Source organism: Shimia isoporae (genome assembly GCF_004346865.1).
Lineage (GTDB): Bacteria > Pseudomonadota > Alphaproteobacteria > Rhodobacterales > Rhodobacteraceae > Shimia > Shimia isoporae.
In genome coordinates this window covers 1-54240 of the sequence record NZ_SMGR01000007.1, presented here as the reverse complement: position 1 = coordinate 54240, position 54240 = coordinate 1, and the positions used below count along the sequence as shown (strand labels likewise).

General features: G+C 55.4%; 68 protein-coding genes and 1 tRNA gene (1 of these 69 only partly in view). 11 read left to right on the top strand and 58 right to left on the bottom strand.

The features are described 5' to 3' along the window. Window positions 1–662, bottom strand: partial view of a trimethylamine methyltransferase family protein gene (locus BXY66_RS20300; protein ID WP_132862240.1) — the start only. The gene continues 886 nt to the left of window position 1, outside the view; only the first 662 of its 1548 coding nucleotides appear in the window; it begins with the start codon at window positions 660–662; its stop codon lies off the left edge, out of view. Between the two features lie 143 nt (window positions 663–805). Continuing rightward, on the bottom strand, window positions 806–1645 hold the full coding sequence (locus BXY66_RS20295; RefSeq protein ID WP_132862239.1) for an alpha/beta fold hydrolase: 840 nt from the start codon (window positions 1643–1645) through the stop codon (window positions 806–808). Window positions 1646–2014: 369 nt separating this feature from the next. Between BXY66_RS20295 and BXY66_RS20290 the strand changes: the two genes are divergently transcribed. Beyond that, window positions 2015–4741 (top strand): glycosyltransferase, encoded by a 2727-nt coding sequence (locus BXY66_RS20290; RefSeq protein ID WP_132862238.1) that lies wholly within the window; start codon window positions 2015–2017, stop codon window positions 4739–4741. A gap of 69 nt (window positions 4742–4810) precedes the next feature. Then, on the top strand, window positions 4811–5734 hold the full coding sequence (locus BXY66_RS20285; protein ID WP_165929258.1) for a Stf0 family sulfotransferase: 924 nt from the start codon (window positions 4811–4813) through the stop codon (window positions 5732–5734). A 132-nt stretch (window positions 5735–5866) separates the two neighbouring features. On the opposite strand, the gene BXY66_RS20280 is transcribed toward BXY66_RS20285, so the two are convergent. The 4 genes from BXY66_RS20280 to BXY66_RS20265 form a co-directional block, all read right to left on the bottom strand. Further along, a tRNA-Arg gene (locus BXY66_RS20280) sits at window positions 5867–5943 on the bottom strand. Window positions 5944–6002: 59 nt separating this feature from the next. Beyond that, window positions 6003–7391 (bottom strand): sensor histidine kinase, encoded by a 1389-nt coding sequence (locus tag BXY66_RS20275; protein ID WP_132862236.1) that lies wholly within the window; start codon window positions 7389–7391, stop codon window positions 6003–6005. 16 nt (window positions 7392–7407) lie between these two features. Then, window positions 7408–8826 (bottom strand): dihydrolipoyl dehydrogenase family protein, encoded by a 1419-nt coding sequence (locus BXY66_RS20270; RefSeq protein WP_132862235.1) that lies wholly within the window; start codon window positions 8824–8826, stop codon window positions 7408–7410. Further along, window positions 8826–9557 carry a TVP38/TMEM64 family protein gene (locus tag BXY66_RS20265; protein WP_207911353.1) on the bottom strand — a complete coding sequence of 244 codons (732 nt, stop codon included), beginning with the start codon at window positions 9555–9557 and terminating at the stop codon, window positions 8826–8828. The genes BXY66_RS20270 and BXY66_RS20265 overlap by 1 nt, the downstream gene beginning before the upstream one ends. A 297-nt stretch (window positions 9558–9854) precedes the next feature. Between BXY66_RS20265 and rpmH the strand changes: the two genes are divergently transcribed. Together rpmH and rnpA are read left to right on the top strand one after the other, a co-directional pair. Continuing rightward, window positions 9855–9989 (top strand): 50S ribosomal protein L34, encoded by a 135-nt coding sequence (gene rpmH, locus BXY66_RS20260; protein ID WP_005980833.1) that lies wholly within the window; start codon window positions 9855–9857, stop codon window positions 9987–9989. A 24-nt stretch (window positions 9990–10013) separates the two neighbouring features. Then, window positions 10014–10433: a ribonuclease P protein component gene (gene rnpA / locus BXY66_RS20255; RefSeq protein ID WP_132862233.1), complete on the top strand. Its 420-nt coding sequence runs from the start codon at window positions 10014–10016 to the stop codon at window positions 10431–10433. Window positions 10434–10438: 5 nt separating this feature from the next. Here rnpA and BXY66_RS20250 read toward each other — a convergent pair whose 3' ends face one another. Beyond that, the gene (locus BXY66_RS20250) at window positions 10439–10798 is read right to left on the bottom strand and encodes a winged helix-turn-helix transcriptional regulator (RefSeq protein ID WP_279432509.1); all 360 of its coding nucleotides are present in this window, start codon (window positions 10796–10798) and stop codon (window positions 10439–10441) included. A 129-nt stretch (window positions 10799–10927) separates the two neighbouring features. Here BXY66_RS20250 and BXY66_RS20245 point away from each other — a divergent pair, with 129 nt between their 5' ends. From BXY66_RS20245 to BXY66_RS20220, 6 genes are all read left to right on the top strand, one after another. Further along, window positions 10928–11215 carry a putative quinol monooxygenase gene (locus BXY66_RS20245; RefSeq protein WP_132862232.1) on the top strand — a complete coding sequence of 96 codons (288 nt, stop codon included), beginning with the start codon at window positions 10928–10930 and terminating at the stop codon, window positions 11213–11215. 58 nt (window positions 11216–11273) lie between these two features. Next, the gene (locus BXY66_RS20240; RefSeq protein WP_132862231.1) at window positions 11274–12287 is read left to right on the top strand and encodes a zinc-binding alcohol dehydrogenase family protein; all 1014 of its coding nucleotides are present in this window, start codon (window positions 11274–11276) and stop codon (window positions 12285–12287) included. A gap of 200 nt (window positions 12288–12487) precedes the next feature. Continuing rightward, window positions 12488–13351, top strand: coding sequence for an acetylglutamate kinase (argB, locus tag BXY66_RS20235; RefSeq protein WP_132862230.1), 864 nt, complete (start codon window positions 12488–12490; stop codon window positions 13349–13351). A 103-nt stretch (window positions 13352–13454) separates the two neighbouring features. Continuing rightward, the gene (locus BXY66_RS20230) at window positions 13455–14111 is read left to right on the top strand and encodes a ferredoxin (RefSeq protein ID WP_132862229.1); all 657 of its coding nucleotides are present in this window, start codon (window positions 13455–13457) and stop codon (window positions 14109–14111) included. Continuing rightward, on the top strand, window positions 14108–14617 hold the full coding sequence (locus tag BXY66_RS20225) for a SixA phosphatase family protein (RefSeq protein ID WP_132862228.1): 510 nt from the start codon (window positions 14108–14110) through the stop codon (window positions 14615–14617). The genes BXY66_RS20230 and BXY66_RS20225 overlap by 4 nt, the downstream gene beginning before the upstream one ends. A 70-nt stretch (window positions 14618–14687) precedes the next feature. Continuing rightward, on the top strand, window positions 14688–15137 hold the full coding sequence (locus tag BXY66_RS20220) for a DUF411 domain-containing protein (protein ID WP_132862227.1): 450 nt from the start codon (window positions 14688–14690) through the stop codon (window positions 15135–15137). A 2-nt stretch (window positions 15138–15139) separates the two neighbouring features. Here BXY66_RS20220 and BXY66_RS20215 read toward each other — a convergent pair whose 3' ends face one another. The 36 genes from BXY66_RS20215 to BXY66_RS20040 form a co-directional block, all read right to left on the bottom strand. Beyond that, window positions 15140–15922: an SDR family NAD(P)-dependent oxidoreductase gene (locus BXY66_RS20215; protein ID WP_132862226.1), complete on the bottom strand. Its 783-nt coding sequence runs from the start codon at window positions 15920–15922 to the stop codon at window positions 15140–15142. A gap of 89 nt (window positions 15923–16011) precedes the next feature. Beyond that, window positions 16012–16803 (bottom strand): amino acid ABC transporter ATP-binding protein, encoded by a 792-nt coding sequence (locus tag BXY66_RS20210; RefSeq protein ID WP_132862225.1) that lies wholly within the window; start codon window positions 16801–16803, stop codon window positions 16012–16014. Window positions 16804–16818: 15 nt separating this feature from the next. After that, window positions 16819–18114 (bottom strand): amino acid ABC transporter permease, encoded by a 1296-nt coding sequence (locus BXY66_RS20205; RefSeq protein WP_132862224.1) that lies wholly within the window; start codon window positions 18112–18114, stop codon window positions 16819–16821. 1 nt (window position 18115) lies between these two features. Beyond that, window positions 18116–19348: an amino acid ABC transporter permease gene (locus tag BXY66_RS20200; RefSeq protein ID WP_132862223.1), complete on the bottom strand. Its 1233-nt coding sequence runs from the start codon at window positions 19346–19348 to the stop codon at window positions 18116–18118. A 124-nt stretch (window positions 19349–19472) separates the two neighbouring features. Continuing rightward, window positions 19473–20489, bottom strand: a complete 1017-nt coding sequence (locus BXY66_RS20195; protein ID WP_132862222.1) for an amino acid ABC transporter substrate-binding protein — start codon at window positions 20487–20489, stop codon at window positions 19473–19475. Between the two features lie 200 nt (window positions 20490–20689). Beyond that, window positions 20690–21400 carry an ATP12 family chaperone protein gene (locus BXY66_RS20190; protein WP_132862221.1) on the bottom strand — a complete coding sequence of 237 codons (711 nt, stop codon included), beginning with the start codon at window positions 21398–21400 and terminating at the stop codon, window positions 20690–20692. Continuing rightward, a complete protein-coding gene (locus tag BXY66_RS20185; RefSeq protein ID WP_132862220.1) occupies window positions 21397–22074 on the bottom strand; it encodes an HAD-IA family hydrolase in 678 nt (225 codons plus the stop codon). The genes BXY66_RS20190 and BXY66_RS20185 overlap by 4 nt, the downstream gene beginning before the upstream one ends. A 57-nt stretch (window positions 22075–22131) precedes the next feature. Next, the gene (locus BXY66_RS20180; protein ID WP_132862219.1) at window positions 22132–22629 is read right to left on the bottom strand and encodes a lactoylglutathione lyase family protein; all 498 of its coding nucleotides are present in this window, start codon (window positions 22627–22629) and stop codon (window positions 22132–22134) included. A gap of 97 nt (window positions 22630–22726) precedes the next feature. After that, window positions 22727–23773: an RluA family pseudouridine synthase gene (locus BXY66_RS20175; RefSeq protein WP_132862218.1), complete on the bottom strand. Its 1047-nt coding sequence runs from the start codon at window positions 23771–23773 to the stop codon at window positions 22727–22729. After that, on the bottom strand, window positions 23770–24156 hold the full coding sequence (crcB, locus tag BXY66_RS20170) for a fluoride efflux transporter CrcB (protein ID WP_132862217.1): 387 nt from the start codon (window positions 24154–24156) through the stop codon (window positions 23770–23772). Before crcB ends, BXY66_RS20175 begins: the two co-directional genes overlap by 4 nt. 9 nt (window positions 24157–24165) lie before the next feature. Continuing rightward, window positions 24166–25494, bottom strand: a complete 1329-nt coding sequence (locus tag BXY66_RS20165; RefSeq protein WP_132862216.1) for a replication-associated recombination protein A — start codon at window positions 25492–25494, stop codon at window positions 24166–24168. A gap of 5 nt (window positions 25495–25499) precedes the next feature. Continuing rightward, entirely contained in the window at window positions 25500–26882 is a 1383-nt protein-coding gene (locus tag BXY66_RS20160) for a Do family serine endopeptidase (RefSeq protein WP_132862215.1), read from the bottom strand. A 160-nt stretch (window positions 26883–27042) separates the two neighbouring features. Then, window positions 27043–27462, bottom strand: a complete 420-nt coding sequence (gene rplQ / locus BXY66_RS20155; RefSeq protein WP_132862214.1) for a 50S ribosomal protein L17 — start codon at window positions 27460–27462, stop codon at window positions 27043–27045. Between the two features lie 141 nt (window positions 27463–27603). Beyond that, complete coding sequence (locus tag BXY66_RS20150; protein WP_132862213.1) at window positions 27604–28620, bottom strand: DNA-directed RNA polymerase subunit alpha; 1017 nt, start codon at window positions 28618–28620, stop codon at window positions 27604–27606. Between the two features lie 113 nt (window positions 28621–28733). Beyond that, on the bottom strand, window positions 28734–29123 hold the full coding sequence (gene rpsK / locus BXY66_RS20145; RefSeq protein WP_093325885.1) for a 30S ribosomal protein S11: 390 nt from the start codon (window positions 29121–29123) through the stop codon (window positions 28734–28736). A gap of 15 nt (window positions 29124–29138) precedes the next feature. Continuing rightward, complete coding sequence (rpsM, locus tag BXY66_RS20140; RefSeq protein ID WP_132862212.1) at window positions 29139–29507, bottom strand: 30S ribosomal protein S13; 369 nt, start codon at window positions 29505–29507, stop codon at window positions 29139–29141. A gap of 258 nt (window positions 29508–29765) precedes the next feature. Beyond that, a complete protein-coding gene (locus BXY66_RS20135; RefSeq protein WP_132862211.1) occupies window positions 29766–30341 on the bottom strand; it encodes an adenylate kinase in 576 nt (191 codons plus the stop codon). After that, the gene (gene secY, locus BXY66_RS20130) at window positions 30338–31702 is read right to left on the bottom strand and encodes a preprotein translocase subunit SecY (RefSeq protein WP_132862210.1); all 1365 of its coding nucleotides are present in this window, start codon (window positions 31700–31702) and stop codon (window positions 30338–30340) included. Before secY ends, BXY66_RS20135 begins: the two co-directional genes overlap by 4 nt. 108 nt (window positions 31703–31810) lie before the next feature. Continuing rightward, on the bottom strand, window positions 31811–32284 hold the full coding sequence (gene rplO, locus BXY66_RS20125) for a 50S ribosomal protein L15 (protein WP_132862209.1): 474 nt from the start codon (window positions 32282–32284) through the stop codon (window positions 31811–31813). 203 nt (window positions 32285–32487) lie between these two features. Next, entirely contained in the window at window positions 32488–32703 is a 216-nt protein-coding gene (locus BXY66_RS20660; RefSeq protein WP_243694446.1) for a DUF1127 domain-containing protein, read from the bottom strand. A 113-nt stretch (window positions 32704–32816) separates the two neighbouring features. Then, window positions 32817–33029 carry a DUF1127 domain-containing protein gene (locus BXY66_RS20115; protein WP_132862208.1) on the bottom strand — a complete coding sequence of 71 codons (213 nt, stop codon included), beginning with the start codon at window positions 33027–33029 and terminating at the stop codon, window positions 32817–32819. 215 nt (window positions 33030–33244) lie between these two features. After that, window positions 33245–33433: a 50S ribosomal protein L30 gene (gene rpmD, locus BXY66_RS20110; protein ID WP_132862207.1), complete on the bottom strand. Its 189-nt coding sequence runs from the start codon at window positions 33431–33433 to the stop codon at window positions 33245–33247. Window positions 33434–33446: 13 nt separating this feature from the next. Then, window positions 33447–34013: a 30S ribosomal protein S5 gene (gene rpsE, locus BXY66_RS20105; RefSeq protein WP_132862206.1), complete on the bottom strand. Its 567-nt coding sequence runs from the start codon at window positions 34011–34013 to the stop codon at window positions 33447–33449. Window positions 34014–34129: 116 nt separating this feature from the next. Then, the gene (gene rplR, locus BXY66_RS20100) at window positions 34130–34492 is read right to left on the bottom strand and encodes a 50S ribosomal protein L18 (RefSeq protein WP_132862205.1); all 363 of its coding nucleotides are present in this window, start codon (window positions 34490–34492) and stop codon (window positions 34130–34132) included. An 11-nt stretch (window positions 34493–34503) separates the two neighbouring features. Then, window positions 34504–35037, bottom strand: coding sequence for a 50S ribosomal protein L6 (gene rplF / locus BXY66_RS20095; RefSeq protein WP_132862204.1), 534 nt, complete (start codon window positions 35035–35037; stop codon window positions 34504–34506). Window positions 35038–35049: 12 nt separating this feature from the next. After that, complete coding sequence (gene rpsH, locus BXY66_RS20090; RefSeq protein WP_132862203.1) at window positions 35050–35439, bottom strand: 30S ribosomal protein S8; 390 nt, start codon at window positions 35437–35439, stop codon at window positions 35050–35052. Between the two features lie 12 nt (window positions 35440–35451). Beyond that, window positions 35452–35757, bottom strand: a complete 306-nt coding sequence (gene rpsN / locus BXY66_RS20085) for a 30S ribosomal protein S14 (RefSeq protein ID WP_093325866.1) — start codon at window positions 35755–35757, stop codon at window positions 35452–35454. An 18-nt stretch (window positions 35758–35775) separates the two neighbouring features. Next, on the bottom strand, window positions 35776–36336 hold the full coding sequence (rplE, locus tag BXY66_RS20080) for a 50S ribosomal protein L5 (RefSeq protein WP_132862202.1): 561 nt from the start codon (window positions 36334–36336) through the stop codon (window positions 35776–35778). Next, on the bottom strand, window positions 36329–36640 hold the full coding sequence (gene rplX / locus BXY66_RS20075; protein ID WP_132862201.1) for a 50S ribosomal protein L24: 312 nt from the start codon (window positions 36638–36640) through the stop codon (window positions 36329–36331). Before rplX ends, rplE begins: the two co-directional genes overlap by 8 nt. Window position 36641: 1 nt before the next feature. Then, entirely contained in the window at window positions 36642–37010 is a 369-nt protein-coding gene (gene rplN / locus BXY66_RS20070) for a 50S ribosomal protein L14 (protein WP_005849814.1), read from the bottom strand. Between the two features lie 100 nt (window positions 37011–37110). Continuing rightward, window positions 37111–37341, bottom strand: a complete 231-nt coding sequence (gene rpsQ / locus BXY66_RS20065) for a 30S ribosomal protein S17 (RefSeq protein ID WP_132862200.1) — start codon at window positions 37339–37341, stop codon at window positions 37111–37113. Between the two features lie 14 nt (window positions 37342–37355). Further along, complete coding sequence (rpmC, locus tag BXY66_RS20060; RefSeq protein WP_093325860.1) at window positions 37356–37556, bottom strand: 50S ribosomal protein L29; 201 nt, start codon at window positions 37554–37556, stop codon at window positions 37356–37358. Window positions 37557–37942: 386 nt separating this feature from the next. After that, entirely contained in the window at window positions 37943–38935 is a 993-nt protein-coding gene (locus BXY66_RS20055; protein WP_132862199.1) for an AraC family transcriptional regulator, read from the bottom strand. Window positions 38936–39045: 110 nt separating this feature from the next. Then, entirely contained in the window at window positions 39046–39294 is a 249-nt protein-coding gene (locus BXY66_RS20050; protein ID WP_132862198.1) for a hypothetical protein, read from the bottom strand. 177 nt (window positions 39295–39471) lie between these two features. Then, on the bottom strand, window positions 39472–41052 hold the full coding sequence (locus tag BXY66_RS20045) for a BCCT family transporter (RefSeq protein WP_132862197.1): 1581 nt from the start codon (window positions 41050–41052) through the stop codon (window positions 39472–39474). Window positions 41053–41173: 121 nt separating this feature from the next. Continuing rightward, entirely contained in the window at window positions 41174–41794 is a 621-nt protein-coding gene (locus tag BXY66_RS20040; protein ID WP_132862196.1) for a 2OG-Fe(II) oxygenase family protein, read from the bottom strand. A gap of 386 nt (window positions 41795–42180) precedes the next feature. On the opposite strand from BXY66_RS20040, the gene BXY66_RS20035 reads away from it, so the two are divergent. Then, window positions 42181–44346, top strand: coding sequence for a methyl-accepting chemotaxis protein (locus tag BXY66_RS20035; protein WP_132862195.1), 2166 nt, complete (start codon window positions 42181–42183; stop codon window positions 44344–44346). A 70-nt stretch (window positions 44347–44416) separates the two neighbouring features. Here BXY66_RS20035 and BXY66_RS20030 read toward each other — a convergent pair whose 3' ends face one another. The 15 genes from BXY66_RS20030 to BXY66_RS19960 all read right to left on the bottom strand — a co-directional run bounded on the left by BXY66_RS20030 (window position 44417) and on the right by BXY66_RS19960 (window position 54053). Next, complete coding sequence (locus tag BXY66_RS20030; RefSeq protein ID WP_132862194.1) at window positions 44417–44617, bottom strand: hypothetical protein; 201 nt, start codon at window positions 44615–44617, stop codon at window positions 44417–44419. 144 nt (window positions 44618–44761) lie between these two features. After that, the gene (gene rplP / locus BXY66_RS20025) at window positions 44762–45175 is read right to left on the bottom strand and encodes a 50S ribosomal protein L16 (RefSeq protein WP_132862193.1); all 414 of its coding nucleotides are present in this window, start codon (window positions 45173–45175) and stop codon (window positions 44762–44764) included. A gap of 13 nt (window positions 45176–45188) precedes the next feature. Beyond that, a complete protein-coding gene (gene rpsC / locus BXY66_RS20020; RefSeq protein ID WP_132862192.1) occupies window positions 45189–45899 on the bottom strand; it encodes a 30S ribosomal protein S3 in 711 nt (236 codons plus the stop codon). Next, window positions 45899–46279 carry a 50S ribosomal protein L22 gene (gene rplV, locus BXY66_RS20015; protein ID WP_093325849.1) on the bottom strand — a complete coding sequence of 127 codons (381 nt, stop codon included), beginning with the start codon at window positions 46277–46279 and terminating at the stop codon, window positions 45899–45901. The genes rpsC and rplV overlap by 1 nt, the downstream gene beginning before the upstream one ends. A 3-nt stretch (window positions 46280–46282) precedes the next feature. After that, window positions 46283–46561 (bottom strand): 30S ribosomal protein S19, encoded by a 279-nt coding sequence (gene rpsS / locus BXY66_RS20010; protein ID WP_132862191.1) that lies wholly within the window; start codon window positions 46559–46561, stop codon window positions 46283–46285. Window positions 46562–46564: 3 nt separating this feature from the next. Beyond that, complete coding sequence (rplB, locus tag BXY66_RS20005; protein ID WP_132862190.1) at window positions 46565–47407, bottom strand: 50S ribosomal protein L2; 843 nt, start codon at window positions 47405–47407, stop codon at window positions 46565–46567. A 465-nt stretch (window positions 47408–47872) separates the two neighbouring features. Next, entirely contained in the window at window positions 47873–48493 is a 621-nt protein-coding gene (locus BXY66_RS20000; protein WP_132862189.1) for a cysteine hydrolase family protein, read from the bottom strand. A 16-nt stretch (window positions 48494–48509) separates the two neighbouring features. Continuing rightward, a complete protein-coding gene (locus tag BXY66_RS19995) occupies window positions 48510–48827 on the bottom strand; it encodes a DMT family transporter (RefSeq protein WP_132862188.1) in 318 nt (105 codons plus the stop codon). A gap of 181 nt (window positions 48828–49008) precedes the next feature. Continuing rightward, window positions 49009–49704 carry a sulfotransferase gene (locus tag BXY66_RS19990; RefSeq protein WP_132862187.1) on the bottom strand — a complete coding sequence of 232 codons (696 nt, stop codon included), beginning with the start codon at window positions 49702–49704 and terminating at the stop codon, window positions 49009–49011. Window positions 49705–49937: 233 nt separating this feature from the next. After that, window positions 49938–50234, bottom strand: a complete 297-nt coding sequence (locus BXY66_RS19985) for a 50S ribosomal protein L23 (protein WP_132862186.1) — start codon at window positions 50232–50234, stop codon at window positions 49938–49940. Continuing rightward, complete coding sequence (rplD, locus tag BXY66_RS19980; RefSeq protein WP_132862185.1) at window positions 50231–50848, bottom strand: 50S ribosomal protein L4; 618 nt, start codon at window positions 50846–50848, stop codon at window positions 50231–50233. The genes BXY66_RS19985 and rplD overlap by 4 nt, the downstream gene beginning before the upstream one ends. Continuing rightward, window positions 50845–51570, bottom strand: a complete 726-nt coding sequence (rplC, locus tag BXY66_RS19975; RefSeq protein WP_132862184.1) for a 50S ribosomal protein L3 — start codon at window positions 51568–51570, stop codon at window positions 50845–50847. The genes rplD and rplC overlap by 4 nt, the downstream gene beginning before the upstream one ends. 12 nt (window positions 51571–51582) lie before the next feature. Next, window positions 51583–51891: a 30S ribosomal protein S10 gene (gene rpsJ / locus BXY66_RS19970; protein ID WP_054003514.1), complete on the bottom strand. Its 309-nt coding sequence runs from the start codon at window positions 51889–51891 to the stop codon at window positions 51583–51585. Between the two features lie 193 nt (window positions 51892–52084). Next, a complete protein-coding gene (locus BXY66_RS19965) occupies window positions 52085–52885 on the bottom strand; it encodes a YqiA/YcfP family alpha/beta fold hydrolase (protein ID WP_132862183.1) in 801 nt (266 codons plus the stop codon). Next, entirely contained in the window at window positions 52833–54053 is a 1221-nt protein-coding gene (locus tag BXY66_RS19960) for an acyltransferase family protein (protein ID WP_132862182.1), read from the bottom strand. The genes BXY66_RS19965 and BXY66_RS19960 overlap by 53 nt, the downstream gene beginning before the upstream one ends. Window positions 54054–54240 lie beyond the last annotated feature (187 nt).

The following is a 54240-nucleotide window of genomic DNA, read 5'->3' as shown; positions in this document are numbered from 1 at the left end:
GTTTCTAAGAACGTCTCACCAAACAGGATCGCGCACATATCCAGTACGTCTTCCGCATTCTTCGGACTTGTCGTCATCCCCATGAACATCTTGTCGGAGTATTTCATCGAGGAATACGTGATACGCAAATGGCGCTGACTGATTGGGTGATCATAGGGCTCGACGATATGATGCGCGGAGCTATGCATCGCTGGCATCATGTGGCTCAGCTTATGGAACATTGCGAGGTCATCCAACGTCGGGTTACGCCGGACATCGTCCAAATCTCGCAGATACGGCGCGCCTGTCATCGGCACAAAGACCGACTTGTTTCCACCGAGATCGACATTATTGGCCGGATTGCGGGCGTGGTACGTGAAGGTCTCAGGGATGGTTTGGATCAGTTCACGTACCAATCCGCGATCCAGAAAAACCGTCTCCCCCTCAACCTTCGCCCCGGCATTGCGCCAGTCCGCAAGAGCGATGTCATCACGAAACACGACTCCGACGTTCTCCAGGATATCCATCGACGCGGCGTCGATCCGTTCGACCTGCGCTGCATCCATCACCTCGCAAAGCGGCAAACGATTGGTCAGCCCCGGAAGCATTGTGAAATCATGAGCCATCCGCGCCGCACGTCTCGCACTGCGCCCACCAGACCGGCGGCGGTTGTCCAAAGCCATAGGCCTCTCCCTCAATCGTCAGAGTGTTTCGATGAGGCTAGCGAGCGCAAAGTGCATTGTTTTCCCTGTTTGCGAAGCGGCGTTGCAGGAAACGACATGGCCCACAATGCCCAAAACCCAGGGAATGCCCACAAAGCTAATACTTATTCTAGAAACGCCCGCATGACCTTTTCAGCTGCGTCCGGCTGGTCTCTGTGAACGCCGTGGCCGCAGCCATCGAACATTGTCAGCTGAGCGTTTTCACCGATGGCATTGGCAATATCCTCGGAACACTGCGGAGGTGTGACCGGGTCCAATTGACCGCCTAACACCAACGTGGGGCAGGAAACGGCCGATATCCCCCCGCGTAAGTCCATTTCCATCATTTCGTTGGCAAAGAAATGCACACCGATTTCTGGTCGGCTAATCGCACGCCCGCGAAAGTCAGAACCTTCCTCTGGCGGTGTTTGGGAATAGAGCGGCAAGCAAACACGCGCATACTCCTCGTGAACTTCCACTGATGGGTTGGTGAAAAACTCGCGCGCCAGTTCCGCTGCATGCTTTCCGCCCAGATGCGCCATCATCTTTTCGGTTTCTTCCATGAGAAAACAGGCAGCGGTCGACGAGAGAACCAGCTTGCTGGACCCGTCGGGATGGCGCGACGCGTAGTGCATAGCCACCATCCCGCCAAAAGACTGACCAAAAACAACTGGCCGCTCGATTCTCAAAGCTTCGCAAAAGGCAGCGATGTCATCCGCCCACTGGTCGAGGCTACAATCCTTGATATCGCCTTCAGATCGCCCGTTGGCTCTGTGATCGATGTAAATTACCTGAAAGGCATCAGCATAGCGGTCAAAATGCGGGCGCAATGTCGAGTGGTCAAATCCTGGTCCGCCGTGCAGAACCAGCATTGTCGGACGTTCAACCATTTCGTCTCCGACCGGCAAAAGCTTGGATCCAACCACATCAAAAAAAATATTCGTCCCATTGACGTTAAGGTGCATGAATGCCGATCCCTTTTCTGTGTTGATAGTCTCTTTCCTGAGACCTTACGCACGGGCTGCGAATGGAAACAAGCAAAGCGACGACGTGTCTAAGACAGACAAAAGACTGAACCTCGCCCATTTCGCAAAGTCCGCCTCCAATGTGCCGCGGGATGGTTTCTGCACTGCAGGCTTGGCGTGAAAGGTGCGGACGGGCTTTCGTTTGGTGCGCTGGCGCAGAGCCACATTGATCTCTTGTACCCAAACAGTTTGCGCGGCGTTTTCCATTGGCCAATTGGATGATTAAAGCAACCACTCACCCCTGTACCTTCAAAAAATATTTGACTACTAGGTTCGAAAGTAAGTTTGCGAAATACGGACTATTAATTCATGAAGTTTCTCGGCAGTCCTTTGGTTTACCCGAGCTACGGCGGCGAACCTACAATGCGGCTTGAACACGGTCCGTTTATCATGTGGCTCGTTTCGGCGATGCAACCCAAGAGCATTGTGGAATTGGGAACACAAAGTGGGCTCTCCTATCTTGCAATGTGCGAGGCCGTGGCAAACGCAAAAGTGGCGACCATGTGCTCGGCAATCACCGCATGGACCAAAAGTGATCGGCCCGACGACACGGCACACGAAACTCTCTTGAAGGGTAACGCTGCTTTTTCCTCTTTCAGTTCCGTTGTTGACAAGCCATTTGACGATGCGCTCGCCGATTTTGAAGACCGCAGCGTCGACCTTTTGCACCTGAACCGGCCACGGGAATACGAGGATTTAAAGAACACATTTGAGAAATGGAAAACGAAGCTTTCCGCAAATGCCATTGTTCTCGTCCGGGACATCGAAGTCCACGAACAAGACTTCGGTGAAGATCAATTCTGGCAAGAGATTAGACCGGAGTATCCGCACATCAGCTTCAAGCACGCGGGCGGACTCGGGGTTCTGTTCCTTGGTTCGGAGTATCCAGACGCAATTACTGACTTACTGTCTCTGAGCCGCCAACCCAGTGGACATGATGCAATATTGGACTTCTTTGCGACGCATGGCGCGCACTTTGGCAAAACGCTGGAACGGCAAAAAAAGGCTGGCGCACAGCAAAAAGACGCAATAGCGCGATTTGCGCTAGAACAAAAACTTCAAGAAACCGAACGCGAAAAGCGTGACCTGCAAAGGAACCTCCATTTTGCCGCGGAAGAACAAAAAGTTCTCCTGAGCGACCTTCAAACGGCGCGCGAATACCCGCTCAAGCAACTTAAAAAACTGTTTATTTTCAAGCTGCTACAGAAGTTGTCCGACCTTGAATCCTTGTCAGAACGTACCAGGCATCGTTTCAGGCGATCCGCTCAAAAGCGAGACCCCAAACGATCGCCCCGTATTACACGAACAGAGCAAGCCGGTTACATTGACTATCCTTCAATTGTCGAAAGTTGGCAAAACGAACGAGACGAACAGGCCGCCCACATAGAGGAGCGGGCAAACGCATTGGTCTCCAAAGGGTCTCCGGCGTTTGCAATTGTCATGCCTGTCTACGATCCTGATCCGGTTCTTCTTGAAGAGACACTGGAGTCCATTCGGTGCCAGAGTTATTCAGCATGGGAAGCTTGCATCGCCGATGACAACTCGACCAATCCCAAAATTCGCGAAATTCTGAATCGTTTCGCTGAAGAGGATGGTCGTTTCAAGTTGGTCTTGCGGGACGAAAATGGCCATATCTCGGAGGCGACCAACTCCGCTCTGGAAATCGTGACTGCCCCATTTGTGGCGTTCATGGATCACGACGATCTCTTGCACCAGGACGCGCTCTTGAATGTTGCCGAAATCTTGGGGTCGCACCCAGACGCAAAACTCATCTACACAGATGAGGACAAGGTTCAAACCGACGGCACGCGCTATGAACCTCATTTCAAGCCGGACTGGAACCGGGACCTTCTCTACTCCATCAACTACATTTCCCACTTGAGCGTGTTCAGCACCGATGTGATCCGCACAGTGGGAGCCCTGAAGACTTCTTTTGAAGGCGCACAGGACTACGACATGCTTCTGCGCGCAATCGGCGCTATGAAGGACGAAGAGATCCATCACATACCCAAGATACTTTATCACCGGCGTGCCGCTCTTGGCAGCACCGCTGCGTCCGTTGTCGCCAAACCATGCGCAAACGAGGCTGGCAGGCGCGCTCTTGAGAACCATCTGGAACAAACCCATGGACAACAGATCCCGGTTGAAATGGGGCCATTGCCATTCACATATCGCCCTCGGTGGGACGAAGTTGCCGAACAGCCTCCCATCACTTTGATCATGCCGATGCGGGACAAGGCGGAAGTCAGCAAAGTCGCCGTGGAGAGCATTCTGGAGAAAACGACCTATCCGGATTTCACGATAATGATCGTGGACAATGGTAGCATCGAACCAGCCACTCAGGAATGGTTCGATAGCTTGGAAAACGAACCGCGCGTTACCATCAGAAAAGACACGCGGCCCTTCAATTATTCCGCGTTGAACAACGCGGCCGTCGCAGAATGCGGCACACCGCTGGTTTGTCTGATAAACAATGATGTGGAAGTCATCTCGGAGGACTGGCTGAGCGAGATGGTCGCGCTGGCGATGCGCCCTAAAACCGGCTGTGTCGGCGCAAAGCTCTATTATCCGGATGGCCGGATTCAACATGCTGGAGTGTTGATCGGCCAGGGAGGCGTTGCAGGGCACGCTCATCTGTTTCGCGCACGCGACGAACTCGGCTATTTCGGGCGCCTGGTCCTACGTCAGGAGTACACGGCGGTAACAGCTGCATGTATGGTGATGCGCCGCGAGACCTTCGAGGAAGTCGGTGGATTGGACGAGACCAACTTGACAGTTGCCTTCAACGACATCGATCTCTGCCTCAAGGTGGACCGTGCCGGCTACCGGAACTGCTGGACGCCCTATGCCGAACTTTTCCACCACGAGTCCCTGAGCCGCGGCAGCGACAACAGACCCGAGACGATCAAACGGTTTCAGGCCGAAGTCAAACATATGAAGAAGACATGGGACACCGAAAACTGGAAAGATAGGGCCTACAACAAGAATTTCTCGTTGGACAACGGCAACTTTGAATTGGCGGAAACGTCTAGCTAGAAAACGGGCTTTCGGCCTGCGCATGCCCTAGCCCAAGCAATAGATCGGCGTCTCTACAGGAGACCCGAGTTGAACCGCCTCACGATTATTCTAAGTTGTCAGCGCAGCGGCACTACATTCTTGGAACGCTGTTTGGCCGGCACTGGCCTCGCGGGGAACTTCGACGAACACTTCGTGAATTTCATCGATCTCAACCAACGGGTCAGCCCTGAACTTCGCGGCTCACCACACCTTTTTCTCAAAGCGCTACAAGCCGCCCGTGACCGATCCGGGAATTACGGTATCACGCTGATGAGTGACTACCTTCCGGTTTGCGCAAGCCGCTTTTTTGGTAAAGCGCTCCCAATGGATCGCAACGAGCAAGTCGCACTTTCCGTCGAATTCCTGAATGAATTGAATACATTCTTCGAAGAGGTATCCTACATCGTCCTCACTCGGAACGTTGTTCAGCGGGCAATTTCTCTGTTGCTGCTTCAGGCGACCAGGCGCGGGCATATCATCAACGATGTCGAGCGGAACGCCCCGGGTGACCTGCGCGATCACAAAGCTGTCCTCCCAGAGATTTCCGCCCAACAAATCGTTTCGCTGTCTCAGACGTCGCTGTTGCAGATAGACTTCTTGCATCAGGTCTTGGCCCAACTCGACGCCAAAGTAGTTGAAACCACCTATGACGAAATCACTTCGTCGCCCCAAAGAGTGGCGGACATACTGACCAACTTGGGTTTCGCCGGCGCGGAAACCAAAAAAATCATCCCGAAAACCAAAAAAGTCGTCGCTTCCGAGGATGCCATGGAGCTAGCGACACGGGCCGCAAACTATCTCGGGTTGGAAGACTGGACCTATCAATCTCTCGAAGACACTATGAAAGCCCCCGCGTTTGCCGAATTGGAGAAAGAACGGCGCCGTGTTGATCGAAACGACACAACCGACGTGGAAAAAAATTCCCCCCGTTCGAAATGGCAGCGGGTAAAGCGGGCCTTTAAGAGCCACTAACCGGCCCCCTAAACATCCATCAATTCGACGTTGCTTGCGCAGTAAACGGTCTTATGCGCACGCCCAATCGTTGTCGCGCCCAAACCTGCGCACGGCGCGAGGCGGTCAATCACAGTATGGTCGGAAGGAAAGTGGCGCTCTGGGGAGGATTCGAACCCCCGACCCCTTGATTCGTAGTCAAGTACTCTATCCAGCTGAGCTACCAGAGCGCGGTGAGGGGGATTTAGAGCTTACACAGAGGGAGCGCAAGGGCAAAAAGAAAGAAAATTCAGATTGCCGCAACATCCCCCTTCGGGAGGCATATTTCAAAGCATGTTCCGTCCGAACCAGTCTGCTTCAGGCTCAGCATTCCGCCATGACCACGCACCAGTTCTGAAGAAATCGCCAATCCCAAACCCGAGCCACCTTTGCGAATCCCCCCTTGAAACGGCGTGAACAGGTGTTCCTGTGCCTTCGGCGGCAACCCGGGCCCCGTATCGCGCACCTCAATGAACCACGCATCCTCGTCTTCCCGCGCCGTCACAGCAATCTCCGCAGGCTGCCCTGCGGCGACAATGGCCTGACGCGCGTTGCGCACGAGGTTGGAAATCACGCGAAAAAGCTGCTCCGGGTCGGCACGCACCGACAGGCCGGCAGGGATATCTTCGGCAAAACTCAGGTCAAACTCGCCGACAGCCAGTCGTTCGCTGTCCACGACATCGCTCACAAGATCTGCCAACATAACGCGACACAAACTGGGCGGCGGCTCCTCTGCCTTGCCAAAAGCGAGCGTGCTCTCGCACAAATTGACCGCCCGCGTGATCGAGTTCACCAACTTTGGTGCCAACCGCCTCACAAGCGGGTCCTCACTGGTTTCGATGCGATCCGTGAACAGCTGCGCGGACGTCAGGATATTTCGCAGGTCATGGCTGACTTTCGCAACCGCACCGCCAAGCTGGGCGAGGCGCTCCTTTTGCTTGAGCGACGCTGTGAGCTCAGTTTGCAGGCTCTGCAACGCTTCCTCTGCTTCCCGCAACTCCCTTACCCCAGCGGTCGGGTGGATGATCCGGCGAGCGTCCTCAGGCGCCGCAGCGTAGCTCTGCATATACCCAACGACGCCCTTGATCGGCTTCACCAGAATGGCTCGTACGGCGATGAACAGTAAGAAAGCTGTGACTGCCGAAATCACAGCAGACAGCACCAGAATGCGCACGCCATAATCTACCATGGCCATGCGCAGCCCCTTGGTGTCCATGGTGACCTCGATCAGCAAACCAGCTTCCAGTACCGGCGCACCGATCACGCGGATCACCCGATCTTCGCGGTCCAGAAGTTGCATCATCGCATCACGGATCAGCTCCCGCGCCGGCGGATCGCGCATATCATACGTCGCGGCAATCGGATCCGGAATCGGACTCGACAACATCAGCTGTCGGACCTCGTTTCTTCGCAACACAACGTTGTAGACTTCTGCGTTACGCAAAAGCTCCTCTTCGAGGTCCATGTCGATCATATCGTCTGCCAACAAAGCCAGCGACGCAATCTGCGCGCGCTCGAGACGGCTGAGCAGGTAATCTTGGCGGAATCGGGCAATCGACGGGACAAAAATCAACACCTCCGCCAGCATCACAAAGATGATGGTCAGAATCAGGAAACGGCCTGAAAGCGTGTTGAGCATAAGCGCCCGCCCTTATTTACGGCAGCCAACGTTGTACAAAGCCAACCACCCGTTTGACCTTAGGATTATCAAACAGTTGCGGCGAGAAATAGGCCCCAGCAGCACGCTTGTTGATTTCTCCGACCGTCGGGTAAGGCGACACCATGCCCGCTACAGCGCCCATCTTGAGCTTGTTGGCAATTACCAGCGCCCAAAGATTGATCAGTTCGCCGGCTTGCGGTCCCGCAATTGAAACGCCGACAGGGCGGCCCTTAACCACCATCGCCTTGATCAGGCCCTTTGCCTTGCGCTCCGCGATAAGGCGGTCGTTATGATCAATTTCAAATCGCGCAACGGTCAGCTTGTCGCCGTAGATGGCCCGCGCCTCGGCCTCGGTGGGTCCGATTTGCGCCAATTCCGGATCCGTGTAGGTCGCATAGGGAATGTGGTCGGTGCGCGCCTTCGCTGGCAACCCGAACAATGCGGACCGGATGATCACTCCGGCCTGATAGCCTGCCACGTGGGTAAACTGTGCCCCGCCAGCAACGTCGCCAATTGCGTAGACCCGACGGTTCGTTGTCTTGAGAGTGGAGTCCACTTTTATCCCTGTTTTGGTGGTTTCGATGCCCGCCGCGTCCAGATTGAGCCGTTCCACATTCGCCTTCCGCCCGACCGCCACAAGGAGATGAGACCCCGTAAAACTGCGCCCGTCCTGCGTCTCCACCGCGATCTGGCCTGCTTCGCCGCTGATCGACTTGGCCATTGCATCCTCGGCAATCTCCACACCTTCCGCGCGCAGGTTTTCGAGCACAATTGCGGCCATCTCCGGGTCGTCCCTGCCCAGCGCCTTCGCGCCTTCTACCACAGTCGTCCTGATGCCAAGCCGCTGATGGGCCTGCGCCATTTCCATTCCAATCGGCCCGCCACCAATGATCAACAAATGCTCTGGAGTCTCGGTCAAATCAAAAAGCGTTTCGTTGGTTAGAAAGGGCACACTCTCCAGGCCAGGGATCGGGGGCACCAAGGGCGAGGATCCGGTCGCCACAATGACGCGGCGAGCAGTTATGCGGTGTTCTCCGGCTTCAACGACACGCGGGCTCACAAAGACCCCGTATTCACGGATGACCCTCACGCCGAAGCCTTCGAACCGCTCTTGACTATCAACCGGTGCGATCTGGGCGATAACGTCCTTCACATGGGCTTTTGCAGCGGCGTAGTCCACTTGAGGCACCTGATCCGCCACACCGTACTGTCCGCTTGTCTGCTGCGAATGAGCTGCCTTTGCACTGGCAATCAACGCCTTGCTCGGGACACAGCCAAAGTTCAGGCAATCGCCGCCCATCTCGTGCCCCTCAAGGAGAACCACGCTCGCGCCCATTTGGCTAGCCCCTGCAGCAACGGACAATCCTCCGGAACCGGCTCCGATGACCAGCAAATCACATTTGATATCTTCCATTAAATCGCTTCCTTGCCGCGAATGGTTTTCAGCACCACAGGCAACATTGCCAGAGCCGCCAATCCCAAAATTGGCAAAAGGACATGCGGTTCGAAAATGATGCCAAGGTCCGGCGTTTCACCTCGTGCGAACACCTCACCCAATCCTGCGCCAACTGAGGTATAGACCAATGCCCCGGGAATGATGCCCACAAAGGTAGAGATCACGTACCGCCACAACGCCACTCCAACCAGCGCGGGAATCAGGTTTGCGACAAAAAACGGCACCAGCGGCACCAGGCGGATGATGAACAGCATGGACCATTGATTCTCGTCGATGCCTGCTTTGATCGCCTTTACGCGACCTTCCGAGGCATCCATTTTGGCCGAGAGTTTCTCACCCAGCCCCCAACGCGCTGCAAGGAAAACCACAGTCGCACCAAATGTCGCCGCCCCAACATTGAACAAAACACCTGGAAAAGTGCCGAATAGAAACCCGCCGGTCAGCGTCGCAATGGTGGCTCCTGGCAACGAGAAACCAGCAATGACAACGTAGATGCTCATAAAAACAAGAACAGCCGTAAGATAGTGAGCATCCCGATACGCAATCAGCATTTCGCGATTGTCTCGCAACGCTTCAAACGTCAGATAGTCTCCCAACAGCCACGCTCCCAACAGCGCAACGGCGGCAATGACCGCCAATGGCAGCATCCGCGCCCATCCTGCTCTGGGTTTGCTTTCCGTGTTCGTCATATCAGCCACATCAGGCCCCGTTCTTTGGTTCTTTGTCCATACATGCGGCAGTGACAGCCAAAACAACAGCCTCCTCACGGGCGCTTGAAGAGGACGTCGCGTTTCGTGAGAAAGTGAAACAGAAGCGCTCCCTTTCCAAGAGGCGCATAATCTTCGCCTACCCCTTGCGTTTTCCCCCAAAAACCGCCATCTGCCGTTTGACTTATCTCGCCCGGGGGTCTAAAGACCGGGCTTCGAATAGATCAGGCTCCGCGAATCTGTCGCCGGGGCCTTCACACACAAAACGGAGACGGAGCGATGAAACGCACCTACCAACCTTCGAACCTGGTTCGTAAACGCCGCCACGGCTTCCGTGCGCGCATGGCCACCAAAGCTGGCCGCAAGATCCTGAACGCACGCCGCGCACGCGGCCGCAAGTCGCTGAGCGCATAAGCTCACCGACACCGTTCTGACGGAATGACACCGCCGGAGACCCCCAAGGATGGCACAGCCACCGACGGGACATTGTCTCCGGCGGTTTCCGTTTGTCTGGAGGTTCTCAAGAACCGTAGCGACTATCTCGCGGCCGCCCGTGCCCGAAAGCAGGGGACCAAGGCGATGATGGTGCAGGCGCGCAAACGCCGCGAAACCGAGGGCGTCGCCACCGACACAATCCGGATCGGATTTACCTGCTCGAAAAAGGTCGGCAACGCTGTCGCGCGCAACCGCGCCAAGCGACGGATGCGCGAGGCCGCGCGACTTGTCTTGCCGGAATTCGGCAAACCAGGCTGGGATTATGTCCTAATCGGCCGAAAAGAAGAAACCGCAGCCCGCGATTTCACAACTCTGCAAAGCGACCTGAAATACGCCCTGCGCAAACTGCACGCCGACCGCTAACGGCGCTACTCTTCCGCCACTGCCGCGCGTGGAGTAGGAAATGCGATCCCCCACGCGTGCAACCCTTCGACCACAGCCTGAAGCTTCTGCCCCTTCTCCGTCAGGGAATACTCGACCTTTGGGGGAACCACGGCATAGACCTCGCGCGTTAGGATGCCGGCCTCTTCCAACTCTCTAAGTTGCTTCGTCAAGGTGCGCTGCGTAACGGTGCCAAGTCGCCGGCGCAGTTCGTTGAAACGCAGAGTGCCGCCCAGCAGATGGTAGATTATCAAGCCCTTCCACTTGCCGGAGATTTGCTCAAGCGCGTTCTCAACCGGACAGCCGCCGCTGCAGTCATAATCCTCAAAGCGGTTCATCTTTCCCATGTCTCAGCCCTACGGTATCCAAATTGATCCTATATGCCCAAAAGGTGCGTACTTGCGATATTTATCCTGAGTCGTAGATAGTTGCCACACCAAATGAACTGTCAATTTTCCATAACCTTGGAGTGAAGAATGCCCCTCACCATAGTCGCACAAATCAAGGCTGCTGCCGGCAAAGAAGCGCTCGTAGAAGCCGAATTGCGAAAGCTGATCGATATTACCCGGGCCGAAGCAGGTTGCATCAATTACGATCTGCACAAAGACAACGAAGATCCCGGTCTCTTTCTGTTTTTCGAAAACTGGGAAAGTCGTGAGCTCTGGCAAACCCATATGAACGCACCGCATCTCGCGGCTTACATGGCCGCAACCGAAGGGGCCGTAGACAGCTTTGTGCTGCACGAGATGACCAATATTGGCTAACTTGGAAAGCCGGTGTCCGAGCTGACACCGGCGTCCCACAGCAACGGAAGAACTCCCCATGAAAGCAGTTGCCTTCAGAACACCTGGACCAATCGACGCCTCGGACAGTCTTGTCGATGTCGAGATAGAGAAACCCGTCCCAACAGGACGTGACATCCTCGTCAAAATAAACGCCGTCTCGGTGAACCCCGTTGACACAAAAGTCCGCCAACGTCCCCTCAACGGCGACGCGGACCAGTGGGTTCTTGGCTATGACGCCGCCGGAGTAGTTGAGGCAGTCGGCCCTGACGCTGCCAACTACAAACCCGGCGACGCGGTGTTCTATGCGGGCTCAATCGCACGCCCCGGAACCAACAGCGAATTTCATCTTGTCGATGAGCGGATTGTCGGACGCAAACCCGCCTCACTGACAGACGCGGAGGCGGCCGGCCTGCCCCTCACCGCAATCACCGCGTGGGAAATGCTCTTTGACCGGCTCAAGGTGCGCGACGCAACTCCGGAAGGCGGGGACACTATCCTTGTCATTGGAGGCGCCGGAGGCGTTGGCTCGATCACCATTCAGCTTCTCCGTGCGCTGACCGATATGACCATCATTGCCACTGCCTCCCGTCCTGAAACGCAAGACTGGGTCAAAGACCTCGGCGCACATCATGTGATCGACCACCGCCAGCCACTTGCGGCGCAAGTCTCAGATTTAGGCATTGGCGCACCGGGCTTTGTCTTTTCGACCACAATGACAGACCGCCACTATAGCGACATTGTCGAACTTATCGCGCCTCAGGGTCGGTTCGGCTTGATAGACGATCCCAGCGGTCTCGATGCCATGCCGCTCAAACTCAAAGCAATCTCCCTGCATTGGGAAATGATGTTCACACGCTCCCTTTTCGAAACAGCCGACATGGACGCTCAACGGGCACTGCTCAACGAAATCGCCGATCTCGTAGACGCCGGCTCCCTACGCACCACTGTGACCGATGTAGCCGGCAAGATTGACGCTGCCACACTCAAGAAAGTGCACGCGGTTATCGAAAGCGGCTCCGCCAAGGGCAAAATTGTGCTTGAGGGCTTCTGAACGATTTGGCTGCGCTGGTCACTGCACCGGCGCGCCTTTTACCGGCACCGACGTAATACCGACGTTTTGCAGACGTTCTGCAGACCTGCCAATTCGGGAATTTTCTTGAGTTTTCTTCCGATTTGACACCCGCGTCGTCCAAACCGACTTGGCACTCTCTTTAAGAGCAGGTAACACGCTCCTTCAAAGAGGTTTCAAGCATGAAGAAGCAAGATATGAACCGCGACTGGATCGCCACCGCCCGCACACTTTCGCAAGCCCTGCCGTATTTGCAGCGCTATGCCGGCGCAATCGTAGTGATCAAGCTAGGTGGCCATGCCATGGGCAGCGACGAAGCGATGGATGATTTCGCCCGCGACGTTGTTTTGATGCGCCATGTTGGCATCAATCCGGTGATCGTTCACGGCGGTGGACCGATGATCAATGCGATGCTGGAACGGCTTGATATCCAATCGGAATTTGTGAATGGAAAGCGTGTCACCGACGCGGCCACGGTCGAAGTGGTTGAAATGGTTCTCTCAGGTATCGTCAATAAGCGCATCGTACAGGCAATAAACCGTCAGGGCGGAAAGGCCGTTGGTCTTTCCGGCAAAGATGCCAACCTCATGATCTGCGATCAAACCAACCCTGATCTTGGGTTTGTCGGTACGCCGGCCGAAATGGATGCGTCCCTCTTGCACGAACTTTTCGCCAACGACACCATTCCCGTGATCGCTCCTCTGGGCGCTGGCAAAAACGGCGAAACGTTCAACGTGAACGGCGACACTGCCGCCGGCGCAATTGCCGGTGCCCTCGAAGCTGATCGCCTGTTGCTGCTCACTGATGTGGCTGGCGTAAAAAACGCCGATGGGGAGGTTTTAACCGAACTGAAAGCCCAGCAAATCAAGGACTTGACCACAGAGGGTGTGATTGCAGGCGGAATGATCCCCAAGACGGAAACTGCGCTCGCAGCAATCGACAAGGGCGTTCGAGCTGTGGTCATTCTTGATGGCCGGGCCCCGAACGCATGTCTTCTGGAGCTGTTCACGGAACATGGTGCCGGCTCAATGATTAGGGCTGATTGATTACCCTCTTGTCACACGGCAGCCGCCTCGCCACTCTGATCTCTGCTGGACGGTATCGCACGACGCCAGCCAGCAGACGCAACGCAAGCCGGAGTGTGATAAAATGGGCGCCACACATAGGGTGACGATCGAAGACCTCCAAGGCAAAGCAAAGCAATACGGTCTGCTTTTGATGGGTGCACTCAACGACGCCCCAAGCGCACCGCGCGGCACAACCGCTTTGTTTGGAACCGGCCCGGACTTTTGGGAGACTTTTACAAACGCTTCAGAATACCTAGACGGGTTGCGCGACCCTGTGGATCGGTGGTCCAAACGTGTTCTCTCCGAACTGGCCTCGCCTTTGAACGCTGCGACATCATTTCCATCAGATGGGCCGCCCTATCCGCCCTTCATTGCTTGGGCGCTGTCTACAGGCCGCTTTTTTCAAAGTCCTGTTGGCATGATGGTGCACGATCGCGTCGGCCTAATGATTTCACTGCGAGGCGCGCTGCATTTGCCTTTCACAGTGCCTTTGCCGGCAACCACGGCAGTTTCTCCGTGCAACACCTGCCAAGCCCCATGTGTGACCTCCTGCCCCGTTGGGGCGCTTTCACGCTCCGCTCCGTATAATCTGGCCGCTTGTCACGACTTTCTGGACACAGACAACGGCCAAGACTGCATGTCCCGAGGCTGTATTGCCCGACGAGCCTGCCCTCTCAGCACCGCCGCTCAACGTCCGAATGCGCAATCTGCACTGCATATGAAAGCCTTCCATCCATGACCCTGACATTGGTTCTGATGCGCCATGCCAAATCAAGCTGGGACGACCCGCTGCAATCCGACCACGCGCGTCCCTTGAACAAACGCGGCCGTGCCTCGGCACAGGCAATGGGCAAGTGGTTGACCCAAAAAGGATATCTACCAAACGAATTGCTCTCCTCGACCTCAGAACGCACCCGCGAAACCTATACCCGCTCAGGCCTGTCCGCGCCTTCTACCCGCTTTGAGTACGCGCTTTATCACGCCTCCGCCGACACAATGTTGCGTTTCCTTCAAACAGCCACGGGCGCCACGGTCCTCATGCTCGGCCACAATCCCGGCATTGGTCACTTTGCCGAACTGATGGCCAAGCAAGCCCCTGACCACCCAAGGTTTTTCGACTACCCCACTTGCGCAACAACTGTTTTTTCTTTTGAGGCAGACACGTGGGGAGACGTGCATTTTAGCCGAGGAGTCGTCATTGACTTCGCCATCCCTCGCGAAGTCTTGAACAACCAATCCGCCTGACTTGCCTCAGGTCAAATTGCGGCCGCGCCAGTTTGCGGTACACTCTCGAAAACCACCGAGGAGTTCCGCCATGCACCGTCGCACCCTTCTGCTCGCCGCCGCGCTCAGCCCATTGGCATCGCTGCCAGCCATAGCAGCCGACCCAGTGATTCAAGTCGCGAAGTCACCCACTTGCGGGTGCTGCGGCGCTTGGGAAGAGCACCTGCGGATAAGCGGTTTCAAGGTCGACAGCCACCCGATCCCGGACGAAAACCTCTGGGCGCTCAAGGCCAAACTCGGAATCACCGATGACACATCCTCCTGTCACACAGCGATGATAGACGGCTACGTGATCGAGGGCCACGTGCCCGCCGACGACATCCGCCGGTTGCTGGCCGAACGCCCTGACGCCGTTGGCCTGACTGTACCGGGAATGCCGATCGGTTCTCCGGGCATGGAGATGGGAGGCGAAGTCGAACCCTACGACACGCTCCTGATCCGCAAGGACGGCAGCACCGAGGTCTTCGCCAGCCACAGCTGATCTCAGCTGTACTGCGCCACCAACTCTTTGATTTTGTCATGGACCGCCGCTGATTTGGCAGCGCTTAAGGCGTCGCCATGCGGATTGGCGAACTGTCCGGAATCATTGTCAAAATACGCGCCTGATTTGCCGATGAACTCGTCGGACAATGCCGCGCGGCGCAATATGTCCGCCCCGATCCCAAGATCGCTACCAGCCACGCCAAAACCTTCTTTGACCATTTTGGACGCCAGCAAACTACCCGGATTCACCGCCACAATCAGCGGCCCCTCCGGCAACTCAGCGGCCAATTCACGGGTCCACATCGTGATCGCCAACTTGCTTTGCGCATAGGCCTCCATTGCCCCCTGCCCCGAGAAGGCCGCCATTGCCCGCAGGTCCACCGGAGCTTGCGCTGCAGACGACAGGTTCACCACCCGCCCGTCCCTGGGCATCACCTCCAACAGCGCCTTGGTCAGCAGGTATGGCGTCAATGTGTTCACAACAAACCGCAAGTCCAACCCGTCCGCTGTTTCCTCCTTCGGGGCCTTCAAAATGCCTGCATTATTGATCAAAACATCAATCTGCGCGTGATCCGCCTTCACGGCCTCGGCAAGCGCTGCGGTCTCAGAAAATGACGACAGATCGGCGCGATAGCCCTGCACACCAAGCTCTGCTGTCACCCGTTCCAGCTTCTCCGCATTGCGCCCGTGTACGAGCACGTTGTGCCCCTCAGACACCAGCAGTTTTGCCGTCTCAAACCCGATCCCGTCGGTCGCACCAGTGATCAAAATCGTCTTCGCCATAACGCACCCTTTTAAAAACTCTCATCCACTTAAAAACAAAGGCCGCGATGTTTCCACCGCGGCCTCTTCAATCTTTTGCGACATGCGCCTCAGTGGCCCAAAATCTGGCTCAGGAACAGCTGTGTCCGTTCGCTCTTCGGGTTGTTGAAGAATTCTTCCGGCTCGTTCTGTTCCACGATCTGGCCTTGGTCCATGAAGATCACGCGGTTCGCCACCTGACGGGCAAAGCCCATCTCGTGCGTCACGCAGAGCATGGTCATGCCCTCTTCCGCGAGTTCGATCATGGTGTCCAGCACCTCTTTGATCATCTCTGGGTCAAGTGCCGAGGTCGGCTCGTCAAACAACATGATACGCGGCTTCATGCAAAGCGAACGGGCAATCGCCACACGCTGTTGCTGACCACCGGACAACTGACCGGGATACTTCAGAGCCTGATCCGGGATTTTCACCTTCTCAAGGAAGTGCATCGCGATCTCTTCAGCTTCTTTCTTGGGCGTCTTACGCACCCAGATCGGCGCCAGCGTGCAGTTCTCAAGGATCGTCAGATGCGGGAACAGGTTGAAGTGCTGGAAGCACATGCCAACTTCTGAACGGATCTTGTCGATGTTCTTGAGATCGTTGGACAACTCCGTGCCGTCCACGATGATGTCGCCCGACTGGTGCTCTTCCAGACGGTTGATGCAACGGATCAGCGTGGATTTACCGGAACCGGACGGACCGGCGATAACGATACGCTCACCTTCGTGAACCGTCAGGTTGATATCGCGCAGCACGTGAAACGACCCGTACCACTTGTTCATGTTGGTGATTTGAATGGCGACTTCGCTGCCCACGTGCATTTTGGAGCGGTCGATTTCGCGATCAGACATAAGTTCAGACATGATGTGAACTCCTTCTTAGTGGCCTTTGTGCAGCTTGCGCTCAAGCCACTGGGAATATTGAGAAATGCCGTAGCAGACGACGAAGAACAGGGCTGCGGCAAAGCCGAAGAGCTCCCAGTACACGCCGTTCCATTCGGTGGATGCGAGGATCGGGCCGCGGATCATACCCACGAGGTCGAACATCGAAATGACCGACACGAGAGTAGTATCTTTGAAAAGGCCCACCGCCACGTTAACGATGCCCGGGATCGAGATCTTCAACGCCTGCGGCAGAATGATCAGACGCATCGCCTGCGGATAGTCCAGACCAAGGCTGTCAGCCGCCTCATACTGGCCCTTTGGAAGGGCCGCGAGACCACCACGCACCACTTCGGCAATATAGGCTGCCGAGAAGAGCGTGATCATGATCACAACGCGCAGGAACAGGTCAACTGTCGCATCCGGCGGGAAGAAGTAGGACAGCATAACCGACGCCACAAACAACAGCGTGATTAGCGGTACACCTCGCACGAACTCGATGAAGACCACACAGATGCCTTTGATCAGCGGCATGTTGGACTGACGGCCAAGCGCCAAAGCAATGCCCAAAGGCACCGACAAAGACACACAGGTCAGACCCAGCATCATGTTGAGCATGAAGCCCCCAAGGTCTCGACTTGGAACCGCAGGAAGCAACGCATTTTCAGACGCGCCTTCCGGGATCATTGCGCCGCCAAGGGACCACACCAAAAGCGCAATCACGATGGCACCGAAGAAGCCGAGAGCAAAGTTGCTCCGACCAAAGGTCTGGAAAAAGGCTCCAGCCGCAACAAAGCCAATCAGCGCAACCAATGGTGCTAGTATCGTGCCCCCCCAGATCAGCCAGAAGGCAACGAAGGGGAACAGAGCCGTGATGATCAACAGCTTGCGCGGAAGGTCAAAGAACAGCACTGGCGCAATGGCCACCAACATCAGCAGGAACGCCAGATTAGGCCGCCAGTATTCCTCAACCGGATATTTGAACCCGTAGATCAGCTGGTTCCAGCGTTCGGTAAGAACCGAGAAACAGGCCCCCGTCGTGCCGTCGAGTATTTCGCGACACTCCGCGAGCGACGACGTCGTCCACAAACCGTTGAATATCCAAGGCATAGTGGCTTTCAGCACCAGATAGATCAATCCGAGCGCCAGCACGGTCAGGATGGTGTTTGTGACCGAGGAAAACAGGTTTTCGCGCAGCCATTTCACCACACCCGTTTCCCGCGCTGGAGGCGGGCTCTCGGGAATCACTTCGGTGGCGACAAAAGCGATGGAGTTGTTGTCTTGATCAGCCATCTCAGCGCTCCTTCAACTTAACGGATGCGTTGTAAACGTTCATCGCCATAGAGATGAGCAACGACGCGGTGAGATAGAACAGCATCAAAAGCAGAACACATTCGATCGCGCGGCCGGTCTGGTTGAGCGTGATGCCCCCCAACGTTGCGGTGATGTCTGCATAACCCACAGCAATCGCCAAGGACGAGTTCTTGGTGATGTTCAGATACTGCGAGATCAGCGGGGGAATGATCACCCGCAAAGCTTGCGGCAGGACCACAAGGTTCATGACTTTGTTAGGACGCAATCCCAATGCCGATGCGGCTTCGGTTTGACCTTTGGAAACGGCTTGAATGCCCGCGCGTACGTTTTCCGCGATAAAGGCACCGGTATAGATCGAAAGCGCGAACCAAAGCGCGATCAACGGACCACCAACCTTAATGCCGCCTTTGAAGTTGAACCCCTTGAGTTCCGGCACTTCCCAGGCAAGCCCCATGATGAACATCAGGGCAATAAACGGCACCAGCCAGATCGCGAGGTTGATCCAGAGCGTATTGGGGCGAACGCCCGTCTGCGCCTGAGTTTCTGTCGCCCGTGCATTCACAGCACGAGTCGCGAACCATGACCCAATGGCAACCGCCAGAACCACCACCCAGTTAAGCACCGCGTTGCCAAATAGGCCGTTCTCGAAGAACGGCATCGGCACATAGACGCCACGGTTGGTGAAGGCAAACAAATCAAACACCATGCTCGATGTCGCATTGTCCCCGCGGAATTCACGCGGCCCCGGCATCACAGCGGTCATGATTGTGAAGATAATGATAATCCAGATGAGGACCGGAATGTTGCGGAATATTTCCACATAGATCGCCATCAGTTTGGAGACGATCCAGTTATTGGAAAGCCTCAAAACACCGGCAATCACACCAAAGATTGTTGCGGTCACACAGGCCAGAAAGGCCACCAGCAGTGTGTTCAGAACCCCGACAAGGGCGGCACGCGCGTGACTGGACTGGCTGTCATATTCGATCAGGCGCTGGTTGATGTCATAGCCAGCAGGATCGCCAAGAAAATCATAGGAGATATTTAGGCCGGCAGCCCGCAAGTTCTGGATCAGATTGTTGCCCAGATAAAAAATTGCCAACGCCAGCGCGATGGCCGCAATCGCTTGGAACGTGAGCGAGCGGTAACGCGTGTCATTGATCAGCATAGACAGCCGGAACGACTCCTTGGGAGGGTCGGTCAAAGTGGTCATGTAGGATCTTCCCCGTTGCTCGGCCTTGTTTTTGTGACGCCCCACGCGTCCGGCCGATTATTATTGCTGAGGTCGCAGATGCGAAAAGGGCGCGGCTATCAACCGCGCCCTTTCCGTGATGTGTTTAGCGGAAGGGCGGAGAGTAGATCAGGCCGCCATTGGTCCACTGAGCGTTCAGGCCACGGGCCAGACCGATCGGGGTGGACTCGCCGATGTTGCCTTCAAACAGCTCACCGTAGTTACCGCCAGCCATGATGGCTGCTTTGGCCCAACCGGCATCCAGACCGAGCATCTCGCCCAGGTTGCCTTCGGTGCCCAGAAGGCGGTTCACTTCAGGATTGTTGGTGCCTGCAGCCATCTCGCCGATGTTTGCGGAGGTCACACCCAGCTCTTCTGCTGTGATCAGAGCGTTCAGGGACCAGCGAACCACGTCACCCCAGTTGTCGTCGCCATGACGAACCAGTGGGCCGAGAGGCTCTTTGGAAATGATTTCCGGAAGCAGAACGTGTGCGGACGGATCTTCGAAGGTCGCGCGGGTAGCCGCCAGACCAGATGCGTCAGTGGTGTACACGTCGCAAGCACCTGCAAGGTACTGCTGCTGTGCTTCGGCGTTGGTTTCGATCGGAACCGGCTCGTAGCTGATGTTGTTGGAGCGGAAGAAGTCCGCCAGGTTCAGCTCGGTGGTTGTGCCGGTCTGGATACAAACGGTTGCGCCGTCCAGCTCTTTCGCCGAAGACACGCCAAGCTCTTTCGGGACCATGAAGCCCTGACCGTCATAATAGTTCACGCCTACGAAGGTGAACTTCAGGTCGACGTCGCGGCTGAATGTCCATGTGGTGTTACGAGCCAGCATGTCGATTTCGCCGGAAGCCAGCGCGGTGAAGCGTGTCTTACCGGTTGTCGGTACGAACTCAACGGCTTTCGGGTCGCCCAGAACAGCAGCTGCAACTGCGCGGCAAACGCCAACGTCGAAGCCCATCCACTCGCCGTTCGCGTCCGGGGCTGCGAAGCCGACCAGACCGGTGGTTACGCCGCAGTTCAGCTTGCCGCGTGCTTTCACGTCATCCAGCGTGCCAGCAGCAGCCGCACCGGCCGCCAGGCCAGCAACAGTCAGCGCACCAAAGAATACGGATTTTTTCATTTTTACCTCTTCCTGATTACCCGCCATTTTACAGGCGGTTTTAGTAGGCCACTCCCGGCCATAAAGATGATCAAGGATTACACCCCCCTCTCATCATGGGCAGTTTGGGCGCATTCATCGCCAAACGTCAAGAGGTCCATAACGGGATTCAATCGTTGGCCGCACGAGAGGCAAATCGTTCGGAAAGAAAGGCTAATTTGTTAATTTTGCGCCAGTTTATAAAAGCGATTTGCGTGTAGGAACGCTTCATATTTGATCTCTCGCTCCCGCGTTGCCTCTTCATCCGCGCCCCATTGATCTTCCTGCCACTGCTCATCGATCTGCGAAAGGCGCCAGATTTCCTCTGGATCACGCCCACCTCGGAGTGCCGCGAATCCGAGAATCAACGATCCTGAAAGCCCCACAATGTCGTGGAACGCAGCCAACTCGAAGGCATTCAACTCGTGCACCGCAGCCTTGAGAACTTCGAGCGTCGTCTCTTCCTGAGCATGATGCATCACGCCTGCAACCGCCTCCAAACGTGCGCCAAATTCCTGCGCTGCCCAATCGAGCATTGGGTCCCAACCAGCGACTTGCCGGGCGACCAGTTCTTCCGGTGAAGTTGCGCGGTAGCACAGCAAATCAGTGCCGCCATATTCGGCAATCATATCGGCAACTTCAGCGTGTTGGACGGCGACTTTGTCGATAGCGGCATTCGCAGAGCGCGTGACCGGCATGGTGTTCGGGTCGATCTCGTCTACTTGCGCGTCCCATTCTGCGGCGACGGCCTCAGCCATCGCCCTTGTCGGCAACACCAGTGCAGCTTTGGCAGGCGTCTTTACAGTACGCCCATCCAACGCAATGCCAAAACCGCCAGCTACGTCTTCCACCGACGTTTCTTTCCAGAACCGTTTCTTTGCCCAGCCACTCATGCTGTTTCTCCGAATAATTGGCCCAGCGCTTCGTCCAGCGCGGAAAAGTCATCAACCATCGCGCGGGCGCTCTTCAATGCACTCGCCGGATGGTACCCCCAACTAACCCCAAGCCCCGCAACCCCAGCGGCTTGTGCCATGTCCATGTCATAGGAGGTGTCTCCTACCATGACGGCATCAACATGCTCCATACCTGTCTCCGACAAGGCAGCGAAAATCATTGAAGGATGCGGTTTGCTGGGATGATCGTCCGCAACTTGACGAGTTTGAAAGTACCCATCCAGTCCGTGCCCTTCGATCAACTTGTCCAGTCCGCGACGCGATTTCCCCGTCGCAACCCCCAGCAAAATATCGTCCCGCGCCCTCAAGCGGTCCAAGGCAGCACGCGCTCCGGGATATAACGGCGAACTCTCTTTGGTGCCAACTGCTTCTCTGCGTTGCATGTACGTCCGCTTGTAACCTTCCACCAGTTCTGCCCGTACAGCCGTTCCTGCCTGCGGTGCAAGCTTCAGCATGGCGACATCCAGAGACAGGCCTACAATTCCCAAGATCGCTTCACGATCCGGGGTTTTCAGTCCCTGCGCCTCGAATGCTCCGTTCATTGACCCAAGAATGTCGGCCTGGCTATCTACCAGAGTGCCGTCCACATCAAAGATGACCAATTTGAGCCGCATGTTCTGTACCTTCGCGTTGTGATGGTGCTTCATCACGGCGAGGCAAGGAGGTCAAGCTCAGCCGGTGTATGCGCCACTCGAATAGGTCAATTCATAAGAGTGGCTATAGAGTTCGATGATATTGCCGAACGGGTCCTCGCAATAGACCATGCGGTAGGGTTTTTCATCTGGATAATAGTACCGCACCCTTTCCATTCTTTGCTTCCCGCCAAGCTCTTCAATGCGACTGATCCGCGCCTCCATGTCGCTGTCTTGCAAACAAAAGTGGAAAATTCCTGGTTTCCAATATTCAAACGGCGGCGGCGCATCATCAGTCTTGGGAAACTCGAAAAGTTCAATGCCGATCCCGTCCGCGGTCGACAAATGCGCAATCCGAAAACGCCCCCACCCGGGGCCAAATACGTCATCGCACATTTCCCCGATCGCGCTATCATCCTGCAAAACCTCGCTCGGAGGCATCAACAGGTAAAGATCGAAAGCCCGAGTGTAAAACTCGACTGCCTTATCAAGGTCTGGAACTGTTATCCCGATGTGGGAGAATGAAACTGCGGGCATGATGCCTCCCTGAAATGTTGACTGAAATACAAAGCTTGTAGGTACCGAAACAATGACACATGGATACGGTTTCAGACCAGTCAACAATTCAATCAGGTCAGCGCAACTCCTCGAAAGGATCATCCGAAGCAAGATCAGGGGTCCAGCCGAACGTCTCCCATGTCAAAGCCATATGAGGCGGGAGATCCGCATGAATAGTAACCGGTTTGCGGGTCTCGGGATGCTCAAATGCCATTGTTCTGGCGTGAAGATGTAATTTGTTGGAAATAATGCCGCCTAGTTGTGCTCCCCAGCCGTCGCCGAGGTTTTCTTGACCAGAGCCGCCATATTTACCGTCTCCAATGATTGGATGACCAATCTCCGCCATATGCGCGCGTAGCTGATGCGTGCGACCCGTGAGAGGCTCCATCGCCACCCAGCTTGCACGACTCGCCACACGATATAGCGTTGCATATTGAGTGTGCGCACGCTTAGCACCCGGCGTGGCATCAATGTCCCTGGGGTGAACAGCGTGCATCTTTTCACCTTCGCCGCGACGCCCGTGTCCGGGAGCTTTGACAAGACCGTATTTGATTTCGCCCAGATAGGGAGTCGGCACCCCCGCAACGACCGCCCAATAGATTTTGCGGGTTTCTTTGTGACGCAGAGCTGCCGTTAGCGCCTGCGCCGCCTTGCGAGTGCGCGCCAGCAAAAGGACACCGGATGTGTCTTTGTCGAGGCGGTGAACAAGGCGCGGCTTCTCGTCCAGTTCAAACTTCAAAACTTCCGACAAACCGTCCACGTGTTTGCTTTGTTTGCTACCGCCTTGCGTTGGCAACCCGGGCGGTTTGTTCAAGGCTATGACATGATCATCCTTGTAGATTACGCAATCACGGATCATCTTGGCGTCTTTGTCGGACACACGCGTGTTTATTGGTCGCGCAGCCAATTCGCCCGGGGCAGGTAGCGGAGGTACGCGAATTTCATCGCCGGTTTCCAAGCGAGTCGATGCCTTCACCCGTCCGCCGTTGACTCGGATTTCGCCTTTTCGACACATCTTTTCGATGCGCCCCTGACCCACGTGGGAAAACACCCGCTTGAACCAGCGATCGAGGCGCTGGTCTGCATCGGCTTCTTCGATAGTGATGGTCTGAACCCGGCTCATGCAAACACTCCACGTGCGACAAGAACTCCAAGAAACAGAGCTCCCACCGATCCAACAACGGAAAGCGCGACATAAACACCAGCCGCGCCCCATTGTCCACGCTCAATCAGCGTGACTGTCTCAAGTGAAAACGCCGAGAAGGTTGTAAAGCCGCCCAAAAGCCCGGTCATGACCAGCGGCGAAAAATGCGTAAGTCCTCTCTGTGCTGCTGCAACCACGAAAACGCCCATCAAAAATGAGCCAATCACATTCACCGTGATTATCGCGATAGGGAAGCCGCTCAAAGCGCTCGGGCCTATCGCACGTACAATGCTCAGGCCGACAAGATATCGCAACGCCGCGCCTACGGCGCCGCCCAAAGCCACATATGCAACGCTCAGCACGGATCGCTCCTACTGTTTTTTCAATCTTTGGCTACTGAAATAGTCCAATCGCCGTTTGAGTTCCCGCTCGAAGCCGCGCTCAACCGGAGCATACAAAACTGGACGCTTGATCCCCTCCGGGAAATAGTTTTGACCGGAAAAACCCCCTTCGGCGTCGTGGTCGTATTCATACCCCGCACCATATCCCTGCTCTGCCATCAACTGCGTCGGTGCGTTGAGAATGTGTTTCGGAGGCGGCTCTGACCCAGTTTTTTTTGCCATACGGCGAGCTTCCTTGTAGGCCACATAGCCGGCATTGGTTTTGGGCGCCAAAGCAAGATAAATAACCGCTTGAGCCAACGCCAACTCTCCCTCTGGACTGCCTAGGCGTTCGTATGTTTCCCAAGCATTCAGGCAAATGCCCTGAGCCTGGGGATCCGCCAGCGCGATATCCTCACAAGCCATGCGCGTGATCCGCCGAGCCAGAAATCGGGGATCCTCCCCGCCCTCCAGCATTCGCGCAAACCAATAGAGCGCCGCATCAGGGTCAGACCCACGAACCGATTTATGCAGCGCGGAAATCAGGTTGTAGTGCTCTTCGCCGGCTTTGTCGTACTTCGCAGCACGGCGCATAAGGCGCGTGGACAGAGCATCGGTATCAAGCTTGCCATCTACACGCCAAGCCATGACCTGTTCGATCAAGTTAAGGAGAGCCCGGCCGTCGCCATCGGCCATCTCCAGCAAAGCCTCTCTGGCCGGGCCATCCAAGGGCAAAACCCTGTTAAGTTCTCGCTCGGACCGTTGTGCCAAACGCTCAAGATCGGCAAGACTAAGACGTTCTAGGACAAGCACCTGAGATCGGCTCAATACCGCGGCATTGAGTTCGAAAGATGGGTTCTCGGTCGTCGCGCCAACAAGAAGGATCGTGCCGTCTTCCATATAAGGTAAGAAGCCATCCTGTTGTGCTTTGTTGAACCGGTGAATTTCGTCAACAAAAAGAAGGGTGCCTTTGCCGTTTGTCCGGCGTGCTTTTGCAGCCTCAAATACTTTGCGGAGTTCCGGCACGCCCGTAAATATCGCGCTGATTTGTACGAAGTGCAGATCCGTTTCGTCCGCAAGCAGCCGAGCAATCGTCGTTTTTCCGACCCCGGGCGGCCCCCAGAAGATCAGGGACGACAAAGAACCTGACGACAACATCACCCCCAGCGGAGCGTCGGGTCCCAAAACTTGCTCTTGACCGATGACCTCGCCAAGAGTTTTGGGACGCAGACGATCAGCCAGAGGACGGGGCGCAGAGCTTTCGCTCGCGCCCTCGTTCGATCCGTTTCCGGAGTCTGGTAGGTCAAAAAGATCGGCCATAGCCCTCAGAGTCTGAAACGCATAACGACACGTTGCGTGCCGCGCTGAACCTCAAGCGTAAGCCGTTTACTTGCCTTGCGCAAAGCCTGATCCGCCTCTTTGGTTGTGGTGACCTCTTGCCCGTCTACTGCCCGCAATACATCACCGGCATTCAATCCCAAACGCGCGCCGACTGGACCCGGATTTTCGACAACAACTCCGGAGACGTTAAGTGGTAGTCCGAACTGGCCAAGGACCGCAGGGTTAATGTTGGAAATCACGAGCCCTGGAATAGCAGATCGTTTGCCCGCCTCAACAGTTTCGCGGCTTGGCGATTCTGGCGCCGGATTGAGAGCCACTTCGTATGTGGCTTCCTGACCGTCACGCACAACCAGAACATCCGCTTCCTGTCCGAGACCCACCACCGACATGCGGAAAACCATCTCAGCGGGTGTATTTACCGGCTGTCCTTCCACCTCAAGAATGACGTCTCCAGCTTCAAGCCCTGCAGCCTTGAATGGGCTCTCCTCATGCAGATCCGAAACGACAATGCCTCCCGGCCTGTCGAGGCCAAGACCGTCCGCCATGTCTGCGTCTACAGGTTGCCCGAACATTCCGGCCCAAGGGCGCTGAAAACCATCAAAACCCTGTCGTGCCTGATCAACAAATTGTCCCACCAGCTTTGAGGGAATAGCAAAACCAATGCCGTTGGACCCACCCGAGCGAGTGAGAATAGAGGTGTTGATTCCAATAAGGTCGCCGTTCACGTCAATCAGCGCACCGCCTGAATTGCCCGGATTGATAGCCGCATCAGTTTGCAGGAAGTATCCCCGCGCGTTGCCCGTTGCGACCCCAGACCTTGCCAAGCCTGACACGATGCCTGACGTGACAGTCTGACCAACTCCAAATGGGTTGCCGATTGCCAGAACCAACTCGCCTACTTCTACGCTGTCGCTATTGCGCAAACGCAAGAACGGAAGGTCAGTCACATTCTCTATTTGCAGGATTGCCAGATCGCTTTCTTCGTCAGCCAAAAGTACCTTCGCCTTGTATTCGCGACGATCTTTTAGCTGAACGCGGATGTCGGTAGACATACCCACAACATGATAGTTGGACACAACAATCCCGTCTTGCGACAGAATTACCCCTGAACCCAAAGAGTTCTGTACCTGCGGACGTGTGTTTCCGAAGTTCCGGAAAAACTGATCAAAGAAAGGGTCTCCTGAAAACGGACTTTGTCGGGCCTGCACAACTTGTTTGGCGTAAATGTTAACCACAGCCGGCGCGGCTTCCTTCACTAGTGGAGCAAAACCAAGGCTGATTTCGGCTTGGGATTGGGGAATTCTGGTCTCGGCCACCGCGGGCACGGCGATTGCCATCGACAAAGCGATTGCGAGGGGTCGGAGCATAAGTAGGTCCTTTGTTGCTGTGCTCAGGATATGCGGCACCGTCTTGGTGATTTCAACAGGCACAACCCAGCGATGCCGAACTCGGCACAGGATTGCTCGCCAACAAAAAAGCCCCGCCGATCCGGCAGGGCTTCTCACATTCGGCTGAACCGAAAATGACTTATTCTTCTGCAGCTTCTTCAGCCGCGACGCGCGCTTTGTCAGCTGCGCCTTTCGCGTCAATGTCACGATCAACGAATTCGATGATCGCCATCGGCGCCATGTCACCATAGCGGAAGCCCGCCTTCATGATGCGGATGTATCCACCCTGACGGTCAGCGTAGCGCGGACCAAGAACGTCAAACAGCTTGGCGACATACTGGTCTTCCTTAAGGCGCGCAGCAGCCTGACGGCGTGCATGCAGATCACCGCGTTTGGCCAGCGTGATCAGTTTTTCAACGATCGGACGCAGTTCCTTGGCCTTCGGCAAGGTGGTCTTGATTTGTTCATGTTCAATCAACGAACCCGCCATGTTGGCAAAAAGTGCCTTACGGTGTTCGTGAGTACGGTTCAGGCGGCGATAACCACGAGCGTGACGCATTTCATTTCTCCTACTTGCGTTTTTGCTTTGTCTGGCCGGCGATGCGTGTCACCGGCTCTCCTTGGGGCGGAAGGCCCATATCTTCCCCGGCTTACCCGGGCATTTATTGATGGGGGCGAGGTCACCCTCGCCCACAAAATCTCAGAAGTTGTCTTCGAACTTCTTCGCCAGATCTTCGATGTTGTCCGGCGGCCAATCCTCGACGTCCATGCCAAGATGCAGCCCCATGCCAGACAGAACTTCTTTGATCTCGTTAAGTGACTTGCGGCCGAAGTTCGGCGTGCGCAGCATTTCTGCTTCGGTCTTCTGGATCAGATCGCCTATGTAAACGATGTTGTCGTTCTTCAGGCAGTTCGCTGAACGTACGGACAGTTCCAGTTCGTCCACTTTCTTCAGCAGAAGCGGGTTGAACTCGAGGCCATCGTCTTCTTCCTGACGTCCAGCAGATTCTGGCTCGTCGAAGTTCACAAAGATCGACAATTGATCCTGCAGAATGCGCGCGGCGAAAGCTACCGCGTCCTCTGGCGTCACGGACCCATCGGTTTCGATCTTCATGGTCAGCTTGTCATAGTCCAGAACCTGACCTTCACGGGTCGGCTGCACGTCATAGGACACTTTCTTGACCGGGGAATAGATCGCATCGATCGGCATCAAACCGATCGGCGCATCTTCCGGCTTGTTCTTGTCGGCGGAAACGTAGCCTTTGCCAGTGTTGACTGTCAGCTCGACGTAAAGGTCGGCGCCATCGTCAAGGTGGCAGATCACGTGATCTTTGTTCAGAACTTCAATGCCGGCGCTGTCGGAGATATCGCCAGCGGTAACGGCGCCCGGACCTTTTGCAGAAATCGAAAGGCGCTTGGGGCCTTCAACTTCCATGCGCAAGCTCACGCCTTTGAGGTTCAGGATAACATCGGTCACATCTTCACGTACGCCCGCAACCGAGGAGAACTCGTGCAGGACGTTGTCGATCTGAACAGAAGTGATGGCCGCGCCTTGCAGCGAGCTCATCAGTACGCGACGTAGCGCGTTGCCCAGCGTAAGACCAAAGCCACGCTCCAGCGGTTCGGCAATCACAGTTGCCTGACGTGCGGGATCGTTGCCCGGCTTTACTTCAAGCTGGGTCGGCTTGATCAATTCAGCCCAATTCTTGTGGATCATGCGTCCCTCCATACTTGTCCAGATTCCATGTCCAAAAAATCCAGACGCCCGAGGTTTCAAAATGACGAACTGGGGCCGTGAGTATCACAGCCCCAGGGTAGTAATGCTGTCGCTTAAACGCGGCGGCGCTTCGGCGGGCGGCAGCCGTTGTGCGCGATCGGGGTCACATCACGGATCGAAGTGATGTTGAAACCGATTGCAGCCAGCGCGCGCAGTGCAGATTCACGGCCGGAACCGGGACCCTGCACTTCAACTTCCAGCGTCTTAACGCCGTGATCCTGAGCTTTTTTGCCTGCATCTTCCGCAGCCATCTGAGCAGCATATGGGGTGGACTTACGGGAGCCCTTGAAACCCATGGTGCCAGCAGAGGACCAGGAAATTGCGTTGCCCTGAACGTCAGAGATCAGGATTTTGGTGTTGTTGAACGAGGAGTTCACGTGCGCAACACCAGAAGCGATGTTCTTACGCTCTTTTTTCTTCGTACGAGTCTTATCGCGTGCCATTGATCAAACCCTCCCTTACTTCTTCTTGCCGGCGATCGGCTTCGCAGGACCTTTACGGGTACGTGCGTTGGTGTGGGTACGCTGACCGCGGACCGGGAGGTTACGACGATGGCGCAGACCGCGGTAGCAGCCGAGGTCCATCAGACGTTTGATGTTCATCTGCACTTCACGACGCAGGTCACCTTCAACGGTGAAGTTCGCATCGATGTGCTCACGGATAGACAGAACTTCTGCGTCGCTCAGTTCATTCACACGACGGGTTTCGTCGATTTTGACTGCGGTGCAGATTTCTTTGGCAGAAGCTGGGCCAATGCCAGTGATATAAGTCAGGGCGATCGGGACCCGTTTGTGGGTCGGGATGTTTACGCCGGCAATACGTGCCACGTGTCACTTTCCTTTTCGTTGCGGTTCCGTGGTTCCAGAACCTTTTTTCACAACGTAAGCCCGACGCTTTTGAGCGATCGGGCCTCAGCTGATCAGGTGATCTTGCAGGATGGGTGCGACCCTCCGGCAAAAATTTGATTCTCTATTAAGAGATGGCGTGATTTACGGATGATTCAGGGGGGTGTCAACACCTCCCTTTCAGTAAAAAGAAAACCCCGCCATTCAGGCAGGGTTTCGACATTGCTGGTCAAAGCGGGCTTACCCCAACACGCCAGCAATCGAGGCTTCTACCTCATCCATAGAGGCCAGACCGTCAATCGCGGTCAGGTTGCCTTTGGCGTGGTAATACCCGATCAGCGGCGAGGTCTGCTTGTAATAGGCCATCAGACGCACTTTCAGGCTTTCCTCGTTGTCGTCCGCACGGGCTGTACCGCCAGCGGCAACCGCCTCTTTGGCGCGATTGATGATGCGCTCGACCAACACTTCGTCGTTCACCTGCATCTCTACAACAGCATCCAGCTTCTCACCGAATTCGTCGAGCAAATCTGCAAGGGCATCAGCCTGGGCTAACGTGCGAGGAAATCCGTCAAAGATGAAGCCGCCCTTCTTGTCCCCTTCAAGGCGTTCACGGATCAAACCGATCACGATCTCATCCGTGACAAGCTCGCCGCGGTCCATCACTTCCGCAACCTTCTTGCCCATTTCGGTTCCAGAGGTTTTGGCGGCGCGCAGCATGTCACCCGTAGAAAGCTGGATCATGTCTCGCTTTTCTACGAGGCGACCAGCCTGAGTTCCTTTACCGGCACCAGGCGGGCCAAGCAGAATAATATTCATCGACGAGCAGCTCCCTTGCGTGCGCCGCGCTTTTTGCCTTTTCCGCGCAGCTGCGATTTTTCGATCAGCCCTTCATACTGGTGGGCTAGCAGATGGCTCTGAGCCTGCTGAATGGTGTCCATCGTCACCGAAACAACAATCAGAACCGAAGTGCCGCCAAAATAGAAGGGGATCGCGAACTGGCCACGAAGAATTTCAGGAAGGAGACAAACTGCCGCAAGGTAGGCCGACCCCAACACAAGCACGCGGTTCACAACATATTCCAGATATTCCGCGGTGCGTTTGCCCGGACGGATGCCAGGGACAAACCCGTTCTGGTTCTTGAGGTTGTCTGCCACATCGTCAGGCTTGAAACTGACGTTGAAGGTATAGAAGTAGGCAAAGAACACGATCATGGCCGCAAAGAACAACAAGTACAGCGGTTGTCCCGGGCCAAAATAGGCCAGCAGCGTCGACATAATCGGACCCGTCTGAGAACCGGAGAATGTTGAGATCGTTGTCGGCAACAGCAGCAAGGAGCTGGCAAAGATCGCTGGAATAACGCCTGACGGATTGACCTTTACAGGAAGGTGCGAAGAACCACCGTCGTAAACTTTCATTCCGACCTGACGACGCGGGTATTGAATATGAATTTTACGCAGTGCGCGTTCCATAAAGACCACAAAGGCAATAGTGGCAATAACCATCACGATTACGCCGATGATCACCGGAGCGCTGATGGCGCCAGTACGACCAGAGACGAAGAACTGTGCCATCGCAGCAGGAAGCTCAGCGATAATGCCGACAAAAATGATCAAAGAGATACCGTTGCCGAGGCCTCGAGCGGTGATCTGTTCACCGAGCCACATCAGGAACATGGTGCCACCGACGAGAGTGACCATACAGCTAAAGCGGAAGAACAGACCTGGATCGGTCACAAGGTCGCCTGCTTCCAGGCTGACTGCCAGACCATAGGACTGTAGAATCGCCAGAGCCACCGTACCGTAGCGGGTGTATTGGTTCATCTTCTTGCGGCCCTGTTCCCCTTCTTTCTTGAGCTGTTCAAGATACGGAACCATTGAGCCGAGAAGCTGCACAATAATGCTGGCAGAGATGTAAGGCATGATGCCCAGAGCAAAGATGCCCATGCGGCCCAGTGCGCCACCAGTGAACATCGACAGGATGCCACCAATACCTTGCTGTGCACTTTCCATGAATTCACGAAGGGCGACGCCATCGATACCCGGCACTGGGATCCAGGTGCCAAGACGATAGACGATCAAAAGTGCCAGCGTGTACAGGATGCGGTTGCGCAGGTCGGTGGCTTTACCAAGTGCGGCCCAGCTTGTGTTGGCCGCCATTTGCTCTGCTGCAGATACCATTTAGGATCTCTCTTAGATTAAAAACGCCGCCAGAACCGTTTCCCGGTTTGGCGGCGTCTGGAAAACTTGGAAGATTATGTAAGCGGGTATCCGCCCGCTCACAACCTCTTATTCTGCCGCTGGCGCGGTTTTGACCGTCAGAGAGCCGCCTGCTTTTTCCACAGCAGCGACTGCGGCCTTGGAGGCACCGGTCACTTCGATGTTCAGCTTGGCGGAAACTTCGCCTTTGGCCAGAACACGGACACCGTCCAGTTTACGACGCACCAGACCAGATGCGACCAGAACGTCTTCGGTGATCGCCGCTTTTGCGTCCAGCTTTTTCTCGTCAACGAATTTCTGGATCAGGCCCAGGTTCACAACAGCAAATGCTTTGCGGTTCGGCTTGTTGAAGCCACGCTTTGGCAGACGCTGGTAGAGGGGCATCTGGCCACCCTCGTAGCCGTTGATCGCAACACCCGAACGGGATTTCTGACCTTTGATACCACGGCCACCCATTTTACCTTTGCCGGAGCCGGGGCCACGGCCAACGCGCATGCGTTTCTTGGTTGCGCCTTCGTTGTCGCGCAGTTCGTGCAGTTTCATTTCGCTTCTCCTTGCCGGAACTGACCCACGAAGCGTAATCGGGCCAAACACGGCGTTTCTTGGTTTTGATTCTTGCGGTCAGAATGACCACTGGGCGCGTATAGACGAGGATTTACCCTAACGCAAGCAGGGCGACACCACCTAAACAAATGCGCCCCCGCTTAGTGGAGGCGCTTGGGTTGTTCACTGTGCTGCTAGGATGCTTAACCTCTCATGGCTGCATCGCGAGCGACGTCATGGATATTGAAGCGGGACACACCGATGTCCGCCAATTCCCGGTCAGTCATACTGTTCAACTTGCGTACGGTAGCATTGAGCCGCATCTGAACCAGATAGGCATCCTTGTTGGACCGCCACAGGGCGATGAGACGCTGAACGAATGAAGGTGTCTGTGTAGACGTTGTTTCGATGAGAGCCACTTTGTTTTCCTTTTTTTGTTTGTGACGCGCCGATCCGCTTTGGGACAGCGACTTTGCAAGCAAAAGGCCCCGGACATCGGTCCGAGGCCTGAGAACTGCTCGGATATTCTAACTTAGGAAGCCGCACACTCACGGGCGACCGCGACGATGTCGCTGCGTTCGACGCCGATGTCGGCCAATTCGTGATCAGAAAGACCCGACAACTCACGCACAGTATTTCTGAATGCTTTGTTTTGTTTGCGACCAAAGCGGAAATCTTCGATTGCGTGCTGGATGCGTCCAACGAAATCAACGGGTTCGATATAAAGTGCAGGTGCGTGTTGCATGATGTGTGTCCTTAAGAGCTCCGGTGCGCCACGCCGGGCCAAGCGCGTTCTTCAAATCCTGGCTCTCAAATATGCCTATTGATTGCGCAAACAACTCACAAAGCTGCATGTCCGATATGCAGTTTGCGAATGGGCATCCAAAAACTGTGACTAGACCAACAAAAAACGCCCCCGCGATTGCGGGGGCGTTTCTCGATGTCGTGCGAGCGTTAGGCTCAGCCCTTTTCCTCGATGATCTCAACAAGATGCGGGATCTTGTTGACCATACCGCGGATCGAAGGGGTATCTTCAAGCTCACGGGTTTTGTTCATCTTGTTCAGGCCCAGGCCCACCAATGTGGCACGCTGGTCTGCGGGGCGACGGATCGGAGAACCGATCTGTTTTACAACGATGGTTTTTGCCATTGGTCGCTACTCCTTACGCGTCTGCAGCTTCGGCAGGTGCTTCATCCTTGCGCAGGATGTCAGCAACTTTCTTGCCACGGCGTGCGGCAACCTGACGAGGGCTGGCTTCTTTTTTCAGACCGTCGATGGTTGCGCGGATCATGTTGTAGGGGTTCTGCGAACCGATGGATTTCGAAACAACGTCTTTGACGCCGAGCATTTCGAAAACGGCACGCATAGGACCACCTGCGATGATACCGGTACCTTCAGGCGCGGTACGCATAACCACTTTACCGGCGCCGTGACGGCCTTCCATGTCGTGGTGCAGGGTACGACCTTCGCGCAGCGGCACGCGGATCATTTGACGTTTGGCTTGTTCGGTGGCTTTGCGGATGGCCTCAGGGACCTCTTTCGCTTTACCTTTGCCGAAACCGACGCGGCCTTTTTGGTCACCGACAACTACCAGAGCTGCGAAGCCAAAGTTCTTACCACCTTTGGTGGTTTTCGAAACACGGTTGATCGCAACGAGACGATCAGCGAATTCCGGAGCTTCTTCTTCGCGGTTGCGACCGCGGCCCCGGCGATTTTCACGTTCTGCCATTTGGCATTCCTTTATCTACTGGCGCGTGGCGCCTGTTCTATCCAATCCCAGTGAAGACGGATCAAAATCCGCCTCCCCGGATCATCGGGGGGACGTTGCCGTCCCCCGCAAGTCGCTTAGACGCTCAGGCCGCCTTCACGCGCAGCGTCGGCCAGAGCCTTCACTTTGCCGTGGAAGAGGAAACCACCGCGATCGAAGTATGCTTCGGTCACGCCGGCTTTCTTGGCACGCTCGGCAATCGCCGCACCCACCTTGGTGGCTGCTTCGACGTTGTTTTTGCCAACCATGCCAAGATCCTTTTCGAGGGTCGAGGCAGAGGCTACGGTGACACCGTTGCGATCGTCGATCAGCTGAACGCTGATGTTCTTGTTCGAACGGTGTACCGAAAGACGCATCTTGCGATCGCCATTGACCTTGCGAAGTTTGTTCCGGACGCGCAGGCGGCGCTTGAGGAACAGTTCCCGTTTGCTGTTTGCCATCTGTCTGGTCCTTACTTCTTCTTACCTTCCTTGCGGAAGATATATTCATCAACGTACTTGATACCTTTGCCTTTGTAGGGCTCCGGTTTGCGCCATTCACGGATGTTCGCCGCGACCTGGCCAACCAGCTGGTTGTCAGTACCTTCAACAATGATCTGCGTCGGCTTCGGCGCAGTCACAGTGATGCCTTTCGGAACTTCGAAGTTCACTTCGTGCGAGAGACCGAGCGACAGCTTCAGGGTGTTGCCCTGCATCTGTGCACGATAACCAACACCGTTGATTTCGAGTTCTTTTTTGAAGCCCGAAGTCACACCGGTCACCATGTTGGCGATGACGGTGCGGGACATACCCCATTGCTGACGCGCACGCTTGGACGAACCACGCGGTGTCACTTTCACAACGTTGTCTTCTACAGCAACAGTGACGTCGTCAGTTGCTGTGAAAGACTGAGTGTCCTTCGGACCCTTGATTTCGATGGTCTGGCCGGAGACAGAAGCAGTTACGCCGCTGGGCAGCTCGACCGGTTTTTTACCAATACGAGACATTCTCAGCTCTCCTTAGAAGACCGTGCAAAGCACTTCGCCGCCAACTTTGTTGGAGCGTGCGCTTGCATCAGACATCACACCTTTGGAGGTGGAGACAATCGACACACCCAGGCCCTGACGGACGGTTGGGATGTCATTGGCGCCCATGTACACGCGACGGCCGGGTTTGGAGACCCGCTTGAGTTCGCGAATAACAGGAGTGCCTTCGTAGTACTTCAGGCTGATTTCGAACGCCGGATGGCCGTTCTCTTCAGACGCTTCGTAGCCGCGGATGTAGCCTTCGTCGGCCAGCACATCCAGAACCCAGCCGCGCAGTTTGGAAGCCGGGGTAGAAACCACGGACTTGCCACGCATCTGGCCGTTACGGATACGGGTCAGCATATCACCGATAGGATCGTTCATATCGCTCTCTCCTTACCAGCTGGATTTGACCATGCCGGGGATCTGACCTGCAGAACCCAGCTCGCGCAGCGCAATACGGGAGACCTTCAGCTTACGGTAGTAAGCGTGAGGACGACCGGTGAGCTGGCAACGGTTGTGAAGACGGGTTGCCGAGCTATTGCGCGGCAGTTTCGCCAGTTTCAGACGCGCTTTGAAACGCTCTTCCATCGGCTTGGACTCATCGGCTGCGATTTCTTTCAGCTCGGCACGTTTGGCTGCGTATTTCGCCACCAGACGTTCGCGCTTCTTTTCGCGTTCGATCATTGCTTTTTTAGCCATGTCTAATCCTTCCTGCGGTTACGCGTTGAAGGGCATGTTGAAATGCTTCAACAGGCTCTTCGCTTCCGCATCGGTTTCGGCGGTGGTGGCGATTACGATATCCATGCCCCAGTTTTCATCGACTTTATCGAAATCGATTTCTGGGAACACGATGTGCTCTTTCAGACCGGTGGCGAAGTTGCCGCGGCCGTCAAAGCTCGGCTTCACACCACGGAAGTCGCGGATGCGCGGCATCGCGATGGTGATCAGACGATCGAGGAATTCGTACATGCGTTCGCCACGTAGGGTCACCTTGGCCCCCATCGGCATGCCTTCGCGTACACGGAAGCCGGCGATAGAGTTCTTTGCCACGGTGGTCAGAGCTTTCTGGCCCGCAATTGCGGTCAGATCAGCCTGCGCCGACTTGGCTTTCTTGCTGTCTTTTACGGCTGCACGGCCACAGCCGATGTTCAGCACGATTTTTTCCAGCTTAGGAATCTGCATGTCGTTCTCATAACCGAACTCTTCTTTCAGAGCGGCGCGGATTTCGTCCGCATAGAGCGACTTCAGACGCGGGGTGTAGTTTGCGTTATCAAGCATCGATCACGTCCCCCGTGGATTTAGCGAAGCGCACCTTCTTGTCGCCTTCCATGCGGAAGCCAACGCGTGTGGCTTTGCCGTTCGCGTCCAGGAATGCCAGGTTCGACAGTTCGATCGGCATCGCTTGAGGGATGCGACCGCCCTGGGAGGTCTGGCTCTGCTTGGTGTGGCGGATGGCGATATTCACACCTTCCACAACGGCTTTACCGGCTTTGGGGTCAACAGAGGAGATAGTTCCCTCTTTGCCTTTGTCCTTACCGGCAAGAACGACGACCTTGTCGCCTTTTTTCAGCTTAGCAGCCATCTTACAGCACCTCCGGCGCGAGCGAGATGATCTTCATGAAGTTTTTGGCGCGCAACTCGCGAACAACCGGGCCAAAGATACGTGTACCTACGGGCTCGTTGCTGTTGTTCAGAATAACAGCTGCGTTGCGATCGAAACGGATCGCGGTGCCATCTTCACGACGGACTTCTTTTGCGGTGCGTACGACGACGGCCTTACGGACGTCACCTTTTTTAACGCGACCACGCGGAATGGCTTCCTTTACCGAGACAACAATGATGTCGCCTACGGATGCGTACTTACGCTTGGAGCCACCCAGAACCTTGATGCACTGAACTCGGCGAGCGCCGGAGTTGTCAGCAACATCCAGATTTGTTTGCATCTGGATCATGTGGTTTCTCCCGACCTATGGGGCAGCGATGCGTGCTGTGATCCCCAGGGTTTCGACTAAACTAAAAAGTTTCAGTCGCCAGGAGACTCGAACGAGTCTCTTAGGCTTCCAAAACTTCCCAGCGTTTGGTTTTCGAACGCGGAGCGCATTCGATAATACGAACAGAGTCACCTACTTTGTAGGCGTTGTTCTCATCGTGAGCCCGGTACTTTTTGGACTTACGAATGGTCTTCTTCAGAACCGGGTGCGTGAAGCGACGTTCGACGGATACGGTTACTGTTTGGGCGTTGGCGTCCGAGGTCACGGTGCCTTGCAGGATACGTTTGGGCATCTATCAGGCTCCTCTTACTCTGCTGCCGACTTGGCTTTTTCGTTCAGGATGGTCTTCACGCGCGCAGCGTTGCGACGCGCTGCACGGATCTGAGCCGGGTTTTCCAGCTGGCCGGTGGCCTGTTGGAAACGCAGGTTGAACGATTCTTTTTTCAGATTGGCCAGCTCTTCACGAAGCTGATCCGGCGTTTTTTCACGCAGTTCGTTGGCGTTCATCGCCTCTTCCTTTCTCATACATCAGAAGGCCCCTGAGGTTATGTGCAGGGTTACCTTTTGACCTGATGGACAAATGATAGACACACGAATCCCGAACAAACGGAATCCGCGAGATGGCGCTCTATACGGGGAGTCCCACACCTTGGCAAGGGACGATTGGTAGATCTCCCAACATTTGTTGGATATTCTTTATGCGCCCACTTTTCCACATTCACGCCAACTCACCCGGCAACGCTCTCGTAAGAGCGAACGCGCCTTAGTTTTGCCTGTTGTCGGCGTTGCCAACATTGCACCAGCCACCAACAGACGAGCCAACGCCAGTTTTCGACGGCTATCGCATTCATCCAGAGCAGCTTCGTCGCCCCAAACGGTTAAATGCAGGGCATTTAGCGATGTGACTTGGAAAATTCCTTTGGTGTGGACCCCGTCCACTTCTTAAACGTCGACGAGAAAACTGCCTGGCTGGCATATCCAAGGTAATATGAAGTCTCAGTAACACTCAGCCCTTGCCCCAAATAGGTTCGCGCCAGATCAAGCCGAATGCCCGTAGCCAAGTCTCGGTAACTTGTGCTTTCTGCCTCTAATTTGCGGGTCATGCTGCGGCGACTTAACCCGAGTTCTTCCGCGACTTCCTCGCGAGACTTTAGCTTTCCCGGAAAGCCATCAAGGATGGATCTACGAACTTTCTCCGCCAGAGTTTCGCGCCGCTGCGTACTTTCCGCGATTTCGACCTCACCAAGCCGTCTCAGGTGCGCGGCTAGAACAGCGTCATGTGTTGCCAAGCGCTGGTCCAGCACGGCTCGCTCAAAGACAATTCCTGTATTCTTGGATCCGAAAAGCACGGGACTTCCGACCAATCTCTCGTAAGCACGAATGTCGCCGGAACGCCCATGTTTTATTTGCACCGATCGGGGGCGGAGTTCGCGACCGGCAACCGTCCGCATCCGCGCCAAAAGCGCAAATACAAGGAACTCCTGAAACGGCAAGTTCATCAATAACTGCGGTTCTCGACTGTATACCCTTAGGGTTTCATTCTCCCCATCCTCAAAACGCTCAATCACTGTTGTAGGATCGGTCGGCCGCAGAAAGTGGGCCACGCCCAGAACAGCTTCACGCAGAGTTTCAGAGCTGCGAGCGATGAATGCCGAAAGTGTGCTGGAGTGTCGAAATGCCATTCCAAGCTGCGCAGCCAACTCCGGGCGATTGCTTTTTTTCACTGCAAACTCGATCAGCCGCGCCTCGTCCTGAACAGTTGCTTCCGCTTCACGAACGCCAAGCAGACCTGCAGCCGACACAATTTCTTTGGCGGCTGTCGCACCGAGGTCTTTCTCTAACTGAGACTTGACGAAAGTGTAGCGAGGGCTCGGTGATTGTAACATGAACCCAGATTAAGCAGAGTGACGCACCTTTCCACAACGGAAAAGACCGGCCACTCCCCGCGGCCGGTCTTTAGTATCGCCCCATCCGGCGACGCCCCCACAAGCCGGTTTCACCCAGCCCGGCTATCCTGTTTGCAGTCACGCTTGTCGGCACCTACAGCGCCTTCGCTTGCGCGACAGTCTTGGCGGGTGTCGCGACGGTCTTGACGGCGATCCATGCCATTGGTGCCGGCAACTTCATATGTAGCGGAAGCTTCAGCTGGCACCGGTGATGGCGCAGGTGTTGCGTTGATGTTGGCCGCGGCCATGGAGGAGGTCAGGGCAAGAACGACGACGGAGAGAGTTGCTTTCGAGAACATGTTTGGGCTCCTAACTTGGTTTGTGTGTTTAATCTGTCTTCCGATGAAAAAGATATGAGGTCCGTCACCTCACAAATTCACAGTTTTCGGGCCAAAAACGTATGGTTTTGGGCCAAAAGCACAAAAAAGGACCGCCGAATTTGGCGGTCCAGTTTCATACTCTCACTTGTTGTTTAGTCAGCCCTTGCGTTCCCTAATCAATCCAAGCGTTACCGACACGACCATCAACACTAGAACGATCGCGAATGGGAAACCGGTTGCAATGGAAGCCGCTTGAAGAGCGCCAAGCCCGCCACCAAGCAACAACACGATTGCAATCGCGCCTTCCAGGATGCACCAGAAAACCCTTTGAGCAGTTGGCGCATCGGTTTTGCCGCCCGCCGTGATTGTATCGATGACCAACGAACCGGAGTCCGAACTTGTCACAAAGAACACCACGACGAGAACGATCCCGATAAAAGAAAGAACTCCGGTCAGCGGGAACGCCTCAAACATTTTGAACATTTTGATTTCAAGAGACGCATCTACAAGCCCTTGCGCCGCGCCGCCGGTCACCTGCTCCAGCGCCGCGCCGCCAAAAACACTCATCCAAAGCGCGCCAACCAGTGTTGGGATCAGTAGCACGCAAACGATGAACTCACGAATTGTCCGTCCGCGCGAAATACGCGCAATGAACATACCCACAAACGGCGACCAGCTGATCCACCACGCCCAATAGAATGTTGTCCAACCTTGCATGAAGTTGGCGTCGTCACGCCCCATCCAATTTGACAGCGCCGGCAAATTTACAATGTACTCCGCCATGCCGGAAAAGAACCCCGTCAAGATCGCCACCGTAGGCCCGACAAGCAGCACAAGGATCAGGAGCGCAGCCGCGAGGATCATGTTGGCCTCGGACAACCGCTTAACCCCTTTTTCAAGACCTGCGATAACCGATACCAGTGCGAAGACCGTGATCAGAACGATGAGCAACACGCTCATTCCATCGCTGATCGGAACCCCGAACAAATAGTTCAAACCCGCAAGCGCCTGACTCGCGCCGAGGCCCAGCGACGTCGCAAGGCCGAAGATCGTGGCAAAGACTGCCAGAATGTCGATGATGTGACCCAACGGCCCCCAGGTCGCTTCGCCGAACAGCGGATAGAACACGCTACGCATCGTCAAAGGCAATCCGCGGTTAAAGCTGAAGAAGGCGAGCGCCAGAGCCACAACGGCATAGACCGCCCAGGGGTGTAGCCCCCAATGGAAAATGGTGGCTGCCATGGCAAGACCCTGCGCTGCGTCCGGATCGCCTACCGCGGCTCCAAGAGGCGCCCAGTCTGTTCGCATGCCATCTTCGCCGACAGAAATACCGCCCAGCGACGCCCCATAATGAGAAATCGGTTCCGCGACGCCCCAAAACACAAGGCCAATGCCCATGCCGGCGGCGAACAACATCGCTATCCAGCCGGCATAGCTATAGTCGGGTTTCGCATCATCTCCGCCCAATCGGATTTTCCCGAGTGGCGAAACAACAAGCAGCAGAGAAAACACGACAAAGATGTTCGCGCTGATCATAAAGACCCAGTCAAAGTTGCTTGTCAGAGTTGGTCGCAACCAGCCGAAAAACGCGCCTGCCTGCTCTTTGAAAACCAACGAAAAAAATACGAAAGCAACAATCGTCAAGCCGGAAATGGCAAACACCGGGTTGTGTATATCCAGTCCAAAGACCTGAACGTTATCCTGTCCGACCTCATAGTCGGTATCTTCCTCTGCCATCTCGCCCTCCATTTAGATGTTGTCTGAGGCAACACTAACCAGCGCAGGCAGGGTGACGTAAGGTGACCGACGACTCTTTATGTATTTTTCGCGTCGGAGAGGCGCTACCAGCAAGCGAGTGCTATTCCCACTTGTAGTTGAAGCTAACGCTAATGCGTTCATCCTCTGACATGTTCATTGGCACCTCATGCCGTAACCAGCTTTCCCACAAAAGCACGTCGCCAACATCCGGCTTAACATAAATGAAAGGCTCCAACTCACGACGCGCGCCTTGACGACGAACCGGAGCGGCCATCATACGGCCAGACCGCGGATCTTCGATCTTGAGAGCGCTCGCGCCTTCCGGCATGGACACATAGGTGGTTCCACTGATCACAGAATGCGGATGAAGATGCGACGAGTGCATTCCGCCTTCCGGCAGAATGTTGATCCAGATGTCCTCCAGAACGAGTTTCCGCCCATCCAGATCAAACTCCAGATCCTCCACGAACGCAGCGACGTGTTTATCAAGTGCCTCGACGATGTCTCCGAAAATCGGAAAGCGCCAAGGCAGGTCTGTCAGAGACGCATATGAGGTGTATCCCGGATACCCCTTTTCTTCGCACCAGTTCTGTCCGGCCTCATCATCTTCGGCAATTGAGTAACAGGAAGCTTCCAGTTCTGCTGTGTCGATTTTCGGGTCGAACTCAGAAAGGCGAGCACGATACAGGCGGGTCACAAAGAGGGATTCGATTTTGGACATGCCCTTACGTATCGCACGTTGAAGACCAACGCGAGGGCTGGAGAGATCAAGGAGTATTGATGGAGCACGCCTCCCTTGGTGTCAAAAGTGCAATGCCTGCGGTTCTGAGAAACGCGCCAGTTAATGATTCTCTTCCCGGTTTGCTTCGGGTTGGTCGCCAAAATGCGTTTGAACCCTCTTGTCCTTTCAGCAACCCAAACCTTCATTTACTTCAATAAATGAAGCACCTTGAGGTGCGCTCTACCTTAACCCACTAATGGAAAAGAATTTTAGAAAGCCGTCCATCGATGGAAACTGCGAATTAACCGGGAAAAGTCGGCAACCACTTTCTTTTAACCATTGGCTGATAGCCAATCCGACAAAGAGAAAGCAACGAGACAGTCAGAATGAAACCGAAAATTTCCATTCGGATGGCCATCTTTGCCATCATCGGCCTCGCCATCGGCGTGATCTTCATCATCTTCAACACCGCTCTGGACGCAGGCAAGCAGCGCGATGCCATGCAAGTGCGGACGCAGCAGATCGAGGAGGTCAACCTCGAAGCAATCCGCGTCTACGTGCAATTCCTTCTGGCCCGTCGAAACGAGAAGGACTTCCTTCTTCGGTCAGATCCTAAATACATCGGCCGACAAGCGGATACTCTGGCCGAGCTCCAAAGCTCCTTTGACATTTTGGCCGCCGAACTGCCGACAATTCCCGAGATGGCAGCTTCGCAAGAAGCGATGCCGGAACTGGCAAAACACCTTGAGATATATGGTGTCGAATTCGACAAGCTGGTAGCTAGCAACCAGAAGCTGGGGCTTGATGCTGCCTCCGGTTTGCGTGGCGATCTGAATAACGCAATTCAAGCTGTGGAAGACCAGTTGAAATACGTTCAGGTTCCAGTTCTACACGCCAAACTGCTCACGGCACGAGTTGCAGAAAAAGACTTCATCGCAACATCCGATCCTGAATCGGCCGCCGACGTGATCGCACGCCTGGAAGAGTTCCGTTCGCTGCCAGCATTCCTTTATGACTCTCCCGAACAAAAAGCCGAAATAGATCCCCTCTTGGACCAATACGAAGCGGCCTTCAACGCATACGTTGCCGAGAAACAGGTTGAGTTGTCGATCCGCAAAAATGTGTCCAAGGCATTCGCTGACGCCTACCCCTCAAATGCAGTGATCGTCTCGGAAGCAGGCGAGGTCCGCGAGATCATAGAGCAGGAAGCTGTTACTCTAGGCAAGAACGCCCAATCCAAGGCGCTCTACACCGGAGTCATTGGCGGTGCTCTGTTCATTCTCTTCTCACTCCTGATGTCTCGCGCCATCTCCCGACCGTTGGTCCAACTGGACAACTTCCTTGCGCGGATGATGGAAGGCAACTTCGAACCGGAAGTTCCTAAATCTCGGGTCCGCGAAATCGCATCCATCGTCGAAATCGCTGCGCAAAACCGCGAAGAAGAAAAGACTAAACGTCAGCTTGTACAAGATATCGGTATGGTCATCGACAGCTGTGCCGAAGGCGACTTCAGCCGACGCATCGAAGTCACAAGCACCGATCCGGTATTCGCCGAGCTAGGCAACGGCGTGAACGCGATTGGTGAGGTCGCAGAAAAAGGATTGGGCGACATCAAGAAAGCTCTGCGCGAACTTGCAACAGGCGATCTGACCCAATCCATGCCCAACGGTCAAAAAGGCGTGTTCAAGGATATCTCCGACACACTGGATCACCTCACGGATAGTTTGAACGATATGATGCACAAACTATCCAACAGCAGCAGCGTGCTGAGCCGTACGGCGCAGGAAATTGCCGGGGCGGTAGATGACGCTTCCCGTCGTGGCGAAATCAACGCGGCTTCGCTAGAGGAAACCTCTGCAGCACTACAAAACGTGGGTGACACAGTTACCGACACCGCGAACAAGGCTCAAACGGCCCGCGGTCGCGTAAACAGCGCTCAAAATCAGGCAGAAGCCACCCGACAGGTCGCAGAAGAGACGCTCGAGGCAATGCAGCGCATCAAAGAATCTTCTGACGCGATTTCGCAAATCACCGGAATGATCGAAGACGTTGCCTTCCAAACCAACCTGCTGGCGCTTAACGCCGGAGTCGAAGCGGCACGTGCCGGCGACGCGGGACGTGGGTTTGCAGTTGTTGCGTCCGAAGTTCGCGCGCTTGCGCAGCGGTCGTCCGAAGCGACTCATGAGATCAACACCTTGATTGCGAGTTCGACAACGGAAGTTGCCAATGGTGTTACGCTGATGAACCAGACCGGCGATGCTCTCGAAGAAATCGTACGCACCGTGGAAAAAGTCGTCGGCACCGTGAACGAGATCGCGGACAATACCGTCGAACAGTCCGGTGGCCTCAAGGAGGTCAACGGCACAGTCGAGTCTCTGGACAAAGACAGCCAGAAAAACGCCGCCATGCTTGAAGAGACGTCTGCAGCTGGCCAAGTGCTTCGCATGGAGGCGGACAACTTGGTTCAGGCAGTCTCCAAATTCCGCCTCAAGGGCGACAAGGACGAAAAAGGTGGGCAAAAGGCGAAGTTCGCATCTGCGCGAGCTGCCTGATCAAGCTCATAACATTTGAAACGAAAAGCCCCGCGTCTCAGGACTGCGGGGCTTTTTTGTTCGCAGGTTCCTAGGCGCGACGTTTCTGAGCGACCAGCCGGTCCCTTTCGATTGAAGCCCGCCCATCTGCAATCATATCCTGCAGCGCATTCAGCCATTCCAGAGCTAAATCAGGGTGACCTTTGCGCAGAGCGCGCAACGCCATCTCGCGTTGCGGGCAGTCCGGGTACGCGCTCAGGATGTCGGTGACTTTCAAATCGCTCTTGGCCATGCTCGATACCTTTCAGGCATTTGACCCAAGGTAACACGGCTGCGGGCAAACGCCAAATGTGAGATCGCGTCGCCCAAAAACAAAAAGCCCTCGCCGATTTCTCGGCGAGGGCTGTAAGCTTTTTAGGGCAATCCCGACGAAGACTTACCAGTCTTCGCGCACCACAACGCGGGTTTTCACCGGCAGTTTCATGGCTGCAAGACGCAGGGCCTCACGTGCAACGTCGTCGGAAACACCGTCAATTTCGAACATGACGCGGCCAGGCTTCACTTTGCAGACCCAGCGGTCCACAGAGCCTTTACCTTTACCCATCCGGACTTCGATCGGCTTCGCAGTTACCGGTACATCCGGGAAAATGCGGATCCAAACGCGACCTTGACGTTTCATGTGACGGGTCATTGCACGACGCGCCGCTTCGATTTGACGGGCAGTCACACGCTCAGGTGTGGTTGCCTTCAGACCATAAGAACCGAAGTTCAGGTCCGAACCGCCTTTTGCGAGGCCTTTGATACGGCCTTTGTGCATTTTGCGGAATTTTGTACGCTTTGGCTGAAGCATGTTTCAGTCTCCCTTAGCGACGACCGCCACCTGCACCGCGAGGTGCTGGGCCATCCTGGACTTCTTGCGAACGACGGTCACGCGCTTGCGGATCGTGCTCCATGATCTCGCCTTTGAAGATCCAGGTTTTGATACCAATGATCCCGTAAGCGGTTGTTGCTTCCACGTGTGCGTAGTCGATATCGGCACGCAGGGTGTGAAGCGGAACGCGACCTTCGCGATACCATTCGGTACGCGCAATTTCTGCACCACCCAGACGACCTGCTACGTTCACCCGGATACCCTGGGCGCCCATGCGCATTGCGTTCTGAACAGCACGTTTCATCGCACGGCGGAAGGACACACGGCGCTCCAGCTGCTGGGCGATTGACTCGCCGACCAGTGTTGCGTCGAGTTCCGGCTTGCGCACTTCAACGATGTTGAGGTGCAGCTCGGAGTCGGTCATCGCTGCAATCTTCTTGCGAAGCGTCTCGATGTCCGCGCCTTTTTTGCCGATGATCACGCCCGGACGCGCGGTGTGAACAGTCACACGGCACTTCTTGTGCGGACGCTCGATGATCACACGTGCGATACCGGCTTGCTTACACTCTTGTTTGATGAACTCACGGATCTTGATGTCTTCCAGGAGAAGATCACCATAATCCTTGGTGTCGGCGTACCAACGGCTGTCCCAGGTGCGGTTCACCTGAAGGCGCATGCCAATCGGATTTACTTTGTTACCCATTAGGCTTGCTCCTCAACTTGACGCACCTTGATGGTGAGTTCCGAGAACGGCTTGATGATCTTACCGAAACGACCACGAGCGCGCGGACGACCGCGTTTCATGGTCAGGTTCTTACCCACATAGGCTTCGGCAACGATCAGCTCGTCGACGTCCAGGTTGTGGTTGTTCTCGGCGTTGGCGATTGCGGACTGAAGGCATTTCTTCACGTCTGCTGCGATACGCTTGTTGGAGAAAGTCAGGTCGGTCAGAGCCTTCTCAACTTTCTTGCCGCGGATCATGCCGGCCACGAGGTTCAGTTTCTGCGGGCTGGTGCGAAGCATGCGGGTTTTCGCCATTGCTTCGTTTTCAGCCACGCGGCGGGGGTTCTTTGCCTTGCCCATGACTTACTTCCGTTTCGCTTTTTTGTCAGCTGCGTGACCATAATAGGTGCGAGTCGGCGAGTACTCACCAAACTTCTGACCGATCATGTCTTCAGTGACGTTGACAGGGATGTGTTTCTGGCCGTTGTACACACCAAAGGTCAGACCCACAAACTGGGGCAGAATGGTGGAACGACGGGACCAGATCTTGATCACTTCGTTGCGGCCGGATTCGCGGACTGCTTCTGCTTTCTTAAGCACATAAGCATCCACAAAGGGGCCTTTCCATACAGAACGTGCCATATCTTAACGGCCCTTCTTCTTGGCGTGACGCGAGCGAATGATAAGCTTCTGCGACGCCTTGTTCTTGTTGCGGGTGCGTGCACCTTTGGTCGGCTTACCCCAGGGTGTCACAGGGTGACGACCACCAGACGTACGTCCTTCACCACCACCGTGCGGGTGATCGATCGGGTTCATAACAACACCACGGACCGACGGACGCTTGCCCTTGTGGCGCATACGACCGGCTTTACCGAAGTTCTGGTTGGAGTTGTCAGGGTTGGACACGGCACCAACGGTGGCCATGCATTCCTGACGCACGAGGCGCAGTTCGCCCGAGGACAGGCGGATCTGAGCGTAACCGCCGTCACGACCAACGAACTGAGCATAAGTACCGGCTGCGCGGGCGATCTGGCCGCCTTTGCCCGGTTTCAGTTCGATGTTGTGCACGATGGTACCGATCGGCATGCCCGAGAACGGCATTGCGTTGCCCGGCTTGATGTCGGCCTTTGCAGACGCGATCACCTGATCGCCCACTGCCAGACGCTGCGGTGCAAGGATGTATGCCTGCTCGCCGTCGTCATATTTGACCAATGCGATGAACGCGGTCCGGTTCGGGTCGTATTCGATCCGCTCAACGGTTGCCGCCACATCAAATTTGTTACGTTTGAAGTCAACGATCCGGTAAAGGCGTTTTGCCCCACCACCACGACGACGCGAGGTGATCCGTCCGGTGTTGTTCCGGCCGCCCGATTTAGTCAAACCCTCGGTGAGAGCTTTGACGGGACGTCCTTTCCAAAGTTCCGAACGGTCGATCAGCACCAGCCCACGCTGGCCCGGCGTCGTCGGCTTGTACGACTTAAGTGCCATGCTTTCTGTCTTCCGTATAGCAGCCAGACCTGTGGAAATTGATCAGATCCGGCGATGTTAAAGCCCCCCGAAGGTGGCCAAGTTTTTAGGCCCCCGTAGGTGCCCGGTTCAAAACGTGAGCAGCCCCAGAACGAATCTGAGGCCACACGACTTGCGCGATATAGCGGGGTTGCGGGGTGGTGGCAAGTGCACCCCTTGTTTTTCTTGGCCTGCGCCAACATTCGCACCCAAGCCGCGCATCGACGACGCGCGCGGTGGCGATTCAAACGCATGTACCTGCCAGTTTATCCCAGCCACGTCAGTAAGCCCTATCGAGGGAGCGCTAGCTTCACCAAATCACCGCCGCGTAGGGGCGCGTCATGCCAGAGGCATGCTTTCAGCACGACGATGCGCGGCGGCCCAAGGCCCGCTGTTTCGCGCAATTCCGCAAAATCCAAAGTCACTGAAGTCAGTGGGCAGTCACTCTCATCCTTCCCGCATCGCAGCCAGCAGTTCACCCAACCCGCGCCGCGCGCCGGTCTGCAGATACTCCATCGCCTTCAACGCCGCCTCATGGGCCTCAAGCGATGAGCCAGCCACGCAATCCTCAATCACCCTACAGAAATAATCGGACTGATGCCCGTCCACGAAGGTGTAGTGCACGCAAACATCCGTCAGCCCGCCGCACAACAGCAACGTATCCACCTTCAGCCCGCGCAGCAGGATCTCAAAATCGGTTCCAAAGAACGCCGAGTACCGCCGTTTCGGCACAACGTAGTCACCCTCCCGAAATCCCATCTCCTCTTTGGCCACTTCGGTACGCGGATCACCCTCAAGGCAATGCACATCCTCGTCCCCGTCCAGCTCGCGTCCAAAGTCTATCAAATCGGGGCGGTGCACCTCTTGAATGAAGATCACCGGAATGCCCACCTCATGCGCCACATCCACCGCCTCACGCGCGGCCAGCATGTAGTCCTTGTAGTTCGGCATGTTATCAATCGAGCGCACCTCGCTCTGGTCGATGAACGTGCTCTTCTGAATGTCGATCACGATCAGCGCCGCCCGCCCCTCAATCAGCGCCCGCGCCTGTTTTGCTGCATTTGCCATTATCCAATCCCTTTCCTCAGTGTCCTTCAGCGCCCAGTAAGACCATCCCCGCCAACAGCAAAACCACACCCAAAACACCCTGCCACGACAGCGCCTGCCCGAACCAGCGCACGCTGACAACAACCGCGCCAAGCGAACCGATGCCGGTCCAGACCGGATAAGCCACCCCAAGCGGCAGCCGCGCCATTGCGAGATAGAGCGCAAAAAGCGACGCCCCCATGGCCACAACGGTGAAAGCCGCAACACCAACGTCAAACCGTTGCGCCACAGATTTCAACGACGCCGCCCAAGCGGTTTCCAGAAGTCCTGCGATGAGAAGATAAATCCAAGCCATGATCACCTCGTTTCAAACAAAACGGGCCGTCCCGGCTGAGCCTTTTTAGAGTTGGGTCGTCCCAACAGGCAGCGCAAGCATATCCGCCACAAGCCAATGAGGCAACACAAACAAAAGCCCCCTGCCATCTCTGACAGGGGGCTCCCTATTTTCAAACAACTTAGATCTTACAGACCGGTGGTCACGTCGATCGTGTTGCCTTCTTCCAAGGCCACGAGCGATCTTTTCGTGCAGCGGCACCCGCACCTGCGGGTTTTGGAGAATTGCCCTTCTCGTGGGCTGGCCTATAGCGCCCCGGCGTGATCCCATCTAAGGCGAAATCAAGTTGTTCTTGGCTTGGGGAAACCCCCAGAAAGTCTGAGAGATCTGCCAAAACCTCTTCAGGCTTCATTATCAATTTCTCATAGCTAACAAGCAAAGACGGCCTCTGTTGCCGCAAAAGGAAAGTGAAGTTGCGCTGCGTGTTTTGCAGAGAACGTTCGACAGCCATCACATCGTCAAAATTCTTGTCTCTCGCAGAGATCCCAAGGCCGTTGGCCGTAACGTCTCGCGTCACACAGATGTACCTCGGATTGCGCAGCGCTGGCGCAATTGCATCCAGATAGTTCACCGCGTTTGGGAACTTCCACCCCCAAACCGAATGCGCCTTGTTTCGCGCTTTTACGGTATCGCGTTTTTTGGGATTGCCGGCGCCAAACAAAGGGTCTTCGAAATTGACCCCCATGTCGTCCCCCATGAAGATACCAAGAGCGCCGACACACCGTGCAACGGCCGTTGTGCCGCCTCGAGGGCACCCAAATACAGGATAGGTACGCGCGGCTGAGCCACGAGAGTCCTCATCCTCAAACATGCGGACTGTTGCTCCGGTCTTCGACAATTTGTTCTCCATCACATATCGCGCCAACAGCCTCTCATTGGCACGGCAACTGAAATCAGACAAGGGCGTCCGTTCCGGTCCTTCCTGAATCAGACCTTGAGTATTTGAAACTTCGGCGAAAGCACTCCGGCAGACGAGACAGGACTCGTGTACTCTCAATTGCCCGCCCAAGACGAAAAAACCCCCCGGCCATCTCAGGCCGGGGGGCTTTCATTCTCTCAAACAACTAGATCTTACAGACCGGTGGTCACGTCGATCGTGTTGCCTTCTTCCAGGGTGACGTAAGCCTTTTTGACGTCTTTACGCTTGCCGAGCTGGCCGCGGAAACGTTTGACTTTACCCTTGGTGATTGTGGTGTTGACCGCTTTGACCTTCACACCAAAGAGCGCTTCAACAGCTTCTTTGATCTGTGGTTTGTTGCTGTCGATCGATACTTCGAAAACCACAGCGCCGTTTTCGGACGCCATTGTGGATTTCTCGGTGATGACCGGCTTGCGGATCACATCGTAGTGTTCTGCCTTCGCGCTCATTTCAGACGAGCCTCCAGTGCTTCGATCCCCGCTTTGGTGATCACCAGGGTGTCACGCTTGAGGATGTCATAAACGTTCGCACCCATCGTCGGCAGGATGTCCAGACCTTCGATGTTGCGCGATGCTTTCAGGAAGCCTTCGTTCACGGACGCACCGTCGATGACCAGAGCGCGTTTCCAGCCCAGGTTTGCAACCTGCTTGGCCAGAGCGGCAGTCTTGCCCTCGGATGCTGCGTCTTCGATCACAACCAGCTCGCCTGCTTTCGCTTTCGCGGACAGGGCGTGCTTCAGGCCCAGCTTGCGGAACTTCTTCGGCAGGTCGTGACCGTGCGAACGCACAACCGGACCCTTGTAGATGCCACCACCGCGGAAGATCGGCGCGTTACGGTCACCGTGACGTGCGCCGCCGGTGCCTTTTTGGCGATAGATCTTTTTGGTGGAGTAAGAAGTTTCGGAGCGGGTCTTCACCTTGTGAGTGCCAGCTTGCGCGTTATTGCGCTGCCAACGGACCACGCGGTGCAGGATGTCCGCACGCGGTTCCAGACCGAACAGGTCTTCGGACAGTTCTACAGAACCAGCCTTGGAGCCGTCGAGTTTGATCACGTCAAGTTTCATGCTTCACCACCTTCCGCAGGCGCTTCTTCGGCCGCTGCTTCGGTTGCTGCTGCCTTCACGGCTGCCGGGAATGGCAGGCCTTCAGGCGCTTTTTTCTTCACGGCGTCTTTGACGGAAACCCAACCGGATTTCGGACCAGGTACGGCGCCTTTGATGAACAGCAGACCACGGTCGGCGTCGGTTTTGACGACTTCCAGGTTCTGCGTGGTCACGCGGACTGCACCCATGTGGCCGGCCATTTTCTTGCCTTTGAAAACCTTACCGGGATCCTGACACTGACCAGTCGAGCCGTGCGAACGGTGGCTGATCGAGACACCGTGTGTCGCGCGCAGACCGCCGAAGTTGTGGCGTTTCATGGCACCGGCAAAACCTTTACCGATCGAGGTGCCCGCAACGTCTACTTTCTGACCTTCAAGGAAGTGTTCTGCGGAGATTTCCGCGCCCACTTCAATCAGACCATCTTCGGAGACACGGAACTCGGCCAGCTTGCGCTTGGGTTCCACTTTCGCTGCTGCGAAGTGGCCACGCATGGCTTTGGAGGTGCGTTTGGCCTTGGCGGAGCCAGCGCCGAGCTGAACAGCGGTGTAGCCGTCCTTCTCCATGGTGCGCTGTGCAACAACCTGAAGGCCGTCGAGTTGGAGAACGGTCACAGGAATCTGCTTACCGTCTTCCATGAACAAGCGGGTCATGCCCACTTTTTTCGCGATGATACCGGAGCGCATCTAATACTCTCCTTATACCGAGATCTGGACGTCCACGCCGGCCGCCAGGTCGAGCTTCATCAGCGCGTCCACGGTCTGCGGGGTCGGATCAACGATGTCGAGCAGACGCTTGTGCGTACGGATCTCGAACTGATCGCGGGATTTCTTGTCAACGTGGGGACCACGCAGAACGGTGAACTTCTCGATTTTGTTCGGAAGCGGGATCGGGCCGCGAACCGTCGCGCCTGTGCGCTTTGCGGTTGCTACGATTTCCTGTGTGCTGGCATCCAGCACGCGGTAATCAAAAGCCTTCAGCCGAATGCGAATGTTTTGACTTTGCATTTCGTCAGCCTTTTGTAGGCGTGGGAGTTGAGAGGAGGACCTGCGACCACCGCAAACCCTCATCGAACCCAAAAGGCGGGAATCACCCCGCCTTCACGTTCTCAATGAGAACCCGCGCGTATTATACGGGGTTTGGTCGTCTGGCAAGTGCAAAGCGGGAATTGTTTGCCTCCACCGAAAATCGAAGCCCCGCCTAATCTTCCCCCAGCAAAAACGGCTTGATGATTGGTTCGTAGCGTTCTTCTCGCAAGTTCAAGGTGTGCCCGCCGTCATCAAGGATCACCAGTTCCGTGCCCGAGACATCATACCAGTCCTCGGCAAGCCGATAATCCAATATCTTGTCGTCCCTCGTCAGGATGATAAGGCGCTCGATATCTGGTGATGGACGTGCCTTCCTTCCGATGTAGTTGTCTATATCCGTCTCTGTCACCAAGACAGTCTTGTTTCGCTTTTCAACCGTGATCGTTCCCACAAACTGCCGCAACTGTTGGACCGGATCGATTACCGGGTTAACAGCAAAGACCTTTGGAACCCCAAATTTCTCGGCATAATAATTTGCCCAAAATCCTCCAAGAGAGGTTCCGGCGAAAGTGACGCTTTTGTCTTTAAGGATTTGATCCCAAACGGCATCCATAATGGTGTCATTCGCCGTAAGATCGAAATAGTCATAATTGAAGCCGATGATCGAATATCGCTCCGCATACTTGTTGTGCAGACTGCGGTAAGCCCCGTTTGGCATCGCGGATCCAAATCCATGAAAAACCAATAGGATCTCGTCTTTCAAACCGCCTTCATCCTCAAAATACAGGGTGAACTCGTCGTAATATCCGAAAACCACATCATCGGCCTTGGCGTTGCCTATTGCTAAGTGGGCGCCCAAGACAAGGGCGGCAGCGGCCCGAATGAGCGCTTGCGCCCTTCCTCCGGTCAAGCCGATTGATTTAAGTAGAGACATCGTCAGGCAATCTCCAACGCTGGTGGATAAGGTAAGCAAGCGATCCCGCCAGAAACAAGGGAGCAAGCAAGAGTATGGGTATGCCAAAAACAAACAGCCAAGTCGCGAGCAGCCCAAACTTCCACCATCCGCGAACAAGCCGCCAGATAAGCAAAAGCGTCGAGAACGCAATCAGATAGCACATGAACCAGAATGGATCATTTGAAAACGCGCGCATGCCACCGTGGCCTCTATGTATTTCCAGCAAGGTAAACCACCAACTCTCGTTGAGATACAGCAAGCTGCTAATTGACGCCGCGATGATTTCGAAGCGGGTATAGGGGCGACGAAGGTCTTCTGTGATGTAATAATCCGAATAGTCGTAGAGTTCGGCATTTGCCCTGAAACCGAAAAAGTCGAGAACCACGGTCAGCAGCAACATTGGAACAATGATGTAGTAGAGACCAAATCCCCTGCGGATTGTGATCGCTGCAGCTCCCAGTCGACTTCGGTCGATCGACATCATCAGAAAATATCCGGAAATCATGAAGAATGTCGGCACTGCAAACCGGGGAGCCGCGCCATCAAATCCAGGTATCTGGAAAGACGACAATCTGTGGAAACTAAAGTGCCCAAGCACCACACAGATCATGGCAATCACCTTGACCTGGTTGAGTATTTCACTGTGCGAACGCGTGATCTTCAACGCTTCCGGGGTCCGGATGATATCAGGACGCGGGAAGTGGGCCTCCGACAAGTTCACCAGCCGTTTTTGCCATTGATCGAAGCGCGGTTTGATTGCAAAGCACAACATCCCCAGACCAACACTTGTAAAAAGCGTGCTACCAAGAAGCACAAACTGTTGCCAGGGTACGGTCTTGTCGTAAGGCGTGACCGCCGCGAAAAAAAACATCACCGGAAAATGGAACAGAAACACCGCGGTGCTGTACCTGATACAGAAATCCATCGGTTTGCCGGACAAAACGGTCCGCCGCTCCTGAACAAAAATGTATCGCGACAGAACCAGCAAAGAGAAAAGAAAGAAAATGTGCCCGTACTGGAGCATGTAGCGCTTGCTCATTCCCAGAAAGCGGCGGATCGAATAAGGCGCAAATTCTTTGGACCATTCGTATAGAACCTGACCCGTTCCCGACGCCAGAAATAGAAAATAGGCACCCAGTACCAGCCCGGAAAGCAAAACCGCCATCCGTCGATTTGGTGCTGTCATTTCATCTCTCCGGCAACCTGCCCGTCATTTGGGCCAACAACACCGTAATAACCCAAACCGGATTGACGCAACCGCTTCCAAAAGTGAAACGCAAAAAGGGGCTGCGAATTGCAGCCCCTTTCTTTTGTTTGTCGTCTTGGCTTTGAGGCTTGGGAGCCCCGAACGCCTAACGGAGGTTTTGCTTGCG

What these genes read in the sequence shown, in the direction of transcription:
- BXY66_RS20205 (WP_132862224.1), bottom strand. Translation starts at nt 18,114, where the DNA reads ATGGCTGATCAAGACAACAACTCCATCGCTTTTGTCGCCACCGAAGTG.
- BXY66_RS20150 (WP_132862213.1), bottom strand. Translation starts at nt 28,620, where the DNA reads ATGATCCACAAGAATTGGGCTGAATTGATCAAGCCGACCCAGCTTGAA.
- rplN (WP_005849814.1), bottom strand. Translation starts at nt 37,010, where the DNA reads ATGATCCAGATGCAAACAAATCTGGATGTTGCTGACAACTCCGGCGCT.
- BXY66_RS20190 (WP_132862221.1), bottom strand. Translation starts at nt 21,400, where the DNA reads ATGAGTGGCTGGGCAAAGAAACGGTTCTGGAAAGAAACGTCGGTGGAA.
- secY (WP_132862210.1), bottom strand. Translation starts at nt 31,702, where the DNA reads ATGGTATCTGCAGCAGAGCAAATGGCGGCCAACACAAGCTGGGCCGCA.
- rplR (WP_132862205.1), bottom strand. Translation starts at nt 34,492, where the DNA reads ATGGCAAACAGCAAACGGGAACTGTTCCTCAAGCGCCGCCTGCGCGTC.
- BXY66_RS20210 (WP_132862225.1), bottom strand. Translation starts at nt 16,803, where the DNA reads ATGTCTGAACTTATGTCTGATCGCGAAATCGACCGCTCCAAAATGCAC.
- BXY66_RS20200 (WP_132862223.1), bottom strand. Translation starts at nt 19,348, where the DNA reads ATGACCACTTTGACCGACCCTCCCAAGGAGTCGTTCCGGCTGTCTATG.
- BXY66_RS20295 (WP_132862239.1), bottom strand. Translation starts at nt 1,645, where the DNA reads ATGCACCTTAACGTCAATGGGACGAATATTTTTTTTGATGTGGTTGGA.
- rplC (WP_132862184.1), bottom strand. Translation starts at nt 51,570, where the DNA reads ATGCGCTCCGGTATCATCGCGAAAAAAGTGGGCATGACCCGCTTGTTC.
- BXY66_RS20265 (WP_207911353.1), bottom strand. Translation starts at nt 9,557, where the DNA reads ATGACGAACACGGAAAGCAAACCCAGAGCAGGATGGGCGCGGATGCTG.
- rplD (WP_132862185.1), bottom strand. Translation starts at nt 50,848, where the DNA reads ATGAAACTTGACGTGATCAAACTCGACGGCTCCAAGGCTGGTTCTGTA.
- BXY66_RS20245 (WP_132862232.1), top strand. Translation starts at nt 10,928, where the DNA reads ATGCCCCTCACCATAGTCGCACAAATCAAGGCTGCTGCCGGCAAAGAA.
- BXY66_RS20050 (WP_132862198.1), bottom strand. Translation starts at nt 39,294, where the DNA reads ATGTTCTCGAAAGCAACTCTCTCCGTCGTCGTTCTTGCCCTGACCTCC.
- BXY66_RS20180 (WP_132862219.1), bottom strand. Translation starts at nt 22,629, where the DNA reads ATGCCCGCAGTTTCATTCTCCCACATCGGGATAACAGTTCCAGACCTT.
- rpsE (WP_132862206.1), bottom strand. Translation starts at nt 34,013, where the DNA reads ATGGCAGAACGTGAAAATCGCCGGGGCCGCGGTCGCAACCGCGAAGAA.
- rplE (WP_132862202.1), bottom strand. Translation starts at nt 36,336, where the DNA reads ATGCTTGATAACGCAAACTACACCCCGCGTCTGAAGTCGCTCTATGCG.
- rnpA (WP_132862233.1), top strand. Translation starts at nt 10,014, where the DNA reads ATGACACCGCCGGAGACCCCCAAGGATGGCACAGCCACCGACGGGACA.
- BXY66_RS20055 (WP_132862199.1), bottom strand. Translation starts at nt 38,935, where the DNA reads ATGTTACAATCACCGAGCCCTCGCTACACTTTCGTCAAGTCTCAGTTA.
- rplV (WP_093325849.1), bottom strand. Translation starts at nt 46,279, where the DNA reads ATGGGCAAGGCAAAGAACCCCCGCCGCGTGGCTGAAAACGAAGCAATG.
- rpsK (WP_093325885.1), bottom strand. Translation starts at nt 29,123, where the DNA reads ATGGCACGCGATAAGACTCGTACGAAGAAAAAAGAGCGTAAGAACATC.
- BXY66_RS20275 (WP_132862236.1), bottom strand. Translation starts at nt 7,391, where the DNA reads ATGCTCAACACGCTTTCAGGCCGTTTCCTGATTCTGACCATCATCTTT.
- BXY66_RS20240 (WP_132862231.1), top strand. Translation starts at nt 11,274, where the DNA reads ATGAAAGCAGTTGCCTTCAGAACACCTGGACCAATCGACGCCTCGGAC.
- BXY66_RS20040 (WP_132862196.1), bottom strand. Translation starts at nt 41,794, where the DNA reads ATGTCCAAAATCGAATCCCTCTTTGTGACCCGCCTGTATCGTGCTCGC.
- BXY66_RS20165 (WP_132862216.1), bottom strand. Translation starts at nt 25,494, where the DNA reads ATGGCCGATCTTTTTGACCTACCAGACTCCGGAAACGGATCGAACGAG.
- BXY66_RS20045 (WP_132862197.1), bottom strand. Translation starts at nt 41,052, where the DNA reads ATGGCAGAGGAAGATACCGACTATGAGGTCGGACAGGATAACGTTCAG.
- BXY66_RS20175 (WP_132862218.1), bottom strand. Translation starts at nt 23,773, where the DNA reads ATGAGCCGGGTTCAGACCATCACTATCGAAGAAGCCGATGCAGACCAG.
- BXY66_RS20035 (WP_132862195.1), top strand. Translation starts at nt 42,181, where the DNA reads ATGAAACCGAAAATTTCCATTCGGATGGCCATCTTTGCCATCATCGGC.
- rplO (WP_132862209.1), bottom strand. Translation starts at nt 32,284, where the DNA reads ATGAAACTGCACGAACTGCGCGACAACGAAGGCGCAACCAAGAAACGC.
- BXY66_RS20115 (WP_132862208.1), bottom strand. Translation starts at nt 33,029, where the DNA reads ATGCAACACGCACCTGCACTTTATATCGAACCCGTTGATTTCGTTGGA.
- BXY66_RS20225 (WP_132862228.1), top strand. Translation starts at nt 14,108, where the DNA reads ATGACCCTGACATTGGTTCTGATGCGCCATGCCAAATCAAGCTGGGAC.
- BXY66_RS19985 (WP_132862186.1), bottom strand. Translation starts at nt 50,234, where the DNA reads ATGAGCGCGAAGGCAGAACACTACGATGTGATCCGCAAGCCGGTCATC.
- rpsN (WP_093325866.1), bottom strand. Translation starts at nt 35,757, where the DNA reads ATGGCTAAAAAAGCAATGATCGAACGCGAAAAGAAGCGCGAACGTCTG.
- BXY66_RS20000 (WP_132862189.1), bottom strand. Translation starts at nt 48,493, where the DNA reads ATGGCAAATGCAGCAAAACAGGCGCGGGCGCTGATTGAGGGGCGGGCG.
- BXY66_RS19960 (WP_132862182.1), bottom strand. Translation starts at nt 54,053, where the DNA reads ATGACAGCACCAAATCGACGGATGGCGGTTTTGCTTTCCGGGCTGGTA.
- BXY66_RS20195 (WP_132862222.1), bottom strand. Translation starts at nt 20,489, where the DNA reads ATGAAAAAATCCGTATTCTTTGGTGCGCTGACTGTTGCTGGCCTGGCG.
- rpmD (WP_132862207.1), bottom strand. Translation starts at nt 33,433, where the DNA reads ATGGCAAAAACCATCGTTGTAAAACAGATCGGTTCTCCGATCCGTCGC.
- rplF (WP_132862204.1), bottom strand. Translation starts at nt 35,037, where the DNA reads ATGTCTCGTATTGGTAAAAAACCGGTCGAGCTGCCCAGCGGCGTAACT.
- rpmC (WP_093325860.1), bottom strand. Translation starts at nt 37,556, where the DNA reads ATGAACGCCAACGAACTGCGTGAAAAAACGCCGGATCAGCTTCGTGAA.
- rplP (WP_132862193.1), bottom strand. Translation starts at nt 45,175, where the DNA reads ATGCTTCAGCCAAAGCGTACAAAATTCCGCAAAATGCACAAAGGCCGT.
- rplQ (WP_132862214.1), bottom strand. Translation starts at nt 27,462, where the DNA reads ATGCGTCACGCTCGTGGTTATCGCCGCCTGAACCGTACTCACGAACAC.
- BXY66_RS19995 (WP_132862188.1), bottom strand. Translation starts at nt 48,827, where the DNA reads ATGGCTTGGATTTATCTTCTCATCGCAGGACTTCTGGAAACCGCTTGG.
- BXY66_RS20270 (WP_132862235.1), bottom strand. Translation starts at nt 8,826, where the DNA reads ATGGAAGATATCAAATGTGATTTGCTGGTCATCGGAGCCGGTTCCGGA.
- BXY66_RS20030 (WP_132862194.1), bottom strand. Translation starts at nt 44,617, where the DNA reads ATGGCCAAGAGCGATTTGAAAGTCACCGACATCCTGAGCGCGTACCCG.
- BXY66_RS20230 (WP_132862229.1), top strand. Translation starts at nt 13,455, where the DNA reads ATGGGCGCCACACATAGGGTGACGATCGAAGACCTCCAAGGCAAAGCA.
- rpsJ (WP_054003514.1), bottom strand. Translation starts at nt 51,891, where the DNA reads ATGCAAAGTCAAAACATTCGCATTCGGCTGAAGGCTTTTGATTACCGC.
- BXY66_RS20250 (WP_279432509.1), bottom strand. Translation starts at nt 10,798, where the DNA reads ATGGGAAAGATGAACCGCTTTGAGGATTATGACTGCAGCGGCGGCTGT.
- rpsS (WP_132862191.1), bottom strand. Translation starts at nt 46,561, where the DNA reads ATGGCACGTTCTGTATGGAAAGGCCCCTTTGTGGATGCTTATGTGCTT.
- BXY66_RS20160 (WP_132862215.1), bottom strand. Translation starts at nt 26,882, where the DNA reads ATGCTCCGACCCCTCGCAATCGCTTTGTCGATGGCAATCGCCGTGCCC.
- rplB (WP_132862190.1), bottom strand. Translation starts at nt 47,407, where the DNA reads ATGGCACTTAAGTCGTACAAGCCGACGACGCCGGGCCAGCGTGGGCTG.
- BXY66_RS20220 (WP_132862227.1), top strand. Translation starts at nt 14,688, where the DNA reads ATGCACCGTCGCACCCTTCTGCTCGCCGCCGCGCTCAGCCCATTGGCA.
- rpsC (WP_132862192.1), bottom strand. Translation starts at nt 45,899, where the DNA reads ATGGGTAACAAAGTAAATCCGATTGGCATGCGCCTTCAGGTGAACCGC.
- BXY66_RS20185 (WP_132862220.1), bottom strand. Translation starts at nt 22,074, where the DNA reads ATGCGGCTCAAATTGGTCATCTTTGATGTGGACGGCACTCTGGTAGAT.
- BXY66_RS20135 (WP_132862211.1), bottom strand. Translation starts at nt 30,341, where the DNA reads ATGAATATTATTCTGCTTGGCCCGCCTGGTGCCGGTAAAGGAACTCAG.
- rpmH (WP_005980833.1), top strand. Translation starts at nt 9,855, where the DNA reads ATGAAACGCACCTACCAACCTTCGAACCTGGTTCGTAAACGCCGCCAC.
- rpsH (WP_132862203.1), bottom strand. Translation starts at nt 35,439, where the DNA reads ATGAACGATCCTATCGGTGATATGCTGACCCGTATCCGTAACGGCCAG.
- rpsQ (WP_132862200.1), bottom strand. Translation starts at nt 37,341, where the DNA reads ATGCCCAAACGTATCCTGCAAGGCACCGTGACCTCGGACGCCAACGCC.
- rplX (WP_132862201.1), bottom strand. Translation starts at nt 36,640, where the DNA reads ATGGCTGCTAAGCTGAAAAAAGGCGACAAGGTCGTCGTTCTTGCCGGT.
- BXY66_RS20290 (WP_132862238.1), top strand. Translation starts at nt 2,015, where the DNA reads ATGAAGTTTCTCGGCAGTCCTTTGGTTTACCCGAGCTACGGCGGCGAA.
- argB (WP_132862230.1), top strand. Translation starts at nt 12,488, where the DNA reads ATGAAGAAGCAAGATATGAACCGCGACTGGATCGCCACCGCCCGCACA.
- BXY66_RS20215 (WP_132862226.1), bottom strand. Translation starts at nt 15,922, where the DNA reads ATGGCGAAGACGATTTTGATCACTGGTGCGACCGACGGGATCGGGTTT.